Origin of the sequence: Megasphaera hexanoica, assembly GCF_043520715.1 — a bacterium.
In the GTDB taxonomy this organism is placed as follows: domain Bacteria; phylum Bacillota; class Negativicutes; order Veillonellales; family Megasphaeraceae; genus Megasphaera; species Megasphaera hexanoica.
The window spans coordinates 2,360,745-2,418,415 of the sequence record NZ_CP171361.1 but is presented as its reverse complement, the minus strand read 5'-3'; the positions used below and the strand labels follow the sequence as shown (position 1 = coordinate 2,418,415).

Here is a 57,671-nt window from a genome sequence, read left to right as displayed (position 1 = left end):
TCCCTGTCTCTGATGACGGCATTCCGAAAGCACTGGCTGACCTGATGGCAGCCAACAACGTCACGGCGCAGGATATCCAGCAGGCCGTTGCTCACAAAGGCTATTTCCCGGCCGATATGCCGCTCAAAGACTACCCGAATGATTTCGTCATGGGATGTCTGGTAGGGGCATTCCCGCAGATGCTGAAGGTTATCCAGGATTTGAAGAAAGTACCATTTTAGGAGGTAATGACAATGACAGAAGAAAAAGTATTTAGTTGGGATGATGAGTTTACCGAAGTAGAGGATTCCTATCAGGTCGTACCTGCAGGAGATTATGATTTTACCATCGTTGATTTTGAACGCGCCCGGTTCGAGGGAAGTGATAAGATGCCGGCCTGCCCGCAGGCCAAAATCACGTATGAAGTCACGGCTCCTGATGGGACAAAAGGACGTGTCCGGCAGAATCTGTTCCTGCACTCTAAATCACAGTGGCAGTTGACTAATTTTGCCTGCGCCATTGGCCAGATGAAACGGGGTGACGGCCATTTCCGGATTGCCTGGAATCAGCTCATCGGGGCCACCGGCCGTATGCAGGTCAGTGTGCGTGAATATAATGGCAAGAATTACAACGACGTAAAAAAATTCTACGATAAGGAACCGGCGCAGAAAGAAAAGACATGGTCTAAAGGAGCATTTTAAATGAGCAGCTCTATCACGCTGCGTCCCTATCAGCAGGCGGCCGAACAGGCCGTTCTGCATGAATGGGACAGCGGCCATACAAAAACACTTCTGGTCTTGCCGACGGGATGCCATGCCATCGGAGAAAAAGTATTGTTAGCAGATGGAAGCATTAAAAAGGTGGAAGATATCCAGCTAAAAGATTGCCTATTGGGGAGCGATGGTACTCCCCGGCATATCCTTCAAGTCATCCGTGGAGAAGGGTATTTGTATAAAATTTGCCCGGTAAAAGGTAAGCCTTTCGTCGTAGATGAAAATCATATGCTGACGTTAAAACGAACCAAAGAATCGAATCGTCCTGTATATCCAAGTGAAAAACATGGTGGTGAAATTATTGATGTTTCTGTAAAAGAATGGCTTACCTGGAGCAAGTGGAAGAAACATATCCACAAACTAATTCGAGCAGATGCCATTACTTTCTATCATTCTCATCAAGCCGATTATCCTATTGATCCTTATTTCCTGGGAATATTATTAGGAGATGGCAGTTTGAATGGATCCTCTGTCAGTATCACAACAATGGATGCTGAAGTGGTAAATGTCATTCACCAACAAGCAGAATTATTGGATTTACGTATTCGTACAGAACCTGCCGGGAAAGCGATAACCTATATTTTTTCCAGTAAAAAAGCATATACCCATTCTGCCTTTATCCGTTCTTTAAAAGATTTAGGCTTGAGAGGGAAAACTTCTGCTACAAAACAAGTACCTGATGCATATAAAACGGGCCCCATGGCTGTGCGCCTTAACGTCATTGCTGGATTGTTAGATAGCGATGGCCACCTTACATGTAACGGCTATGATTTTATTTCTAAATCCGAACGCCTTTCTAATGATTTAGCCTTTATGTGCAGATCGGTTGGGCTTGCGGCCTATGTTACACCCTGTAAAAAGGGATGCAATAATTTTGTAGGAACATACTACCGGGTCAGTATTAGTGGGAACTGCGATAAAATCCCTATGAAAGTTCAGCGAAAAATGGCTACTCCACGAAAACAAAAGAAAAATGTTCTTGTTACCGGGTTCACTGTGGAACCCATTGGGACAGGCGCATACATTGGTTTTACTGTTGATGGAGACAACCGTTATTTATTAGATGATTTTACAATCACCCATAATTGCGGCAAAACTATCGTGTTCTCTAAAATAGCGGAAGACCGGGTCCGCGTCGGGGAACGCGTCCTGATCATGGCACACCGCGGGGAACTCCTCAAACAGGCCAGTGATAAAATCTACAAATCAACGGGCCTGAAATGCGCCGTAGAAAAAGCTGAACAGTCCTGCGCCGTTTCCTGGCTGCGCATCGTCGTTGGCAGTGTCCAGACGCTGACCAGAGAGAAACGGCTGAACCAGTTCGATGCTGATTATTTCAATACCATCATCATCGACGAAGCTCATCACAGCATCTCAGACAGCTACCAGCGCGTTTTACAGCACTTCCCTGATGCCAAGGTATTAGGCGTCACGGCGACGCCTGACAGAGCTGATATGCGCAATCTGGGAAGCTATTACGACAGCCTGGCTTATGAATACAGTCTGGTGCAGGCCATCAAAGACGGCTACCTTTGCAAAATCAGGGCCCAGACCATCCCGCTGCAGATTGATATTTCAAGTGTCGGCGTTTCTGCCGGCGATTACAAAGCAGGTGAACTGGGAAGCGCTCTGAATCCGTATCTCGACCAGATAGCCAATGAAATGAAGAACTATTGCAAAGGACGCAAGACCGTCGTCTTCCTGCCACTCGTCAAGACGAGCCAGAAGTTCTGCGATATCCTCAATGCCGCAGGATTTAAGGCCGCTGAAGTGAATGGTAACAGCGACGACCGGGCGCAGGTCCTCAAAGACTTCGATACTGGTAAATACGACGTTCTCTGCAATTCCATGCTCCTGACGGAAGGCTGGGACTGCCCGAGTGTGGACTGCATCATCGTCCTGCGGGCCACCAAGAGTCGGAGCCTGTACTGCCAGATGGTCGGACGTGGGACCCGGCTCTATCCGGGGAAAGACAACGTCCTATTGCTCGACTTCCTATGGAATACCGAACAGCACGAGCTGTGCCGTCCGGCGTGCCTCATCGCTGAGACGGAAGACGTCGCGAAGAAGATGACCGAAAAGCTCAACGACTCCGGTGAACCAGAAGATCTGGAAGAGCTGGCCAAAGAAGCCGCTGATGATGTCGTCGCCGACCGGGAACGGGCACTGGCGGATAAACTGGCAGCCATGAAGAAACGCAAGCGCAAACTCGTCGACCCGTTACAATTCGAGATGTCCATCCAGGCCGAAGACCTGTCTGGCTATGTACCGTCTTTTGGATGGGAAATGATGCCGCCAACGGAAAAGCAGCTCCATGCTCTGGAGAAGTTCGGTATCTTCCCGGATGAAATCGAGAACGCCGGTAAAGCGAAACTGCTGCTGGATCGGCTCATTAAACGGAAAGAACTAGGCCTGGCGACAGCTCGGCAAATCAGACTACTCGAAGCCCGCGGCTTCCAGCACGTCGGGACCTGGACCTTTGAAGCGGCATCACGTCTCATCGGGCGCATCGCGGCAGCCGGCTGGCGGATGCCGAAGGGCATCATCCCGTCACAGTATCAGCCGGAATAAGGAGTGATGTTATATGGAAAACATAAACCTGATACCGCTCCTCGACTACATCGACCCGGCTTTCTGCCCCTATCAGGAATGGATCAACGTCGGTATGGCACTCAAGCTTGAAGGTTACAGTGTCAGCGACTGGGATGCCTGGAGCCTGCGGGATGCCGGACGCTATCATGCCGGTGAATGTGAAACGAAATGGAAGACCTTCGATGACTCCGGCAGCAACCTGGTAACAGGTGCCACCATCGTCGATATGGCAAAGCACAATGGCTGGACAGCGTCTACGGGGCCCGATATCGCGTTTGGCTGGGATGACGTCATCCAGGAAAAAGACGAACAGGTCATCATCGACCAGAACTGGATAGAAGGCAAGGAACTGGTATCACCGGGGGACAACTGGAAGCCGGAAAAAGACCTCATCAAATACCTGTCGACGCTCTTCGACAGCACGGACTACGTCGGCTATGTCACCTCGTCCTGGGAGAAAGATGGCAAGTTCCTGCCGAACAAGGGGAACTTTAAGCGGACGGCAGGCGAGCTCATCGAAGAGCTGACGGTCTGCGACGGTGACATCGGCGCGGTCCTCGGCGACTACAAACCGGAAGTCGGCGCGTGGATCCGATTCAATCCGCTCGACGGGAAAGGTGTCCGCAACGAGAATGTCACGGATTTCCGCTATGCTCTGGTAGAATCGGATTCTATGGAACTGGAAAAACAGAACGAAATTATCCGCAAACTGGAACTTCCTGTAGCCTGCCTGGTGTATAGCGGTGGTAAGAGTATCCACGCCATCGTACATATTGACGCCGGCAATTATGACGAGTACCGTAAGCGCGTCGATTACCTCTATGCCATCTGCAGGAAGAACGGCCTCGACATCGACCAGCAGAACCGCAACCCGTCGAGGCTGTCCCGGATGCCGGGCGTCCTGCGCAACGGCCGGAAGCAGTATCTCATCGATACGAATATCGGCAAGAGCAGTTTCAGCGAATGGCGTGAATGGATAGAAGCCGTGAACGACGACCTGCCGGACCAGGAAAACCTGAAAGACGTCTGGAACGACCTGCCGCCGCTGTCACCGTCCCTCATCGAAGGCGTACTACGTAAAGGCCATAAGATGATGCTGGCAGGACCCAGTAAAGCAGGAAAATCCTTTGCGCTCATCGAAATGGCGATTGCCATCGCAGAAGGGCGCAAATGGCTGAACTGGTACTGCTCCCAGGGGCGCGTCCTCTACGTCAACTTGGAACTGGACCGGCCGAGCTGTCTGCATCGTTTCAAGGATGTCTACACGGCTCTTGGCTGGCCGGCGAACAACATCGGCAATATCGATATCTGGGAACTGCGCGGCAAGTCCATTCCGATGGACAAACTGGCACCGAAGCTCATCCGCCGGGCCGCTAAGAAGAATTACACGGCTATCATCATCGACCCGATTTATAAGATTATCACGGGCGATGAAAACAGTGCCGACCAGATGGCTCATTTCTGCAACCAGTTCGACAAGGTCTGCACCGAGCTGAACTGTGCTGTCATCTACTGCCACCATCACAGCAAAGGCGCCCAGGGCGCCAAGCGGTCCATGGACCGGGCCAGCGGCTCCGGAGTCTTCGCCCGTGATGCGGACGCGCTCCTTGATATGATTCAGCTCGAGACAGACCAGGTCGGCCTTCCGGGCACGGCCTGGCGCATCGAAGGCACGCTCCGTGAGTTCAAGCCGTTCAAGCCGCTCAACGTCTGGTTCGAGTACCCGATACATAAACTCGACGAAACAGGGGAACTGGAAAAGCTTACACCTGACTGCGACAAAGTGCCCTGGCAGAAAGGTCAGGAAACACAGCGGAAACGAAAAGAAGCGAAAAAAGCACAGCTTGAAAGTGCCTATAATGCCTGCCTCATTAATGGAACGGTCACAGTAAGCGATATGGCTGAGTACATGGATACTTCAGAAAGAAGCGTTAGAAGATATTTAAAAGATGATGATACCTTTGAGTTTGCAAATGGAATTGTAACAAAAAAGCAAGGCGGCATCCGTACAGACGCCGAAATTGTCCGTAATGAATAAGAGTGCATAGGCATACGGACAACTGTACAAATGCCGTTATATTTATACGGACAAAATGGACGGCATCCGTTATATATATATAGATGCCGTGTCCGTATATTGTCCGTGGGGTCCCTGGACAACAAATAGGGGAACAAGGGGGCTGAAAGTGCCCCTTGTCCCTATTCCTATTTGTCGTCCTGAACCGGGACCATGCGGCGACGAAAGGAGTAGAGAAAATGATGAATCAAGAAATTGAATATTTAGATTCGGCTGGCTATCGTATTTTGCCGTATGGCTTCGATGTCAAAAAGGCCGAACGGATTATGGATAACTTTCTATGTTACCATCGTCGGCTTCATACGACCTTTGCAGAAGTTGCCTCGTTCCTGATTCTGCGTGGGACCGGTTATGATGGCGGAACGTCATCACACTATTTATGTTTCTTGTTGGGAGTCGATGGCACAGAAATGTGCACCTACAAAAACTGGCAGTCCAGAAAAAAGGAGTAGTGACTCATGCATTTCTTCATTCCCTTACAGAAAATCCCGTCAGCAACGCACCAGATGAAGCAGATTACCGTCCGCAGTGGTAAACCCTGTGTCTACGAACCGCCGGCAGTGAAAAACGTCCGGGCACTCTTCCTTTCGCAGTGTTCGCGATTCGTTCCGGAATCTCCGCTGACGGGGCCTGTTGCTCTAACGACTCAGTGGTTATATCCGGCGAATCCCAGGCATCCGGAATTTACCTGGAAGGACACGAAACCAGATACCGACAATCTGGTGAAGATGCTCAAAGATGTCCTGACGACATTGCACTTCTGGCACGATGACGCGCAGGTCGCCTCGGAATGTATCCAGAAGTTCTATTCCGGCATCTCCGGTATTTATGTGCAGATCGACCAGGCACCGAAGTTAGGAGGAAGTTATGGACCGAAAAGAAATGATTTCCCGGGCCCGTGACGCGTTCCGGGAAGTATTAGTGGCTATGGAAAAGTCGAATGCTCAGCTCCTGCAGCGGGACCCTGATATCAAAGGACTGGTCGTGACACTGGTCCGGCATGTGGAAGATGCCAGGAAGCCGGAAAACTGGCCGATTGAAGAGTATACGGATGATTTCGCTGTCTATCATCCATCAGATACGAAGCAATGGCAGGAGCTGTTCATGATAGCGGCCTTCTATTCGAAGGATATGGCAGATGTGCTCTGCTTCATGCGTAATTCCGGCTGTGAGCTCATCAGGGATGATACCTATGGATATGTCATCCGGCCTATCATTGGCGGCCATGGATTCCACAATGAGCAGGAATATGACGACGTGAAACGACCGCTGAACCAGTTCGCCGATGCGCTCCTGCCAATGCTGAAGCGCTTGCGGAAAAACTATCCGGACGAACTGGTCCAGTCTACATTATCTGAAAGTGAGGTTTGACAATGAAAAACATACAGTACGTGACGACGAACCGATGCCAGCAGGTCGAGGACCTGAAGCAGGAAGTACGGAAAGTAAAAACGATGTGCAATGACCATGACGATGATCTGATAGAAGCTGGCGAGATGATAGAGAAGATCCTGCTGAATCAGGAAGAAAATGCCCAGAAGTTCAAGACGCTGCCGCGGGATATCTGGGGATTACGGATTGCCTGCCTGGCTATCCTGCTGCTGACTATTTATTTGTATGTGTTCGTCCGTTAGGAGGTACGGATATGGGTTATGCTGCCAGAATGAAGAAAGCTAATAAATTCAAGGCTCAGAAGTTCCCGCATCTTAGTGGCGGGATGGAACCGCAAATCTATCAGGAACTGCATGGAAATGTATCGCCCCGCTATGAACTGGAACAGGCATTATTGAACAAATATCTGACGGAAATGAAGGACCAGATTACTACTCAGGCTCTCGACTATATGATTGTCATCGTCATGAATGCTCTGCACGATGAGTTCGGTTTCGGTGTCAAACGCTGCCAGGCGGCGTTCGAACGCATCGAACGGATTACGTCTTGTGTGAATGTCACCGTTTCCTGGGACGAATTGACACGGTTCATGGCCTGCGACTTCAATGAAAAGGAATATGCGAAACGATACGGACCGCGGTCTAAGTACGACGCAAAGGACATGGATAGAAAAATGAGCCGCATCATTCGTATCATGACAACGGATGACTTATATGAGAAGTTAGAGAAAATGGCCGAAAAACGTCATTTGAGCGTTAATCAGATGGCCATTAAGATTCTTGCTAAGGCAGTTGAATTGGAAGCGTCACAGGGCGAATCAGGAGGCAAAAATGAAAACATGCGTCATCTGCAAGAAGCCGGTCAATGAATATAGAGAAGGGGCTGTTGTTATCTGCCAGGACTGCATTGACCAGTTCAGGAAATATCTGCTCAGCGGTGAGCACGTCTGCTGTATCTGTGGCAAGAAATTACCGGATACAGGTCATTTCCGGCATACCTGCTGTAAGGAACATAGCCGGTTATATCATATCCTCTGGAATAGAGACCGCCACAAAACGCATCCGCGTGTATACCGACGGTTCAGCCTTACGAAATACCGTGAGCAGGTAAACGAACGACAGCGCAATCTAGACGATACAGCAGCCAGGGCACGGGCTAACGGTATCAGTTATGGAAAACAGAAAGCCATCGATATGGGTAGATATGGAGGGACTACTTAGAATGAAAACGATTGAAATGAAAACAGATGAAACTAGCAGTATGATACACCATCTAAGGCACTATAACTGGAAAGGTATCGAGTGCGACCAGATAATCAAATGGATGGCAGCCGGTCTCAAAGGTGAAAAAGCGTTCTATATGGGCAGTATCATGAAATATCTCTATCGCTATCCATACAAAGGAAACCCGAAGGAAGACCTGATGAAAGCCGAAGAATATATCCGGCTCCTGCGTGAATCGTATGAAAGCGATACCAAAGGAGACGACAAATGACAGCACGAGATTATCTGAACCGCATCCGCCGGCAGAACCAGATTGTCAAGCAGACGGAAAAGGAAATGACGGAGGTCCGCTCCGATATCCTGTCCCTGCGGGCGTCCAGTCTGTCGGAAAAAGTATCTGGTACCAAGGAATCGGACCTGGCTGATAAATACATCCGTCTGGAGCAATATTTCGATAAAGTCAATACGGAATGGGATAAGCTCATCGATATGCGGACGGAAGCCAAGGCGATGATCCGCGCGCTTCCCGATGAGAACCAACAGGCCGTCCTATATGCCCGGTATATCAACTGTGACAGGTGGGAAACGATTGCCTTCGATATGCATTATAGCTGGAAACATATTTTCCGGCTCCATGGCAGGGCCCTGCAGTCATTTGAATCGATTCATCATGGAAGCCTGTCCGAAATGAGGACATAGAATGACACTACCGAAGTGCGTATAATGGTAGTGTGAGATGTTGGGGGAAACGGAAACGTCTACACAATCAGGATGCATGAAAAACACCTCCTTAAAACCGCCGCGTGCCAGCAGTACACGCGGCATCATGTCGGCGGACCTGGGAGCCCCTCAGGCCGCTGGCACCAAACATCATAGGAGTGTAGCTCAACTGGTAGAGCGATGGTCTCCAAAACCATATGTTGAAGGTTCAAGTCCTTTCGCTCCTGCCATAAAACGAATATGCTTATAAAGGAACTTAGCCAATCTGTCTTACAGTTGCGTAGGACGGAGCGGCGGGTTCCTTTTTTCATGCAGAAATTCACTCTAAAGGCTGGTGGTGAACGTGTAAATGTTAACGGAAAAGCAAAAACGATTTGTTGATTATTTCGTTGAATTGGGTGATATGGTCAATGCAGCAAGAAAGGCCGGATATTCGAATGCTTCCGCGTTGGATGCGCCGAACTGGTTAAACCCCAATAAACCCCAATATAAGCCGTATTTAAAGGACGCCATAGGGAAACGCCTGCAAGAGCTGAAAAACGAGCGCACAGCGTCTCTCAGCGAAGTTTTGGAGTTTATGACGAGTACGATGCGCGGCGAAGTGAAGGAAGATGTCGTCGTGACAGAAGGAACAGGCGACGGCTGCAGTGAAGCGCGGGTCATCCAAAAGCAGGTCTCGGCACGGGACCGCCTGGAAGCGGCGAAGGCACTGGAGAAGCGACTCGGCCGGTTCGTCGACCTGGAAAAGGAAGAACAGCAGCTTAAGAACGAAAAGCTTCGGGCGGAAGTCGCAGATCTGAAAGCTGACAGCGATGAGGAGGGTATCGACTTTGAATTTTCAAGAGCCCCGAAAGAAACGGAAAGTTAATATAGCCGACCTCATTGCTCCGTCGTTCGATGATGTCTTTTTCGATGCCGAAGAGCACCGGCATACGTTCTATATGCTGGCAGGAGGCCGTGGCAGTACGAAGTCGTCGTTCATCGGCATCCGGGTACCGCTCTTGTTGATGGAGCATCCGCAATGCCATGCTGTTATCCTGCGGAAAGTTGGCAATACGATAAAAAACAGTGTCCTGTCCCAGATTGTCTGGGGCCTGGAACAGCTCGGTGTACTGGACCGGTTCCGCGTCAAGATGTCGCCGCCTGAAATCACATACAAGAAGACGGGCCAGAAAATCCTGTTCTTCGGTCTCGACGACCCGGCGAAGGTAAAATCTATCAAGTTGCCGTTCGGGTACATCGGTATGGTGTGGTTCGAAGAACTCGACCAATTTTCAGGCATGGAGGAAATCCGTAACGTCCTGCAGTCGCTCCTGCGTGGCGGCTCGACGTACTGGGTATTCGGTACGTATAATCCGCCGAAATCACGGAATAACTGGGTGAATGAAGAGATTCTCGTCGATGATCCAGACAGGCTGGTCCATCATTCGACATACCTGACAGTCCCGGAGAATTGGCTCGGACCTCAGTTTTTGGCAGAGGCTGAAAAACTAAAAGCACGCAATGAGATTGCGTACCGTCACGAGTATCTCGGCGAAGTAACCGGGACCGGAGGCGCGGTCTTTGAGAACGTGGAAGATTTGCAGATGAATGATGCTCTCGTCGGAAATTTCGACCGGCTATATTTTGGTCTGGACTTCGGCTTTGCTGTCGACCCGCTGGCATTTGTAGCCATGTATTACGACTCGAAGCGTGAAGATCTGTATATTTTCGACGAGCTGTATCAGCAGAAGATGACGAATAATCAGGCGGCTAAACGGATTGCATCCCGCATCAGGGGCGGGCGTATCCTGGCAGATTCTGCTGAGCCTAAGAGCATTGCTGAAATGGCAGAACTGGGAATCCGTATTTCAGGTGCACGAAAAGGGCCGGACAGCATCGATTTCGGTATGAAATGGCTGCAGAACCGGGCTCATATCTATATCGACAAGCGGAGATGTCCGAATACATACCGGGAATTCGTGACGTATGAATACGAACGGAACAAAGACGGGCAGTTCGTCAGTGCCTATCCGGATGCCAATAACCACAGTATCGATGCTGTGAGATACGGGCTGTCAGAAATTATGACGCGTGACAAGATAGTTACGAAACGAATCAACTTCTAGGAGGTACAACATGGCGAACTATCAATTACTTCGGGATGCCTATTATGGGACCGGCGGCTTTGCTTCCGGTGCGTATCTGAATAAACACAAACGGGAATCGACAGAAGATTATCAGTTCCGGCAGAAGAATGCCTATTACCTGAATTATTTTGCTCCTATCGTCAATGCGCTGGTCGACCCGATTTTCAAGCGGCAGCCACTGCGTGACTACTCGGGCCCCGCAGCGGGCGCTATCAAAAAATTCTCGGAAGATGTCGATACGGCTGGGACCGATATACACACGTTCATGAAGCGGGCGGCACTCATGGGTAAAGTCAATTCCGCGGCGTATATTGTGGTAGATAACGTCAGAGAAAATCCGACGCGCACCGTAGCTGAAATGCTCCAACAGCGAGCGCTTCCCTTCGCGTACGTTCTGGACCCGCAGACGCTGGAAGAGTATGGCATTGATAATACGGGCTCTCTTCTCTACGTCCGTTTTCGTGAAATAGCCAGCATCAAAGATGGGACGGTCCAGTATCGCTATACCTATTACGACCGTAACAGATGGGAAATCTGGGGCGATGATATGATGCGGGTATCTGGTGAGCATGGTCTGGGTAAAGTTCCTGTCGTGCCGCTGTTTCCTCGGATACTGGAACAGCGGACCATGAAACCGGCACCAGAACTGGAACCGATTGCTATGACAGCTAAAGCGCTGTACAACCATTGTTCATGGCTCGGCGAAATTTTGCGTAACCAAACGTTCCCGCTTTTGACGATACCGTCGCTCGATGTGAATGACATTGTAGTCGGGACGAACAATGCACTGGGATATAGTCCGGATAGCAGCCATTCGCCGGCATTCATCGCACCGCCGTCTGATCCGGCTAGTATCCTGCAGACGCAGATTGCTACGCTCATACAGGAAATGTATCGTATGGCTAATCTATCATTCGTTATCAATACGTCACGGGATACCAACAGCGGCATTGCAAGGCAGTGGGAATTCGAGCGGACCAATCAGCAGCTGGCAAATTATGCTATGCAGTGTGCCAAAGCGGAAGAAGCTGTCATGGACCTGGTTGCCCGGTGGCTGAATAGTGATATTACGTATACGGTATCGTATCCGGACGACTTCGGCGTCGTCGATGTTGCAGATCAGCTGGCTCAGGCGCAGGCGGTCTTAGATATGGACCTGGCACCAGGCATGAAAGAAGAAGTGCTCAAGAAAGTCTTGGCTGCGTACTGCCCGGACCTTCCGGATGAACGGTTCGACGAATTGGTCGTTGAACAGCAGCGCCAGCAGGCTGATGTATTGAATCGGGAACCTGCCCCTAATGGTGGTGATTAATCATGGCAAGCCCTATACAGGCTATCCTGACAGCATTTTCCATGGCATACCGGGAGAAGAGCCAGAAGGTCGTGGCGCTGGTCACATCGTATCTGGCAGACGGATATTCTGTATCGGATGCCGTTGATAAGGCCATGCAGGTGGCGGCCGTTTATTCGTTCCTGACCAATGCGGTCGAAGATGCCATTCGAAAGGCCGCAGCAGTTGGTGCTGATGTACAATCTATCCCGCTTCTTCCAGAATTAAAAGAAGCATGGGCCCCATCAGGCATGAAGCTTTCAGAGAAATTGCACGGGGCTGAAAAAGAAATGCGGCAGTCTATCGTATCGACCATTAAAGCACAGCAGAAACTGGGGACGCACGCTCTGCAGACTGCCAGGGCACTGTATGACGGATATCGTGCCGGTCACGTCGTCCGTCAGCAGCAGCTTCCTCAGTATCTCGACGTCATCGCAAGCTTTGCCAGAAAATCAGATCTGACGAAAGCGGACCAGCAGGCACTGCAGCGGCTCGTGCGGAAAGCAAAGCGACAAGTCGACAGGATAGGAGCGAATGGAGCCCCGGATAAATCGCTTCAAACGGCCTATAGACAGCTTCTAAACGCTGTAGACGAGAACAATGCCAAGGCCATAGAAAACGCCGTCAGAACGGCCGTAGAAGAGAAAAGCAGGTATGTGGCGGAACGTATCGCACGAACGGAAGCGGCCCGGGCATGGGCGGATGGTTTTCATAACAAATATGATGGCGATACAGAAGTCGCCGCATATCGCTGGCAGTTATCCAGCCGACATCCTCATTATGATATCTGCGATATGTATGCCCATGCGAATTTATGGGGACTGGGACCAGGAATCTTCCCAAAAGATAAAACACCGACATTGCCGGTCCATCCTCACTGCCTTTGCCATCTATCTCTTGTTTACGTAACAGAACTAGATGGAAAACAGGCAAAAGACAATATCAAGGCTGGCGGCGATAGGTATTTAAAGCAGCAATCACACCTGAAACGGTGTCAGCTGATGGGCATTGAAGGCGCGTATGCTTGGGAGAAGAAAAATGCTGATTGGCGTCAATATATGCGCAATTGGCTTGATGGTTTTGCATTAAGTAGAGATATCCCGTATAATAAAGCTACAGGGATTGGTGAATGGAAAAAAGATGACAAAGGAAAATTAATTCCAACTATTACTATTCCTTTGGAAAAGCGGTTTTCAGTCCCTAAAAATTCGACACCTAACGCCGTGATAGAATATGGGAGCCATAATAAAAGAAAAGAAAGACAACGAAATATGGCTTTATATGATAACCATGGTTTTTTAACTAAGCAGTTTCACGGCGGACCACACGGAAATTTAAAGAAACATCCTTATGGAAAATTTGGAGAACATGTTCACGATTTCCCTATTGACGAGAATGGGGAAATTAATTTTGAAAGAAAGACTACTCGAGAATTTACGAAAGAAGAAAGGAGGCTTTTTGATGACGATTAAGGAATTCCAATCATTACTGTGGGATGATTTCGTTTGTGATTTACCTAACATTAAATTTGCAGTGTATCCGGGCCTTGAAAAGGAGAACTGTATTTCTGCCACAACAGATATAAATGGTGATACAGATTTGCCATTACAAAATTTTAAGGATTTTAATGATCTTTTATCCAATTTCTTTGTTAATGGAAAGCCTCTTAGAGAAATTATCCCATTAATTGATATTTCAGCGCTTACTTGACGTAGGCGCTTTTTTGTTACACAAATTTATATCTTGTCTTTTCGCCGCATGACGCGGACCGCAGACGTAAAAGAACGGGTCTTTTTTTATACCCGGGAGGTACAAAAATGGCTTACACATTAGACCAGATTTATGAAGCATTGGGAAAAATCGAGAACGGCGGCACGATGGTAGCGGACCTGCAGGACGTAATCCGAGGCACTCGTGAAGAAGCGGCTAAGAACCGCATTGAAAAGAACAAGGTCCTTGACGCACTCAATCTTCGCAACGGAGGCGACCCAGACGCGAACCTCAATAACATCGTAGCAACTCTGACAGCCCTGCAGGCGGCAGGCGGCGACCCGTCGAAACTTGGCACGCAGGTCGATGCCCTGCAGAAGCAGGTCAAGGAACTGACAGACAAATATACGGCCAGCGAAAAATTAGCGGCTGAAGAAAAGGCTAAACGCATCCAGTCCGCTATGAAGTCGCAGATTACGGCAGCTCTTACGGATGGTAAAGCAGTCAAGCCGGATGTATTCGCACAGGTCCTTTTAGGCAATGTCAGCGCAAAAGATGATGGCAGTCTGGTCTATAAAGACGGTGACAAAGAACTTTCCGTTGCTGATGGTGTAAAGGGGTGGCTGGAAGCGAATCCCTGGGCTGTCAAGAACGATAGCCATCCTGGCAGCGGCATGAGTGGTGGTGGCTCTCATGAAGGCGCTTATTCCATGAATGAATTGAAAAACATGTCCCGTGATGAAATCAATACACACTGGGGCGAGATTAGTAAAGAAGGAGTGAAACAATAATGGCAATTACAACATTTATTCCTACCATTTGGGAAGCCAGATTACTGGCTCACCTCGATAAGAACTTAGTTTATGGTCATCTGTGCAATCGCGATTATGAAGGCGATATCAGCCAGGCCGGCGATACGGTAACCATCAACCAGATTGGTGATATCTCCATCCGTGATTATGTGAAATCTTCGGACATCACACTGGATGATGTAGATGGCACACCGACGCAGTTAAAGATTGACCAGCAGAAATACTTTGCATTCAAAGTAGATGACGTCGATGCCGCCCAGGCTAATGTCAATCTGGTGGATGGCGCCATGCAGCGCGCTTCGTACGCTGTCCGTGATACGGTAGACCAGTTCATCGCTGGCTTCTATTCTAAAGCCGGTGTTACGACAGGCCTTGGGAGTGACACGACTCCGCTGGCGCTGACGACAGCAACACAGGCGTATGAAGCACTGGTCGACCTGAAAGGCGCTCTCGATGATAACAACGTCCGTGCTGATGGTCGTTTCGTCGTCGTTCCGTCCTGGTTCTATGGCCTGATGCTGAAAGACCCGCGGTTCGTTTCCGCTGGCACTGCTAAAACGGATACTGTTCTGGCAAACGGGCTGATTGGTTCGGCTGCAGGCTTCCAGATCTATCAGTCCAACAACGTACCGAATACAAAAGGCGCGAAATATAAAATCATGGCAGGCACGACGGAAGCTATTTCCTTTGCGTCCCAGATTACCAAAACGGAAGCATTCCGCCCGGAAAAATCGTTCTGCGATGCTATCAAAGGCTTGTTCGTCTATGGTGCCCAGGTTGTTCAGCCGAAAGCACTGGCCTGCATGACAGCTAACCCGACGGCAGGAGCATAGGCTGATGGAAATCCGGATTGAAGTCAAGGGGCTTGATGAAGCAATAAGCCGGCTGGATAAAGTTTCAGCCGGTACACAGCTCCGCCTGAAGGATGCCATGCGTACGGCTGTCCGGGATATACAGGAACAGGCACGTAAGGAACACCAGTTCACGACCCGTACAGAGGAAGCGGAACGAAGTATCGAAGGCACGACGTCATTCCAGAAGGATTCATACAGCGGCACTGTTGGAACGACGCGGCTGATTACGATTTACCTGCACCAGGGCACGAAACGGCATCTGATCAGGCCGAAGCAGAAGCTGGCCTTGCGCTGGACTGCCGGCGGACAATTTGTATTTGCAAAGCGCGTGCGTCATCCTGGGACGAAGAAAGACCCGTTTATTTTCAAGGCCGCGGCTCATGAGAAACGGAAAGTATTATCCCGGTTCGAACGAGCTGTGCGTCAGGCAATAGGGGAGGCATACTGATGGAATTCATTGAACTGGCTGATATTGCAGATACCATCCTAAATTGTAGAGACTGCGATGTTTCCTATGCTAATGATTACCTCTACCGGCTTGCCACTTCGTTCGGGCTGACGGATGCAGAGATACAGACTCCGGTACGGACTGCGGTCAAACAGCTGGGCTGTGTCGTTGCCTGCCGGGAATGCGCAGCGGCCTGCGTCGGTACAGATCCGACAGTCATGGTAGATGGGAACCGGGCCGATGATGTGTATTACCAGAAATGGAAGATGTATGCACAGATGGCCAAAGACATCGAAAGCCGTCTCACGTACTCTGATTTTGCTGTATCCGGTACAGACAGCAGCGGGAAAGGGGGCGTCGGGGTAATCCGCTTATCCCGTGCATGATGAACCGATTCCGACAGATTGCAAATGAAATCACGGCCATTCTGGAAGACGAATTTCCAGATATGACATGGAAATCAGCTGTACTCGGTCCGGCGTATCCCAAGACACTGACCGGGTATGTCTGCTGTGATACGATTACCTTCGACCCATTTACCAAAAGCAAAAAACAGGCATCTGCTACCTTCACGATTGAAGTCATCTGCCCCAATCCGAAGGAAAAGGCAGACAATACGCAGTATATCGAAGACCTGGCTATGGAAATCAATGACGTTCTGACGGAAAACAAGACTATTGATGGTTGGGCCGATGACAGCCGTGTTGAAAAGATTGTATTCGCAACCCCGGCAGGGCGGCCTGAAATCGGGATTGCGATTTTTACATTTACCGTCGAATACGAAGAATAGGAGTGATACGATATGGCAACTACTCGTAAATATGCAACACCGACGTCTTCTACATCTGTAGCGACTGTCGGCAAAGATTATCTGATTTACCTGAATACCGGCGAAACGGAAGCAACTCCGACCTGGACGCTTCTGGGCGGTCAGAGAAGCGGCGACCTCAGCCGTAAAGCTGATTCTATCGATACCAGCAATAAAACGTCTGGTGGCTGGAAATCCACACTTGCCGGTCTGCGTGAATGGAGCATCGACCTTGAATCTGTGGTCATCCTCAATGATGCAGGCGCGCTCTTCCTCGAAGATGCATTCAACGATGGCCAGCTCGTCGAAGTCAAATTCGAATATCCTGATAAGAAATATCGTACTGGCTGGGCATCGATTACAGACCTCAGCCTGTCTACGAAATACGATGATGCCGCGACCATTAAAGGCACGTTGTCCGGTAACGGCCCGCTGTCTGCATTAACGTCTCCGACCACACCGTGATAGATAATAGAGGTGTTTGCGAATGAAAAAGGTCCCTTTTGAAATGTTTGGCGAAGGCCAGTATATGTATTTCAATATTGCCCGTCTGATGCAGCTCGAACAGGTCTGTGGCTGTGGTATCAGCAGCATTATCAGCAAACAGGAACTCAATCTGGGCGTATTGACGAAAATCTTCATGATTGGCCTTGCGCATCACAAAAAGCACAATGAGCTCTGGTATGCACAGCGGATGCAGGAAATGCTCGAAAAGGGCGCCAGCCTGGAAGATGATTTCTACGTACCTGCTGTAAAAGCATTGGCGGGCAGCGGAATCATGGGAAAGGCGGCGTATTATGCAGCATTCCCGGAAGAACTCACAGAAAAAGCAAAACAGGACGTAGCTGACGAAAAAAAAGACTAGAGACGGAGGGGGCAGACGAGAAGCCGCCCCCGTCTTTTTTTGAATGGCTGGAATGGGCCGAAGCACAGGCTTATGGACCGCTGGCATTAAAGCCCTGGGAATTCTACCGTCTGACGCCGATGGAGCTCAACAAGATGGTTGAGGGATATCAGGTCAGACGAGAGGACCGAGCATTTGCGGCGGCCTGGTTCGTCAGTAACATGATGAGTGTACATACGAAACATCCTGTGCAGGCGAAAGAGCTGGCTCGGCCGTTCCTGCATGAAAAGACGAGCGGTGAAATACGCCGCGATCGAGACGAATTTATGGAATCATTCATGAAACAGCGAGAGGAGGCGGGATTTGATGGCGACTGTGACGAGTATTTTGGTCAAGATTGGAGCGAATAGTTCTGAACTGCGGAAAGAGCTGACCGCCACCAAAAAAGAGCTGAATGAAACACTTGGCAGTGAAGTCATGGCGGCTTCTAAAAAGGCCGTGCTGGGCATTGCCGGAGTCGCTGCTTCTCTCGGGGCTCTGGGGGCTAAAGCAGTTCAGGCCGCCGGCAACTTCCAACAGGTCCAGGCGGCAATGACGAATATGCTGGGCAGTGCTGACCGGGCGAAGACTCTGTTAGGTCAGTTACAGGATTTTGCGGCCAAGACTCCGTTTGAATTTAATGACGTCGCTGCGGCTTCCCAGAAATTCCTTGCTTTTGGATTTACAGCAGAACAGATTATCCCGACGCTGAGAGCCGTCGGGGATGCCGCGGCTGGTGTCGGCATGGGTAAAGAAGGTATTGACCGCATCACACTGGCATTAGGTCAGATGGCAGCCAAATCGAAGGTACAGAGCGATGAAATGCTGCAGCTGACGGAAGCAGGTATTCCTGCCTGGCAGATGCTGGCGGATAAAATCGGCGTGTCTATCCCTCAGGCCATGGACATGGTCAGCAAGGGTGCTGTCGATGCACAAACCGGCCTGCAGGCCTTAGTTGGCGGAATGGAAGAACGGTTCGGCGGTATGATGGACCAGCAATCCCAGACTATCACTGGTACATGGTCCAATATGATGGACGGCCTTAGTCAGACGGCTATTGCTGTCGGGCAGAAGATTTCAGATGCGCTAAATTTGCCGGATCTCTTTTCTTCCCTCGGCGACAGCTTCCAGCAGTTTGCTGACCTGGTTAAAAATGAAGGCATCGGGACAGCATTATCTGAAATGATACCGCCAGAAGTGCAGATTGCGGCGGCCGGACTTGCGGCGACTCTTACAGCGGCGACTATCCCGGCATTGACTAACTTCGCACTATCTGCAAAGTTAGCAACCCTTCCATTGGCGTCGACACTGCTGACTGGCTTAAATAACTTAAAGACGGCGGCTTTGGCTGTCCCATCTGGCATGGCGGCGGCTACGACAAGTTTCACGCTTATAAAGAACGGGGCTGTAGCTGCAGGAGCTGGTCTCTCAGGATTTGCGCTTAATATTAAAGGCGCGATTACGTCCCTGCCGTCTTTGATTGCGACTATCGGACGTGTCGTCATTGCCTTCGGACCGCTGGCGCTGATCATTACCGCTGTCGGTATTGCTATTGCGGCGTTCATATCGTCTGGTCATAAATTGAGCGATTTACTCAATGTCATGCCTGGCACAATGGATGCCGTTAATATGGCTGGTGATGCTCTGAAACGTTTATGGGGTGAACTGGGTCAGGCCATCAGTAACCTTGTATCAGTTGCATCACCTTTGATTACTATCATGGCAACTGTCTTCACAGCGGCCATTTATGCGATTATTGCGGCAATTAATGTGGTCGTCGCTGTTCTATCTTTCCTGCTGGCTACGGTATCTAATATCATAACTGGCATCATTGCCATGTTTAACTGGGCATATGAAGGCATTTCTTCGGCGCTTAGTGATATCGGTAATGCACTGAGCGATATGGCAGACTCCATTCTGCCAGAATGGGCGAAGAGCGGTCTATCAACTATCCGGGGCTTCGTACAGACGGCTATCGGATGGCTGCAGAAATTAATCGATAAAATTTTCCATACCAATAATGCGCTGAGTAATGCAGGAAAGACGGCAACCGAAAACACAGGCGATGAAAATCAACCACCAGAAGACAATGGGCCTGAAGACCATAAGATGCCGACCTTTGACAATTTCAGCGGTGGCGGTGCTGATGCAGGCGTAGGCGGAGCCGCAGGCATGGGAGGCAGTTCTGGAAGCGGAGCAGCTGGAAGTCTGGGAGCCGGGTCCTACGATGAAAAGAAATTCCGGGAAACGATTTTAGGATACATGGATGAAAATCAGGGGCGTCCGTACGATGGCTTCGAATGTACTGTTTACGTCAAATCTGGTTTAGGCGGTGCAGGTGTCGATACGAGCGGCCTGGGTAATGAAGTCTATGAAGGAGCGGAAACAAACGACCGGGATGCTAATGCAGCCAACAGCAGCTGGATCCAGACCGCTATTGCTCACGGTGCATGGCATCCGACGGACCCGTACGGTAATGGTGGCGGAAATGCCAAACCGGGTGATGTATGGGTAACGAACAATGGCAACCATGTATTGGTACAGGATACGAACGGGTATTATTCGGCAGGCGGCTATAAAGGCGTATCGGCTCATTATGATCAGGACGTCCGTAGTGCATTTGCCGGTAATATTGTCGGCTATATCGACTCTGCGCAATTAGCGGGTGTCTCTGGCGGGTCTGGTGTGATGAACCGGCCTCAGTTTAACTGGGACCAGAGCATTTATACCCAGGCTACCAAAGCGGCAGCTAGTGCTTACAGCGAAGACCCTGCATTACTTTTGGCTGTCGCCATGAAAGAAAACGGCGGCAATACTGTCAGCGGCTTGACAATGGAAGGCGGCAACGGCGGTGGCATGATGCAGATTCTCAGTGGTGACCAGGATATTGCAGATGGTAACGGCGGCCGTGTAAAAATCAAAGACCTTTATCCTGATTATCAGACGAATGTCTATTCGAATGCATTGGCCGGGGCGGCCATGTTGCAGGATAAAATCAATGCCAATGGTGGGGATGTCTGGAAAGGGGTAGCTGATTATTACGGCGGCGAAGATAAAGAAGACTATGCCGCGCAGGTCCGTTCGAACTATGCACAGATACGGGCCCAGGGCGCTGGCGGTTCGGACTTCGTGCAGAACATGGCCAACTATCGCAAGAAGATGGCTGAACAGGCACTGCAGACACATCAGCAAATTGATGACAGTTATGCCCAGTCTACAGCGACGCAGGTCGAACTGACGGACCGGAAGTTCAAAAAGGAATATGAAAAGCTTAATGAATCCAAGGCATACAATGCTAACTATCAGAAAGATAAGGAAGCACTGGATATCATGTATGCTCAGGAACATCTGAAAGCAGTCGAAGCGGACGCAGAGAAAGAACAGCAGATTCGTAGCAAGGCGACGGAAATCGCGGCCAATGTCAAAACGAATGCGCCTGCGGTAACGGATACGGCGAGCGAAAAGGAACTATCTAAGATGGAAGCCGACTATGACAAGGCTATCGAGTCTATCAAGTCTAAATGGCAGCAGTATTCCTCGGATTATGCATCCATGACGAAGAGCCAGAAAGCCATGTTCCTGAAAGCGCTGGATGATGAAAACATTGCCTACGAGGTATCGGCAGACGGCAGACTTTCGTTTGCTAAAGAAATCTACGCTGAAGAGCTGGCGCAGTATAAATCGTTCATCGATGAAAAGACGGCTTATTATCAGCAGGCTAAGGACATCGAGGCCGATATAGACGAAGCGAAGAACCAGGTATCGCTTGAAAAACTGCAGGCCGTCCTCACGGATGCCAATGCAGTGCGGCTCAGTGACTATGAAGCGCAGAAAGCGATGCTCGATACCTACCAGGAAACGTATCTGGCGGCTCATGCATCCACAGCACAGATGGTATCCAGTTTGTACAGCACGGCTTTTGATGGCCTCAGTTCGGCGATTACCAACACTATCATGGGTACGAAAACACTGGGAGACGCTTTTGCAGCACTCGGCAAATCCCTGATTCAGGTCGTCGTTGAATTTTACGCGAAACAGTTGGCAGGGATGCTGGTCAATAGTGCTATGGCTAAATCACAGACATCTGCGGCAATCGCCCAGACAGCTGCAGAAGGCGCGGCCATGTCTGCGGCGCTAGGACCGGCGGCTTTCTTCAAACTGGTATTGGACCCGAGCTCGGCAGGTGTGGCTATGAGCCTTATGGCGGCCGGAACAGCAGCCTCTATGGCAACGTCCATGGCATCTACATTCACGGGTCTTGGCAGTCTGTCCAGCGGCAGTGCTACCTGGTCAGAAAAGCAGTCTGCACTGAACAATGCTCCATGGAATGGCCAGAAACTGGCGTCTGGCGGCATCACGAAAGGCGCCACGATTGCTATGATCGGTGAAGGCCATCATGACGAAGCGGTACTCCCGCTGTCCCGGGATAAATTCGAACAACTCGGCCTGATAGATAATAACAAGTCTGTCAATTCCGTGTCGATGAGTGTAAACGCACTGGATGCATCGAGCTTCACGGATTTTCTGCGGAATGGCGGGGCCGATGCCATTAAGCAGATGCTCTTTGACAGCGGTCGTGATTTTACGACAGAAGCGGGGGTGTGGTAAGTGGCTAGTTTGATTTTCCCTTTGGATGCACGCAGGGTGAAATGGTCCTCCAGCGTCGAACAGTCCTGGGAAGTCAATGAACAGGTTTCAGCAAGTGGCAAGCGGCGGGCGATTTCCTACCAGTCGCTTCCAGCCTGGACCTTCAATATTGATTTTCCGTATCTGACCGCAGCAGAAAAGGACCAGTTATTTGCTTTCTATACCCGCGTAAAAGGACAGCTCGTACCATTCTACTATAAGGATGCAGAAAATTATAAAGTCGAGAATCTGACGCTTATCAAGAATTCAGATGGAACGTATCAGCTTGTTGCCAATATGAACGGACAGCAGGAACCAGTAGAATATGCTGATAAACTGACGGTTTACGTCGATGGCACAGAGCAGTCGACCTCATCGTATACACTCGATAATGGAGCCATTAAATTCACGACGGCCCCGGCTGATACGGCAGTTGTAAAAGCGTCTTATGAATATTACTGGAAAGTTGTTTTTAGTAAAACGAAGATTACAGTAACACAGATATTCAAGAATGTATTCAAAGTGTCATTGGCAATGAAGGTGGTGCGGTAATGAAAGAAGTAACGACTACCTTAGCGGATTATCTCAATACGAAAAAAGAAATGCAGGCGTGTGATTTGTATGTGCTGTCGCTGTTTTCCGGCAGCACATATTATTATACCGATGCAGATCATGACGTCGTGTATGATAGCCATACGTATCTGCACAATGCTTTATTGCTCAAACGAGAACAGACGAAGATAAATAATACCATCTCTGTCGATTCAATGACTGTTAGCATTTACGCTACAAAAGATGACAAATTAGGTGATACCCCGATATTCCTGGCTGCTCATGATGGGTCACTGGACCGCGGAACATTGTCTTTATCGAGATGCTTTTTCGATGCAGATGGCAATATCATGGGCGTTGTAGGGCTTTTCAGTGGAACGACAGAGGTCAAAAGTTGTGGCGGCCTGCAGATGAAATTGACCGTCAAAAGTAAAGTCCAAGGGCTATCCCAGGAATTTCCCAGACGGCGCTTTTACCCGCAGGGTACATTTGCCTCAAGCGGCGGCACCGTAAGTGCCAGCTCGACGGAAGATTCTGGTACAGTTATTGCTCCGTTCGTGCCATTGAAGGAAGTGCTTTTATGATGAATCCAATTGCAAAAGAGGCTTACACCTGGCTGGGTACGCCTCACGTCAATCAGGCCAAGGTTAAAGGAAAAGGCGTAGACTGTGGGATGCTATTAATTGCCTGCCTGGAAGGGGCTGGATGCGTGAAACCGGGAGAAATTGTTGTAGAGCCATATTCTAATGAATGGCATCTGCATCACTCGGCAGAATGGTTCCTTCACATCGTAGAGCACTGGTGCGAACTGGTTCCTCTTGATGATCTGCAAGAAGGCGACTTCCTGCTATATAAATTCGGGCGCTGTGTATCGCATGGCGCTGTCTACGTTGGCAACAATCATGTTATTCATGCACTCGTCGACCAGGGCGTCATTATGTCGGATTTGAACGACGTCATGTTCCTCGATGCCAAGGGAAAGAGCAGGCTTCACGGTGTATACCGGTTCAGGCGAAAGGAGACGGCATAAATGGGCATATTTCGTGGTCATACGACGACTATTCGCTCGGATAAGATATCCAACTTTACCGTCACAACAGCTGAATATGGTGCATCTGTAGCCGAAATTTTGGGCACGACGCGGATATCGCCGAACGTCATCTATTATGATGACTTTACAGCTCACGAACATCGAAAAAGCCAGAAAAGCGGCAAAGGCGGACGTAGTAAAACGACTACTGTCACATACACGTATACCGTTGCTGTTATCCTGGCACTATGTGAGGGCCCCATCTCAGGCATCGGCAAAATCTGGAAAGATAAGAACGTCTTTACCTATCCGAACGACAGCATTGGGCTGACGCTTTTCAGCGGCACAGACGACCAACAGCCATGGGCATACGTCACAGGCAAGCATCCGAACAAGGCCTTATCATACTCCGGTCTGGCGTATATGGCAGGCGTCATCGACCTCGGCGACAGCGGCAGTATGGCCTCGTATAATTTCGAAGTCAAAGGGAAGTTATTGGATACGGGGGATGGGGTAGACGTCAATCCGGCTGATTATATCCTGTATATCCTAGATAAAATCGGTCTGAGCGGCGTAACGATTAAAGGCATCGACAACTATCGGACATATTGCAAAGAGGCTGATTTCCTTATTTCGACGCCATCTGATAGTACTGATGCTAAGAGCGCGCGGGAAATCATCAATGACATTGCCAATTTGACTAATGCATACGTTTTCTGGTCCAATGACAGCTTTAAAATCGTGCCCAGGGCGGACCGGGCCGTCGGTAACTGGCAGCCAGATAAGACTATCCGGTATAATCTGACGCCAGATGACTTTATACCTCAGTCTGGTGGCGCCTGTATCAGTTACAGCAGGAAAGACTCGTCGGAAATCTACAACCGCATCTCAGTAGAATTTCTTAACCGGTCGAACGGCTATGAAAAGGAAATCGTCAATTACCAGGATAACGACGATATCAAAGAATTCGGCGTACGCCAGGCATCGACTACCACAGCTCACTATATTTATACGAAGACACGAGCTGTTAAATTAGCCGAAGAGCTATGCCGCAAGAATAAGTATGAACGAGTCAAATATACGTTCAAACTGGACTGGGCTTTTTGTCGGCTTGAACCGGGTGACCTGGTCATGCTCAATGATCCATTGATGGGCATCTCGGACCAGCCGGCCATGATTGACAGTGTTACTGAGGGCGCAGATGGCGTGCTGACATTTACTGCCATCTCTCGGGCCAAGGGTGTATACAGTCAGGCAGAATATGACGTTCATGCTAATGAACGACCATTGATTGATTTTAACCCAGACCCAGGGACGTGTGAACCGCCGATGATTTTCCAGCCACCAGCGCTTATGACCAATGCTGACAATGAAGTCTGGATAGGGACCTGGGGCAAGAACGAGAACTGGGGCGGCTGTAATGTATGGGTATCAGATACCAATGAATACTACCAATTACTAGGAACTATCGACTACCGGGCCCGCTACGGGACACTGGTTTCCACACTATATGCCGATGGCACAGAACTGGAAATGACGGTCGGCTATGGTACGTTCACATCCGTTGACCTGCAGAGCGCCAAAAATGGCGATACAGCCCTGTATATCGATGGCGAAGTCATGTCGTATCAAACGGCCATGCTTCTTGATAATGGCAATTGGAAGCTGTCTGGGCTGATTCGGGGACAGTATGGCAGTGAGGCGGCATATCATACGGAAGGTACGCAGATTGCACGTTGTGATGAAGCCTTCCTTAAATCAGGTCTCAGTAACAGTTATGTTGGCCATACGATTTATTTCAAATTGACAGCATTCAACGTATTTGGTGGCCAGGAACAAAGCCTGGCTGATGTTCAGGCATATACATTCAAACCGCAATCGGTTCAGATTCTGCCTCCAGATGTCGAAATCCTGAACGTTGAGAAGATGAGCTCGTCTATCCGTCGTTACTGGTGGAAATATACATATCCAGAGCCAAACGACGTCGCTGGCTTTATCTTGAAATATACACAGGGGAAAGAATTGAACTGGGAAACGGGCATACCGGTACAGGAAGGCCTGATTACGACACAGCCGTATGAAACACAAACGGTCCGCCAGGGCACGCACGCTATCATGATTAAAGCTGTTGATGCGAACGGAAATGAGTCGAAAAACTTTGCGTACTGCCTCTTAGAAATGGGCGACCTGCTGCAAGAAAATGTTCTCTTCGACAAAGACTTCAGCACTGATAATTTTGCTGATCTAACGAATAATGGCGTCATATTGTCTGACGGATATGTACATGCAGTCAACTCTGAAAAGATGTGGCATGAAACAGGTCGTAAGTTCTGGAGCAAACCAACAGCTATGATGTGGGATAGCTCGTTCCAATCGTATATTGCAACAGGAGAATTTATTGCTCCGGCATCGGGGCAATTCTGGCTGGAAACAGATATCGAAGGACCGGCCATTGTCTACTATCGTATTGATATGGCTGATGCGGCCTGGGTTGAATCGCAGGAGAGCGCGGCTGCTTGGGACGCAGATGAAACAGTCGTCTGGGATGAATCCAATGACCTCTGGAAGCAATGGTCCGATAAAGTCCAGGTACGTGCCGGCGCGATTATACAAATCCGGATAGTAGCCAAAAACTCAAGCATGCAGGAGACCATCATCAAGGGCTTGCACGCTTATATCGACGTACCAGACAGGCAGGAACATTTCGAAGATCTGGAAGTACCGGCAACTGGACTTGAATTGCCAATAACGACGCCAAATTACTACACGACAGCCGTACATATTGATTCGGTACAGAGTGGCACGGCACAGCGGTATCCGAAAATCCTGTCACGGACGCCTTGTCGCATCGCTCTGCTCGATTCTTCCGGCAATCAGGTTGCTGGCACAGTAGACATCACATGGCAGGGATTTGTCAATGAAACAATGTAAAGGAGAGCTATCATGGCCGATGTTTTAAAATTGCAGACGCTGGACGGTATGCTGGACTATCCTTCAGCAGAGGATAGCAGTAAGGGCACGACCGAACAGCAATTTCAGGAATATTTGAAAAACCATCAAAGCGTAATGAGCGATATGGTGGCGGTTACGCTTTGGCAGCCGTCCACGGCCTACACCGTGGGTCAGGTCATCTACTCACCGAACATGCCAGCAAATACATGTGCCAGAGTCGCAACGGCCGGCACGACAGGGAGTGCAGAACCGGCATGGGGCGCGGTCGGAAGTACAACCTCAGATGGTACGGCGGCCTATACGATGATGTACCGTACTGTAGATTTTGCCACGACAGCTGTAGCGAAAGCGGGGACCGATGCCAAAACCATCGTCACGCCTGCCGCGCTGTCTTCGGTATTGGTTGATTTTAGAAAACAAATCATCAATGAGGCGCACCCGGTCGGGGAAATCTGGGAAACGACAACAGATGATGACCCGAACAAGCTCTGGACATGGCAGAAATGGGTCAAAATGGATGCCGGCCGCGTTCTCATCAGTGCGGGTACTTACACCGAAAACGGAACAACGTATACATATACTTTAGGGGCTACGGGCGGCGAAGCGACACACACAATCACTATCAGTGAAATGGCCAAGCATAATCATAATATTTCGATTTCGGCAGCAGGAAACCATACCCATACCGTATATGTGATTATGAGCGGGAGTGACCAAAACGCTGGCGATGGCGGTTCAAACTATTGGGGAAATAGAGAAACCAGCGCCGCGGGTGCTCACTCTCACGATGTTACTTGCGAGTCTGTTGGCGGTAATTCTGCCCACGAAAACAGGCCACCTTATCAGGTCATTAATCGCTGGAAACGCACTGTTTAGGCCGTACGCTTCCACCTGTTCACAACGGTGTAGGGCATCCGGTTTTCGTGAGCTTGATTGCTACCTGTGTCAGCGATTGTAATGGTATGAGTATGATTGCCGCTACTATTAGTGTATTTTGTCGCGTAACCATGAGTTTTATCAGTTATGTGCAACCCTTCGTCCTGATGGTTTTTATCTAAGGAGGCTATTGGGCTGTAAAATGCATGGCTGTGATTACCGTTGCTAGTACATCCAGCCTGATGCGAATGGCCGGCCATTTCACTGATAGTTCGAAAGGAGAGAAGCAAATGAAAGTTTTTCAAATTTTAAAAGGACAGGTCCTCATTATTGATGGGGATAAGCAGTACTCGGATTCCGTCGATAATTTCAAGACTGACGCTGGCCTTGCTGGCGTGCCTGACCTGATTATCTACGATGATAATCAGGAGTGCTGTGTCGTCGATGGCAATTTCCTCGCCTATCCGAACGCACTCTATCAGTCGTATATCGACCGAATCGCCGAGCTCATCGCGGCCAAAGCTAAGCGCGAGTATGTCGCACCAGCCGAGCCAACCGCCGAAGAAAAGCTGGCCGCCGCAAAAGCACAGCTCAAAGCCGATTATGATGAGGCTGTCGAGTCACTGACTGCTGACATGGCCACGGCACTGCTCAGAGGTGATACGGACGCTCAGAAGTCTATCCAGCATGATTTTGCTGATTTGCAGGACGCGTACAAAGAAGAAAGCGAGGCACTCTAAGATGAAATTTAAATTACCGAAACGTTGCGAATACTGCGCTCATAAATTGGTTGATGGCAAATGCGTCAACCCAGACTGCATCGCCTACACGAAACCGGAAACGACGACCACGGAAACGGCAGGTGATAGCAAATGAGTATCCCTAAATTGCTCAACCATAAAAACTACATGAACAAGTCAACGAGCTCGACGCCGACGACAAAAGGCGATATGTACCAGCTCTTTGACAACTACGGCACCATCACCGAGAACATGGTCGCCGTTACGCTCTGGCAGCCAGCAACGGCGTATACTGCTGGCGCTGTCGTTACGTCGCCGTCTCTCCCTGTCGGCTACGTCGCAAGATGCAAGACGGCAGGCACGTCAAGCGAAGAAGAGCCGAGCTGGAAAGCGGGCGACATCACCGACAACGGCGTCACATGGACGGTCACAAAAGCCGTCTTAGTCGCTGACCTTGCCACGAGCGACGAGGCGAAGGCAGGCACGGCCACGGATAAGATTATCACGGCATCGGCGCTCAAAGCCGCCATTGACGCCGCCATTGCACAGGCAAAAACAGACATCGAAAAGCAGGCAAAGCTTGACGCGCATCCTGTCGGCTCGTACTATTTTTCCGATGACAGCACGAGCCCTGCCGACCTTTTCGGAGGCACGTGGGAAGCACTGCCAGCAGGTTACACGCTCATCGCGCAGGGCTCTGGCACCGATGATTTCGGCTCGTTTAGCTACACGGCTGGACAGAAATACGGGGAACGACTCCACAAACTCACCGTCGATGAGATGCCATCGCATACGCATCAGCTGAACCGGAATTCAGCCGAATCAACAACCGGCAATTGGCCTTGTGTTGACCATCAAGGCCCGGATAACTGGCAAGGCGGTAATATCGAAGCTACTGGCGGTGACAAAGCCCATAACATCCTTCAACCATCGATTGCCGTTTATGGATGGAAACGCACTGCTTAAGCCGTTCTTTTCCAACCGTATGCCGCCACGCTGGGCGGAAGGTTTTGATGCGGTTGATCGCCACCAGTATAGTTAGTTTCGTATGTGTTGTGATTAGCCTGCTCCGGGCTAGGAACCCAGGTTACTGTTCCGCCCTGGCCGCCTGCTTCGTACCCGTGATTATGTGAAGGCATTTCCTCGACGGTCATGCAGTTCTATACCAAGCGTATATGGCTTTAGCAGGGGACAGATTCTGATGAGCATTGTTATTGCCGACGCTGATTTTAATGCGGCCATACTGGTCACTGCCGGATGAGCCTCCACATGACGTCCATCTCGAATATGATTGAATTATGTTCCCTGACGGAGCATATTGGGATTCGATTACAGCAAATGTGGCGTTCAGGTTTGGCAACTCATCGACGGTGACCAATCTCCGTCCCTTTACCCTGTTTTCGGCCCATTTCCGGGGCCCGAACTCACACCGTTAAGCACACATCAAGCGCCTCGTAACGGGCTCTGTGCCTACCTCTGCACGGACTTTGTCAATCCCGCAAATCCCACGTTACTCACACTCTGTCGATGGCTTTTCTGAGCTCACGCAAGGTTTTATGCGTGTAGACGGCCTGCGTGACGCCTCTCCGGGCGTGACCCAGTATCATCTTGATGCACACGTCATTAACCCCGGCAGAGTCGAGCATGCTGGCCAGCGTGTGGCGGCACTCGTGGGGCGTGTGGTGCATGCTGACGGCCTTCATGGTGCGATTCCAGAGCCGCCGGAACGAATCATACGTTCGACATGGGCATATCTGCCCGGTTGCCTTCCTTTCTTCCAGCAGGCCGATTATCCGCTTGCTGATGGGGATTTTCCGCACCCCGGCGGCCGTCTTTGACCTTTTGATGTTGATCTACCTTTGCCGGACGTTGACGTCACCGGGGTTCAGGGCAAGGTACTCTCCGATTCTCATGCCTGTGTATATCAGTATGAGCACGTCGGCAACGCCGGGGACGTCCAGTGACCGCCACAGTCGGCCAATCTGGCGAGCCGTGAAGGGCTTTTTCTTAAACACTGGCACATGCTTAGGCAACTCGACAAATGGGCTTAGGTCATGGTCGACGATGCCATTTTTAATGGCGTATTTGTAGAGCTGACTTAATAGTACCCTACACTTTTTCCGGGTGCAATACCCAGCTTCGACTTTATCGACAGCAGCCTGTAAATCCGGGTACGTGATGGCCGTAAAGGGCATAGCGTGGAGCGGTGCTAGATGCCGATAGCTGATTGCATAAGCCGTCTGGCTTGACTTGCCTATCCGCTCAAAATGACGAGCTTTCCAACCATAATAGACCGCTGAAAACGTGACATCTCGGGAGGGCGTGCAGTGATTCAACTCAACCAAAAACTCGAACGCTTCTTGGTAGCTCTGGAAATATCCCAGGGCTTTTTGTTTGCCATCGATTGTCTTTTTAACGACAAACGGGCGCCGCCGATTGCCTTGTAGTCGGTACACGGTACCATATCCATTTGGTAATTTCATGTCAATCAAATCCTTTCCGTTTGGAGGTGTAAGATGATTGAGCACATTATATCAACAATAATCATTTCGCTCCTGTCAGCTGCAGGGGCCTATTTTTTTGGAGTCTACAAAGCCACGGCGACTGTACAACGGGGAGTTCAGGCTGTACTAAGATACGATATGCTGACTGCTTATAGCAAATTCCAGGTGTCTGGCGTCACAATCGAAGAGAAACAAAGCTTTGAAAACATGTATGCCTGTTACCATAAATTGGGAAAAAATGGCGTTATGGACAGCATCTATCAAAAAGTCATGGCCATGCAGGAGGTAGAAGATGAAAAATAAAATCATTCGGCTCGGCGAGTGGGGGAAGCGTCACTGGCTCCAGCTCATCGTCATCATGGGTGTCATCATGATGACGTTTCTGGTCCTCGTTCTCATCAGCTGGCTCATCGGATACTGGGCAAATGCTCTCCTGGGTACTCGTTTCGAGCTCATGAGCTGTTGGAGCGGAGTCGCTGCTGTAGCTAGTGGCATCGCCACCATTGTCGGGCTCGGAAAAGCCTGTTGGACGAAATACGGCTACGACAGCCGGTACAACTCCGCTGTAGGTACTATGCCTAAGGTAGCAGAAACGACCGTCAAAGCGGCGGATATCGTCGAAAAAGCGGCTACTAAAATAGAGCAGAAAGGGTGATGTAAATGCTAGGAGATTTAAGTGCAAGATACGAGAGCAATGGCGACCCGGGGTGCATCAGCGACGGGTACGGCGACCCGGGCGGAAAATCATACGGGACATATCAATTTAGCTCAAACGCCGGTAGTCTGGACGCATTTTGCAATTGGTTACAGTACCATTATCCGCAGTATGCAGAGCAGCTCAATACCTACCCGCTCTGCAGCACGAGCTTTGATGAGGCATGGCGTAATATTGCGGCATCTGACAGCGACGGTTTCGCGCAGGCCCAGCATGAGTACGTCAAAGCGACCTACTACGACCCCGCAGTACAGATATTGGCGGAAAACTACTGGCACATCGAAAACCACAATGCTATCATGCAGGACGTCGTCTGGAGCAGGGCCGTACAGTATGGAGTCGGCAACATCCTCGACATGTGGACTGAGGCCGTGCACACCATGTTCAATGCTCAGAGTGGTGAGCATGACGGCTATCCAAACCTCAGCTACATCGACTCGCCGGAATACGACTACGATTTTATCGTCGCCATTTACTCCGTCTGCAAAAGTGAGGAGTGGAACAGCTCGGCGCTCCGTGACAGTTTGAACAATCGTTTTGACAGTGAGATGCATGATGCGCTTGCTCGTCTCTAGGAGGTGGTCCTTTTGTCCTATCTGCCGCAAATCAAAGAGGAGGTCGATGCTTTTGTTAAAAAGAATAAAACAGTTATCATTGCTATTGTGTTGTGCGGTATTCTTGCTTGTTTCGGCGCCTGGTTATTGTGCAGATACTACGACCGCTCAGCCGCCTCAGACTATCGAAATGTCACTGACACAGTACAACAGATTGAAAGAGATAATCAGTCAGCAAGAAGTGACATTGGACACGCTGCAGGCTCGATTGAACGTGCTGAAAAGCAACTCAACAGAGCAACAACAGCTCTTGATCAAGCTGCAGGAACAGCTACAAAACTGCAGAAATCAGCTGCAGGAAACGAAACTAAGCTTGACGAGTGCCAAAGACTCGTTGACGAAGGCAGACGAAACATTGAAGAAGCAAAGTCAATCTTTGCAGACGTTGACCAGGCAAATAAAAGCCATGGAACACAAACAGGCAGTCATTAAAAGGCAACGGGATACCTGGGCAGTTATTACCGGTGCATTACTAGTTGGATATATTGTGAAATAAGAAAATCCCGTCGGGCATTTGCTCGACGGGACTATTTCTTTGTCCCTATTTATTCCCTATATATAATAGAGTTATATAGAAACTATTGATATTATCATGTTTTTCAGCTATCTACCTTCTCTCTCCGCCAAAGTAATGAAACGGCTCTGTACGATATGTAGCGATACATATCGTACAGAGCCGTTTTTGTGTTTATAAAAATATTTTCGTATCGCATATTATCGCGAAATAAATATAGGTATTCTCTATTTGGGATTTTGTGATATTTTATGATGGATTTGAGAGATGCCGGCTTCGGCAAGTATACTGAATGAGTATGTCACTGGTGTGTTTCGTGTTCCTGTTGTCATCAGGGCACATTTTTTATATGTGTCTCAAACGGATGTAGGACACAGACGTAAAAGAACAGTTTTCCATATCCAGACGGAAAAGATAGTGAATATGGTACAGCGAATAAACATAATGTATTTATATTAGAACGATTGAGTTGTGTTTAAAACATTATGTTTTTTATAATTGCGCTTTATTTTATCGTTTTATAAAATAAATTTAACATTACGAATAATCATGGAATTCTAATAAATATTGTTATATAATATGAAAGCAGAATAAGAAAAATAGATTACAAATTGATAATTTATATTTATTGATTGCTATATACATGATGTTTTGACAACGTATAGGGGGATTTTTTTGTGAGAAGGAGTCACAACAGAAAAATTAGAATCATCATAGCAGCTGCTGTTTTGGGAGCTGCTCAAGCTGTCTGTATACAAGCGGCCATCCCGGCTGGTCTGCCGGAAGGACTGCGGGATACGCCACGCAAAGCTGATGCAGGTATGCTGCAGAATGAATGGCGGGACCGGCAGCGCGCACTGACCATTCCTGAAGCATCGAAAAATATCAAGGTACAGACGCCTGAACAGGGAACATCATCGGCTATTGAGGGAAAAGAGGTCACCCTTCCCGTCCGGGAATTCAAGATTACCGGGCAGGATATCTATCCCGAACAGACGCTGCAGGCACTGCTGGCGGACAATAAGGGAAAAGACCTCACTTTTGCCCAGCTGCAGGGCGGGGCTGATGTACTCACGAAATATTTTCGTGACCATGGCTATCTTGTCGCACGGGCTTATCTGCCGCAACAGCAGATAGACCAGGGGACTGTGACCTATGTCGTGCAAGTGGGACGGCTTGACGGGGTAACTGTTGAAAATCATACGAAAATCAACGACGCAGCCATACAGCGGCAGATTGGGTTCCTGAAAAAGGGTGATTACGTTACCCGGGCCGGACTGGAACGGGCCGTCTGGCTCCTGTCGGATCTGGCTGATGCAGACGCCAAGGTAACGCTCAGCCAGGGCAGTGAACCAGGAACGGTTCATGTCCTGCTCGATGTCGATCCATACAAGACAAAACACGGTCTGGCAACGGCTGATAACTATGGCAGCCGCTCCATGGGGTATAACCAGTATGGTGTCAATTATGATTTTACCAATCTGGCCCACGAAGGGGATCATCTGAACACGGGCATCGCTACTTCCGGCCGCAAGATGTTCGACTGGGGTGCCAATTATACGATTCCTGTCCTGACAGATGGCCTGCGCATGACCGTCGGTTACAACGTCATGAGCTATGATCTGGGCGATGAATTTTCCTATCTGGACGGAGTAGGCCAGTCCCGCGTGGCTTCTATCGGATTTGATTATGCTATCCAGCGCAGCCGGCTGCACAATTTTTATGCCGGCATCGGATACGAACACAGCCGCATGAAAGATGAATACCGCCTGTGGGATGCAACCTATGGAGATAAGACGGGTAACGCAGCCGTGTTCTCCTTGTACGGGGACAGTCAGGATAATGAAGGGTTCACGAACTGGCGTGTCGATTATAAATGGGGACACATCACCAACGATGCATTGTATAATTCATCCAATCCCTTTGTTCCGCTTCTGGCCAATAGTCCCCGGACGACCGGTACATATGAAAAAATGCGGGGCTATATCGAACGACATCAGAATATCAACAGCCGCCTGTATCTGCTCCTGACAGCACGGGGCCAATACGCTTTTTCCAACCTGGATTCGTCAGAGCATTTCTATCTCGGCGGGCCGTACGGCGTACGAGCTTATCCGACCAGTGAAGCCTCCGGCGATACGGGATATCTGACACGGGCTGAACTGCGTTGGCAGCTGCCTATCAAGAAGAATGACCAGCAGCTGCAGCTGGCCGCTTATCTGGAACACGGCGGCATCTGGATCAATAAGGACAGCAGTCTGAATCCCGGTGCCAAAAACCACCGCAATCTGCAGGGCATCGGTCTGGGGCTTATCTGGTCCCGTCATGAAGACTGGTTCGTTCGGGCTGATTATGCCTGGAAACTGGGTTCCGAAGAACCGGTCAGCGATACGCGCCATAGCAATGGACAATTCTGGCTCCGCACGGGCGTATATTTCTAAGAATTATGTATATATAAGAAAGGAATGAAGCGGATATATATGAGATATAGAAATAGAAACCAATGGAAACATCGGCTGACTGGTATGGTCCTCCTGGCCATGGCGCTGGGCGGCTCTGTACAGGCTATGCCTTCGGGCGGAACCATCCGGTCCGGCAATGGGTCCATCGTAGAACAAGGACAAACGATGACGGTTCAACAGAATAGCAACCGCATGGCTATTGACTGGACGCAGTTTGATATAGCTAAAAATGAAACAGTTCGTTATGCACAGCCTGATAAGAATGCCGTATCACTGAACCGGGTTACCGGTGGCCAGCAGTCCCTGATCGAAGGGAACCTGAATGCCAATGGACATGTTTTTTTGGTCAACCCAAATGGTGTCGTATTTGGTAAAAATGCCAGTGTTGATGTAGGAGGACTCGTCGCTTCGACAGCCCGTCTCGCTGATGACACGATGAATCGCTTCGGCAGCAGCCAGGATTCCCTGAATCTCGCTGTCGATAATGAAAACAATGCGGCTGTTATCAATGAAGGAATCATCAAGGCCCAGGGCGGTCTGGTCGCTCTTCATGCGTCAAACGTAGAAAACAGTGGTACCATTGTCAGTGACGGCGGTATGGTAGCTCTTACGGCAGCAAAGAATCTGAATCTGTCCAGTGATGCTGATGGCAAACTGAATTTCACTGTCGATGGTACGCTGGCACGGGCACAGTCTCTCAACAGCGGTACGCTCAAAGCAGATGGCGGATACGTCGTCATGACGGCTAAAAGTGCCGGCGATGTCCTGAGCACGGTCGTCAACAACAGCGGCACCATTGAAGCTAAGACGCTGCGTAAAAATGAAAAAGGCCAGATCATTCTCGACGGTGGAGACCATGGACAGGTCGATGTTAGTGGAACCTTGGACGCTTCCGGTACGGAAAAAGGCCAGGACGCAGGAAATATCAAAGTCATCGGTGAAAAGACCATCGTCCATGACGGGACAAACCTCCTCGCCCGCGGTGATGTGGACGGCGGCAAAATCGAAACCTCCGGCGACGTGCTGAACCTGGGGGATAATCTCACAATCGATGCAAAAGGCGTCAGCGGCAAGGCAGGGGAATGGCTGCTGGATCCGCTGGACGTAATCATCGCCGACAGTGATCCCACAACGACAAGTAATTATGACAATGCGGAAAAGAAAACCGCCGCGGATTCTGATTTCACCAAGGGCAGTGCTTCCATCGGCTACAACGACCCCGATGCCACCACCGCCAATGCTTCTTCCGTAAACAGTGCTGTAACCTGGATTTCCACTGATATGGTGGAAAAAATGCTGAATGCGGGTACGAATGTGACCATCCAGGCAGCGGCCACTAACGGATCGGCCAATATCATCGTAAAAAACGATATCGATAAGACGGCAGGAGACGATGCCACCTTTACTCTGGATGCAATGCGGAACATCACCGTCAATGGCAATATCACTTCTACGGCGGGTAAGCTGAATGTAGTCCTGAATGCCGATAGTGACGGGGATCAGATTGGGGCCGTAATCATCAATGCCAATATCAATACCAATGGGGGAAATTTCACCTCCGCTTCCGGCGGTACGGTGACATATACCAGTGATAAGGCCAATACCAAAGGGTATGGCAAAGGGACCCTTAGCGGCAAGGCAGATCCTGCGGGCCATACGGTCGGTACCTATTTTGGCCATGTGGACAGCAGCGGTACAGCGGATGGGGCAAAGGATGACCGGATGATCAAGACCAGCGGCGGGAAGATCACCCTTAACGGGGAAATCGCCATCGGCCTCAACGGGGGAACTCTGACCCTGGATTCCGGGGGCGGAGATGTGACGGCCACCGGGATCATCAACTCCGGGAACAGTTATGGGGCCTATGTATACGGGACGGACACTTGGAATATCTTGGTGGAACAGACGGTGGAAAAATACCTGGAAAAAGGTACGGTCCCGGCCTATCATTACCAGGGTGTTAACTATGTGAAAGACACCAGCGGCAACTATGTGAAGAATGCAGACGGGACTTATCAATACACCACAGACGCCCAGAGCTTTAGCAATGGACAGCCCCATTACACCTTCTCTGAAGCCAATACCCAGAATGTCCGCTGGCTGGGAGACGGGAGCTCCACCAGCGTCAGCACAAGTGCGGGGACGGGATATGCTTCCGTCGTCATCACCAAAGGCGAAATGACCTTGGAACAATGGCTGAATTACCAGCTCACCTATAACGCAGCTAACTTTGCCAATCGATATATCAGCCAGAGCAGTGGGGTTAAGGTGGTAACTGCTACAAGTGGCGGTAAGACTACTACTTCTGTACAAAATTCGGCCGGAAAAACCATGACCACAGCCGATTTAAAAACCTATCTGACCGCGGCTGTTGAAAGCTTCACGAATGGTACGGCCAGCACCGATACCACGTTGAACGGACAGACTCTTTACGCCAATATCAAGGACGACATCAGCCATCTCCTGGCTACCAACTGGTTTGCATCCAAGGAACTGGCCCAGGGAAATACCAAAGGCGGTTCGGCTGCAGGGGATTCCTACCTGGCCACCATTACCACCATCCTGGAAAACTCCCTGACCACGCCTAACGGCCAGCAGATCCTCTGGGCCGGTGGCCGGGGTTCCGGCGTACTGAACAAAAAAGGTTCCAACAGCAGCACCAACGACAAGCTCTATCCTTATTCCTTTTACGGTATGCCCGACGATCCTACCTATCAGGACGGCATGTACTGGGTCACCGGCCCGGAAGGGGAAGCCAATAATGGCAAGGGGACCCAATTCTACAGCAATGCTGGTTCTAACTGGCAGAGCGGGAATTATGGGAAAGCCGTTTATGGGTATGTGAACTGGGATACCTATAAAGACGGGAACAAGATCCGTTCCCAGCCGGATAACAGTGCACCGTTCTTGACCGTAGGCTATGGCACTACCGGCAAATGGGACGATGCGGCCATGGGCGGGGACACCACCGTGGGCTTCATCAAGGAAACCAACCTGGCCAATTCCAGCCTGAACATCAAGGCCGGCAGCGGCGCTGTCAGCCTGGAAGGGGATATCGGGAAAGGCAAGGCCCTGGACACGGTGAACATTGAAAGCACCGGGGCCGTGACCATCTGGAATGAAAACAATAAAGCCACAAACTATAAATACGGCACTGTTTATGCGGACCATGGGGTCTACATTTCCGGGGGTACCGTATCGGTAGGCGGGGAAATCCATTCCGGCACCACGGATACCACCGCTTCTGCCAGTGACATCACCACCCGCAGCGATGGATACCAGAACACTGCCTTCCAGCTGGACAGTGTAACCATCAAATCAGCCGGTGACCTTACCGTCCACGGCGTGGAATCCGACGGCTATACGGGCAGTGACAGCACCCTGAACGGCGGCAAGATCAGTCTGACTTCCACCGGGAAGACCGGTAAGATCACCCTGGGCGCCGGCGTGGATTACAATGGCAATGCCACAGAGGGCACCTTGGCCGCGGCCAGCACGGCAAAAGGCGCTGTGGTGGTCGATTCCCAGGGCAGCCAGGGCTCTCTGGTGAACAGCACCACCGGTACTTCTGCCATCACCACCGGCACCGGAGGCACCTGGCAGGTCTATGTGAATTCTCCCAGCGACTATGGCACCAGCCTGGGCAGCAATCTAAACAGCAGCACCAATGCCCAGTGGACGGCGAAATCCGGCTCCGACACTACGGTGAATACAAACAGCTCTGGCAACAAACTGACGGACTATACCGATACCAGCAGCAACAAGTTCATCTTCCAGGTGACTCCGGTGATCACCATTTCCGGCGGCTATGCTTCCAAGACCTATGGAGATACCCTGTCTGAAGAAATGATGACGGACACACTGACTTCCAAAGCGACTTATAAGGATTCCAGCGGGAATGACATTGATGTCACCAGCTTCAAAAACTTCGATGAATCCAGTTATCTGACTTATGTGACCAGTTCGGACGGAACAAAGACGGGCCTGGCTACGGTCAGCGCATCCAGTGACGGCGCTGTGCAAACAGCCACCCGGACCAGCGGGAATGAAATGGTGACAGATGCAGATGGCAATAAAACGTATAAGACGGCCAGCGATGGGAACAAAGCCTTCTACGTGATGGATGTGGCCTATCAGGATGGGGTCAAGACCCTGAACGGGTATGACAAGGCGGCCAATGATGGGGAAGTGGAAATCACTCGGAAGACACTGACCATCAACACCGATGGTACCCAGACTTATGGCAACTCCACGGTGAAGAGCGGGACGCCTTCTTACGACAAAACCCAGCTGGTGAACGGAGATACTCTGACTGATAGCGATATCAAGTATACCATTTCTACTGATGGTACTTATGCTGACAGCAAGGGTGGCAATACCACGGCCCATGCGGGTACCTATGAAAACCAGTATTTGACGTCCGATGCAGCGGTGAAAGCCAGCGACGGCAGCGACGCTTCCGCCAACTATGCGGTCACCGGCAGCGGCACCATCACGGTTAATCCGGCGGATCTCTACCTGACGGTGGGGGATGTGTCTACCACCTATGGGACAGCCTTTGACATGGACAAGTATACCTACACCATTGATACGGCAAAAGGCGGACTGGTGAACGGAGATACCCAGGCTTCCGTCCTGGGGGACAGCTTCCTCAACTACACCAATACCGGGGCGAAAACGGATGCCAGCAACGACAAGGTGAAGACTCAGAATGCCGGGACTTATGAACTCCAGGGGGCTGCCAGCAAGGAACTCTCTGACTATACCGTCCATATCACCAACGGGAAATCTACGGTGGAAAAGGCCAAACTGACCTTGACGGTGGGGAATACGGAAACCACCTACGGAACTGCTTTTGATTCCAATACGTACAGCTATACCCTGTTTGGAAACACCAATGGGGATACGGCAGAGGATGTAGAACACAACAAGATCTCCGTTACCTACACCAATGGCGGGGAGAAATCCGATGCGGCCAATGACAAGGTAAAGACCCAGAATGTAGGCAGCTACGATCTGACGGGAACCTTCACGCTCAGCGGGGATACGGCGCAGAACTACGAAATCGGGACCGTGAATGCCGGCAAGGCTGAAGTCACTCAGGCAGAAATCCATCTGAAGCTCAACGACGTATCCACCACCTATGGTACAGCTTTCGATACCAGCAAGTACGGCTATGATGCCAGCGAGCTGGCGATGGCCAACGGGGACAGCACGGATGTAGTGACGAAAGCCATTGGCAACGGGGATATTACCTACACCAACACCGGAGACGCTACGGATCCGGACAATGAGAATGTAAAGACCCAAAACGCAGGCACAGGATACAAACTGACCGGGACCACGGAGAAGACACTGCAGAATTATAAGGTGGTCATCGACGGAGCCAGCTCTACCGTGGATAAAGCGGATCTGACACTGACACTGAAAGATGTCTCCACTACGTACGGTACACCTTTTGAAAGCAGCATCTATGGGTACAAAAAGGATGCGGCGGATCTGCAGGGGCTGACCAACGGGGATGCCGCAACGGTCATCACCGATGTCCTCCAGGACAGCGATTTTACGTATGTGAATGGCGGGGTGAAATCCGATCCCAATAACGAAAATGTCAAGACCCAGAACGCAGGCAGTTACCAGATTACCGGCAGTACCTCCAAACCCCTGGACAACTACAACATCAAAGTGGTGAACCCGGGCACTTCTAAGGTAGAAAAGGCCAAACTGACCTTGAAAGTGGGGGATACGAGCACTACCTATGGGTCAAGTGATTGGACCCCTTATGCCTATACCCTGTCTGGAAATGCCAATGGAGATTCAGAGGAAGACGTAAGGAACAATCAGATTGAAGTTTCCTATTCTAATGGCGGAGAAAAGTCTGATCCCAACAATTCCGCTGTCAAGACCCAGAATGTAGGAGACTATGGTCTGACAGGAACGTTTACCCTGAAGGGTGATACGGCCAAGAATTACGAAATTGATGAAGTGAACTCTGACTTGACCGGCAAGGCCACGGTGAAGAAAGCTACTGTGAAGGTGAAGCTCAACGATGTTTCCACTACCTATGGTACAGCTTTTGATACCAGCAAGTATGGTTATGATACCAGCAGTATCGAAGGCCTGACCAACGGGGACGGCTCAGGCGTGGTGACGAGTGCCCTCGATGGGACGTACGGCACGGGCAATATCACCTATACCAATACGGGCGATGCTTCCGCAGAGGAAAAACAGGCCGGCAAGGTGACCAAGACGGTGAACGGCGGGCCATACTACCTGGAAGGGTCTACCAACCAGACACTGGACAACTACAACATCGAGATCGAAAACGGCAATGCCACCATCAACAAAGCCACACTGCATCTGTTCACTGGCGACTATACGGAAGCCTATGGGGATGCCGGGGCAGTTCAGAAGGATCTGGATAGTGCTACTACGGTCAAGGGTGAAAAAAACGGGGACAGCCTGGTTGAATTGACGTCTAAAATCGGTATCACCAACACATCTGGTGCTCTCGTAAGTAAGGACCGGACCAACGATGTAAAGTACAAGACGGATGGCAGCCTGGACAGCTATGGCATTGCGACGGACTTCAATAAGTCCCTGGACAACTACGAAGTGGTACTGGATAAGGCCGGTACGGTTACTCTGACACCGGTAGCCATCAAAGTTACCAACAACATGATTCAGACTTATGGCTCGGATAAGACAACCTTTACGGAATCGTCCAATCCCAATCTGGTGAACGGGGATACTATTTCTACGGTTGGCCTGACTATGACGCCGAAGGCTGGCGGAGCGTATGAAACCAACCGGGCCGGCCGGACTACGGCCGATGCCGGGACGTATTACAATGACATGGAATCGGATGGTGGCGGTATCGTCCATGAAAATGGCAGTGATGCCCGGAAAAACTACATCGTCACCATCGAAGGGGACATCATCGTAAATAAAGCCCCCCTCCGTATTGATACGGATGACGTATTCACCCAGTACGGTGTAGTACGGACGACCCGGTCCCGCGTTACGGGCCTGACCAACGGGGATCAGCCGGGAGGTCTGAGCTATGATTATGGTGACTATGGTCATGGCTATCTCAATGGCAATACACGGACAAACTGGCCAGGTACATATTCCTTTGGAACATTCCTCAGCGGTCCTGATTTTCTGAAGAACTATCTCGTTTCCGGTGGAGATGCGACATTGCAGATTGTTCAGACCAAACCGGATATTACGAATCAGGATGTTTGGAACCGTGAGGGTGGCCGGCCACAGCACAAAATAGAAATTTCTATGCCGATTTTCCGTGTTCAGGACAATACAGTCAAACAGTATGGCACCTATGGTGTTTCCCAGGCGGGAGAAACAACGAAGCTTTCGCCGACGGGCATGCGCCTGACGGAACCGGTACAGCCTCAGCTGCACAGCCGTTCCATCAAAACGAACATACAGACAGAAGATGGCAGTGGCATGTTCCGTCTCGATTATGATGGAGTAACCCTGCGGATTTATCCACTTGATGACGGGGCACAATACGTCGTTAAAGCCGGTGATGCAAAGAAAAACGTATCACTTTCTGAAAAGGCAATCCACGCAGCTTTTACAGAAATGGGTCTCGACCTCGTACGGCTCAAAGGTGTATATGTATATTTTGCGGATCCTGTCGTATAGTAGTAATACGAAAACTGCCGCACGAAGCAAATTTGCTTCGTGCGGCAGTTTTTTTATCATAACAGTTATCCTTCGTAAATGAGGTCAATGAGTTTCATCGTGACTTCATAGGATTTTTCCAGACTGGGAAGGGGCAGGAATTCATAACGGGAATGGAAATTCAGGCCGCCTGTAAAGTAGTTTGGCGTGAGGATGCCTTTTGTGGAGATAAAGGAACCATCCGTACCACCGCGCATGGCAATGGGTTTGGGCTGAATCTGCAATTCCTTGAATGCATCGAAAATGTAGTCGATGGCCTTGTGATTGTCATCGGTAATCGCATCGGCAATATTGCCATAGGTATCTTCCATTTCGCAGGTGATGGCAGCCCGCGGTTCCATCTGTTTCAGCTTTTCCACGTTGGCAGCAATACGCCGTTTCTTTTCTTCGTATTTTTCTTTGCTGTGGTCGCGGATATTGAGGCTGACAACGGCTTTGGACTGGTTGGATTCTACGGCCTGGCACCAGATGTACCCTTCTTTTCCTTCTGTGCATTCCGGCGTTTCGCTGCGGTCGAACATATTGATGAAATCGCAGGCCAGGAGCGTCGGGTTGACCAGATTGCCCTTGGCGCTCATGGGATGGGCGCTGACACCGTGAATGGTAACTGTGGCCGAACCGGCGTTGAATGTTTCGTAGACGATTTCCCCGAGGGCACAGCTGTCTATGGTGTAGGCAAAATCGACAGGGAATTTGGAAAAGTCCATATTCTTCGAGCCGAAGAGACCACATTCTTCGTCGGGGACAAAGGCGACGTAGATATCGCCGTGATACAGGCCCGGATGGGTGGTCAGGGTGTGCAGTGCCGTCATGACGTTGGTGATGGCGGCTTTGTTATCTGCCCCGAGGACGCTGGTGCCATCTGTCGTGATCAGGTCCTGGCCGACGTAGTCGCGTAGTTCCGGATGATCACTGACGGTCATGACGATGTTTTTATCTGCGTTGAGGACAATGTCACTGCCGTCGTAATGTTCGACGAGCTGGGGATGTACGACAGGAGACAGGTCTACATCGACTGTATCCAGATGGGCGCAGAAGCCGACGGCAGGAATCTTGCGGTCGCAGCCCGGTTCAGTGTGGGCAGGGAGACGACCTGTAAGGACGCATTTATCTGACAGAGACAGATCGATGAGCCCCATGTCTTCACATTCTTTCATGAGCGTACGGGCCATATCCCACTGCGATTCCGTGCTGGGAACCTGCGTGCCGCCATTGGGCTTGCTTTGGGACGGAATGCGGACATAGCGGCAAAAACGATGCATCATTTCTTCTTGTAATGGATTCATAGGATAGTTCCTCCTTTACTATATCCCGTTAGAACATCTGGCGGGGATATACATAATCTGCCTGGAAGCCGAGAGGAATATTGAACCACCAGAAGAGGTACAACATGATGGTCAGGGCTACGAGCAGGGCACCGGTATAAGGAAGCATCATACTGCTCAGGGTACCGACGCCGGTTTTTTTGTAATATTTCTGGCAATAAATGATAATCAGGGGATAGAAAGCAAACATCGGTGTGCAGACGTTGACGGCGGAGTCACTGACGCGGAATGCGGCCTGGGTCAGTTCCGGGGCAATGCCGACAGACATGAGCATCGGTACGAAAATCGGCGCCAGAATGGACCATTTTGCCGATGCCGATGTGATGAGCAGATTGAGAAGGGCGACGAAGACGATGACCCCGAAAATCGTAATCTGCGGCGGCAGAGCCAGGGACTTCAGGAATTCCGCACCGGATACGGCGATGAGAGCACCCAGATTGGAAGCACCGAAGGCATACATGAACTGGGCAGCGAAGAAATAGAATACGATAAGCTGTACCAGCGTCTTGGTGATTTCTTCCATGGAATGGGTGAAATCTTTGGAACTTCTGAATTTACCGCTGATGATACCGTATACGATACCCGTGACGGCACAGAGCATAAAGATGATAGCGACGATAGACTGCATGACCGGCGCTTTGAAGCTGGCCAGATTCCCCTGAGGATCCCGCCAGATCGAGTCGGCCGGCATGAGACTCAGGAAGAGGCCGGCGAGCATGGCGATGAGGACAAAGGAAGCGATATAGAAAGCGCGGTTTTCTTTGGGGGTAATAGCTGTCATGGCACTTTCCGATACGTCGATGTCGGTGTCGAGAGGACAGGCTTTCCAGCACCATGGTTCTGTGATTTTTTCCGTAATCCACCAGCAGGAGCCGATGACGGCAAAGGTAGAGCCGACGGCATAGAAATAATTGCAGAGAACATTGACTTCATAGGTCGGATCGATAATCTGGGCGGCCATCTGGGTAAAGCCCTGGATGACCGGGTCGATGGCCGACGGCGTGTAGTTGGCCGCAAAGGCACCGGCGATACCGGCAAAAGATGCGGCGACGCCGGAAAGCGGGTGTTTGCCCGATGCATAGAAGAGATAGGCCGCAATAGGGATGATAATCATGTAGCCGCTATCCGGTGCCAGATGGCTGAGCATACCGACGACGATGACAATCGGCGTGAGCAGGAATTTCGGCGTTACCGTCAGGATTTTTTTGAGGCCCGTGTTGATATAGCCGGATCCGTCAGCGATGCCGATACCCAGAGTGGCTACGATAACCATGCCGAGGGGCGGGAAACCAGAGTAATTAGTGACCATCTTGGTCATGAGAGTGACCAGTGACGCCGGGCTGAGCATATTAGTGATGGCAATCTGCTTGCCTGTCGCCGGGTTGACATAATCGAACGTAAAGTACGAAAAAATCATGGAAACGATACAAGTGATGAAGAACGCGGCGATAAATAACATGGTGATATCAGGGATTTTATTACCGACTCGTTCAATCCAGCCGAGGAATCCTCCGACTTTCTGGGGCTGTACGGTTTCAGGGGTTGTGTTAGGCATAGGAATAAGCACTCCTTCTTGTATGTTGGATATCCATAGATGGGGTGCAGCTGCAGTGCTATATATACGATCGTATTCAGCTTATTCAGTATACCATGTCCTATATAATAAGACAAATGCATGAAGTATAATTATGACAAGTATTATTTTTTAGAATATACTTTTTTATAAATAAATTTAAACGTATAACCTATAGCGTATTTGTTTTAGAAAGAAAATTTTACATGAAATTTACAAAATTTAAAACGTAAAAATGCGATAAAAATTATTTAACAATCGTAAGACTTTATGATCTATTTTTTATAAATAATAACTATAGAATAGCATAGAAAATAAAAATAAAAATCGAAAAATGGGGATGGAAATGAAAAAATGGCGGTTGCCCAACGTTCCCTTTCTTTGGTAGAATAATACAGTTAAGGTGAATGTATTATGCGGACCTGTGAGACGGGAGGAAACAATAGGAAATGAAAAAAGAATTGATTCATTTGCAGGGCGTATCAAAGTCCTTTGATGGTCATCTCGTACTGGACGGACTTGATCTGACGATTTATGAAAATGAATTCGTGACGCTGCTGGGTCCCAGTGGCTGCGGCAAAACGACGACATTGCGGCTTATTGCCGGGTTTGAAGAACCCGACACAGGTGTTGTCCTGTTTGATGGTCAGGATATTACCCACGTACCGCCCAATCGCCGCCAGGTGAATACAGTTTTTCAGAATTACGCACTTTTTTCGCATATGGACGTTTCCGGAAATATCGCGTTTGGCCCTAAAATTCATGGGAAATCCCGCGATTATATCAAGGACAAAATCCGGTATGCCCTGAAACTAGTCAATCTCGATGGTTATGAACATGCCAATATTGTCGATCTATCCGGTGGCCAGCAGCAGCGGGTTGCTATCGCCCGGGCCATCGTCAACGAACCGCGGGTACTTCTCTTGGACGAACCGCTCAGTGCGCTGGACCGCAAATTGCGGCGCAGTATGCAGCTGGAGCTCATGAAAATAAAAAAGGAACTGGGCATTACCTTCGTCTTCGTTACCCACGACCAGGAAGAAGCCCTGAGTATGTCCGATACAGTCGTCGTCATGAATCAGGGCTATGTCCAGCAGATCGGTACGCCGGAAAGCGTCTACAATGAACCGGAAAATGCGTTCGTAGCCGATTTTATCGGAGACAGCAATATCGTCGATGGACTCATGGTCCACGATAAACTCGTGCGTATCCAGGGACTGGATTTTGATTGCGTCGATGTGGGATTTGGCAACAACCGCCCCGTCGATGTACAGATACGGCCGGAAGACATCGAACTTCATAAAGTCCGCGAAGGGGCACTCAACGGCACGGTGACCAAGGTCATCTTTGAAGGGATGAATTACAATATCACCGTCCGGGCCGGGGAAATCGAATGGCTGGTCAAATCGACGCGTGTCTATCACACAGGGGATGCGGTCAGTCTGTGGGTGGATCCCTTCAATATCCAGATTATGAATAAACCGGAATCGGAAGATGAAAGGGCGATGGAAAATGATTAAATCTGCGGCCATGCGCCATCTCTTTGCCCTGCCCTTTCTGCTTTGGGCAGCGCTGTTTATTTTCGTTCCCCTCGTATTTGTCGGCTGGTATGGCCTGACGGGCGGTGACGGGCAGTGGAGTCTTGCTAATGTGGGCGTCCTGCTGCAGTGGGAATATGCCAGGGCACTGGAATTATCTATTCTTCTGGCACTAGTGAGTACCTTGGTCTGTCTCCTCGTGTCGTACCCGCTATGTCTGATTCTGACGGAACGCCAACGCAGTCACGGTGCCCTGATTTTCCTCCTGTTTATCCTGCCCATGTGGATGAATTCTCTCCTGTCTACCATGGCCTGGCAGACGATCCTTGAGAAAAATGGCATTCTCAACCAGTTTCTGCGCTTGTTGTCCCTGCCGGATGTGACGCTCATTAATACGCCGGCAGCTATCGTCATCGGCATGATATACAATTTTCTGCCATATATGGTGCTGCCTTTGTATGTATCTCTCTCGAAAATCAATAAAAACGTCATCTTTGCAGCCCGGGATCTGGGGGCCAGCTCGTGGCAGACGTTTACGCGGGTTATCCTGCCGTTGTCTCTGCCGGGCGCTATCAGCGGGATTACCATGGTTTTTATTCCGTCTCTGACGACATTCTTTATCAGTGGCCTCCTCGGTGGCAATAAGGTTCTTTTAATCGGCAATATTGTCGAACAGGAATTCACCATGGCCTATGACTGGCATCTGGGGAGTGGATTATCACTGGTCCTCATGATTTTCATTATTATCAATATGGTGCTGACGGCCTATTTTGACCGCAGCGAAGGGCAGGTGAAGAAATGATGCGTCTCTGGAAAAAAGCCTATGTAGCCTTGATTTTTCTGTTTCTTTACGCCCCTATCGGTGTACTCATCGCCCAATCGTTCAATGCCAGCCGCTACCGTGGGCACTGGACGGGATTTACTCTCCAGTGGTACGGCGAACTTTTTCAGAATGAAGGCATCCTGGAAGCTCTGCAGAATACCATTACCATTGGCTTGTCATCCGCGGCCGTGGCGACGCTTCTCGGACTGGTGACCTGTCTGGCTCTGCGCGGTATGGGGCGGCGCCGCCGGTCGGTTCTCATGGGCGTTGCCAATATTCCCCTCCTCAACGCCGATATCGTGACGGGGATTTCCCTCATGCTGCTGTTCCTGGGCCTGGGACTGCGCCTCGGCTACGGTACCATCCTCATGGCTCACATCGTATTCAATCTGCCCTACGTCATCCTCTGTCTCATGCCGCAGATGCTGTCTCTGGACCGCAACTGCTATGATGCGGCACGCGATCTGGGGGCAACACCGCTGATGGCATTCCGCCGCGTAGTCCTGCCGGAACTGCGGCCCAGCCTGTTGGCCGGGTTTATGCTGGCCTTCACCATGTCGGCCGACGATTTCATCATTACTCACTTTACCAAAGGCGCCGGCATCGACACGCTGCCTACAGAAATCTATGCCGAACTGAAACTGGGGATCCATCCGGAAATGTATGCCCTGTCCACACTGGTATTTGTCTTTGTCCTGGTCTTTGCGTTTCTCCTGTTCTGGAACCGGAAACGCATGCAGATAGGCCAGTCAGCACGATAAGGGGGCGGTTACATGAAAAAAATATATATCGTCTCTATTTGTCTGGCTCTCTTGATGAGTATCCTGGCGTTTTCGGGTTGCGGATTTCAGGACGAAGAAGCCGAAGGCGATAGTGTAGTTTATGTGTATAACTGGGGTGACTATATCGACCCCGATACACTGGAACAGTTTGAAGAAGAAACGGGGATACACGTCGTCATGGATGAATTCGATACCAATGAAAGTATGTATCCCCTGGTAGCAGCCGGTGCGGTACGGTACGATGTCATCTGTCCGTCGGACTACATGATCCAGAAGATGATCAAACACGATCTCCTGCAGCCTCTCGATTTCTCCCGTCTTCCCAATGCCCGCCAGTACGTGGGACAGGTGTTTTATAAGCAGTCGGAGACGTTCGATCCGGGAAACATCTATTCCGTGCCGTACTGCTGGGGAACGGTTGGAATCCTGTACAACCGCACCATGGTCGATGATCCTGTAGACAGCTGGGATATTCTCTGGAATGAAAAGTATAAGAATGAAATCCTCATGCAGGATTCGCCCCGCGATGCTTATATGGTAGCCCTGAAGCGGCTGGGGTATTCTCTGAATACGACAAACCCGGATGAAATGCGTCAGGCCCGGGATATGCTCATTGCTCAGAAGCCGCTCGTCCAGGCGTATGGCATCGATGATGTCAAAGATAAACTCGTCTCCGGGGAAGCCGCCATGGGTGTCATCTTTTCCGGAGAAGCCCTGCGTATGATGCTGGAAAATGAAGACCTGGCCTACGTCGTGCCCAAAGAAGGGACCAATCTCTGGATTGATTCGTGGGTAATCCCTAAAAATGCGGCCCATGTAGAAAATGCCCATGCCTTCATCGACTTCATGAGCCGGCCCGATATTGCCCTTAAAAATTTTGAATACCTGACATATTCGACACCGAATACAGCCGTTCCGGAAATGGAAGAGGATGAAGACTATAAGGATAATCCCGTCGTATTCCCGCCGCCGGAAGTTTACGAAGGACAGGAAACGTATCAGGATCTCGGTGAAGATGGCGACAAGATGTACAATGAAGGATGGATACAGGTAAAAGTGTATTAAACCTGTAACATAAAGGATGGTATAATAAGGTCATAGTAAAGGAGGGTGATGATGATGAAACAACACTTGAAAGTTATGGCTGCCCTGGCCTGTCTTATGGGGCTGGGGAGTACAGCTGTCATGGCGGCCAGCTGGACGGATACGCTGCAGCAGCTGGCAAAGAGCGTGCCGGCAGTCAGTCAGGTTTTAAAGGAAACAGGAATTTCGTCTACTGTACCGGTACCGGGCACTGCTGCGACGACAGGAACGACGACAACTCAGAGCGGGACAGAACCGGCTGGAACGGAAAAACCGGCTGTACAGGCATCTCATCTGGAAGTCGTGCTGCTCATCGATAAGAGCGGATCCATGAAAGGCCTGGAAGAAGATATGGTAAAAGGCTACAATTCCATGCTGGCTAAGGAACGAAAGTTATCTGTTCCGACAAATGTAACGACTATTTTGTTCAGTAGTGATCACGAAATCCTGGCAGATCGCAAGCCTATTTCTGAAGTGCCCGATATGACTCTTGATGCGTATAAAGTCCGTGGTGCGACGGCACTGTACGATACGATTGGCAATGCCATTGCAAAGACAGAAGCGGTCAAAGGCATTGATGACACAGGCAGTAAAGTCCTGTTTGTCATCATCACAGACGGACTGGAAAATTACAGTCAGACCTATGACCAGGAAAAAATCAAGAAGATGATTGATGTCCAGGAAGAAAAAGGCTGGGAATTCGTCTTCATCGGTTCCAATATGGATGCTGAAAAAGAAGCCGATACGATTGGTATCAAGAAAGAAAATGCTGCGACCTATGAAAATAGTAAACAAGGTGTACAGGCCAATTATCAGGCTGTATCACAGATGGTACATAGTCTGGCTACGACGTCCAGTCTGGTAGGTTCTCCATGGAAAAATTCTATCGTGCCCGGAAAATAGACAGAACGACGATACCGTACGAGGTAATTGCTGCTTCGTATGGCATCGTCGTTTTTGCGTCAGAAATCAAGGGAGTTCTTCATGTCTTTTATAGTCTTGTTGATGGATTTCATGCTCTGGCCCAGGCTTTTTATATTACGGCCGATGGCGGCCTGTGTTTCTTTACCTTCCTTGTAGTTATCCAGACCATGTAATTCTGTCGTTTCTCCGCTTTCGGCATCGCGGATCCGGACGGGGCTGAACTGGACATCACCATTTACAATATGCAGGGCATCGGTTGCTATATCGCCCATAGCAGTGCTGATGACGACATCATAAAAATCAAGCTCGTGATAGCGGTTATTGAAGCGCCCGGAAATGGAATTGAAATGGAGAGGGAAATAGTAGCCGCTGCCAGACTGGAATGATCCATAAGCCCTGAGGTGACGGGGATTGCCGTCGCAGCGCATAGTGATATCCATGGCGACGAGGGTCCGGAATTTCATGTCGTGCAGAGCCGTACTGCTGTTAAGGTCTTCCCCGTGCCCATATATGTTGTAGGCCCGGGTTTCCAGATTATAATCGCCATAGGCATCGAGTGTGCCGCCGTATACCTTTGCTTTAACCTGAGTGAACTGGAGCAGGGAATCACGGTAATAGACATCGCCTGATACATCGGTAAAACGCAAAGCCGGCAGATTCAGCCGTTCCATATGGAGGCGGCCCCGCGCTTCCGGCTGGTCCAGCGGTCCTGTAGCGTGAAATGTCAGCGTCATCTGGTCGTGGATATTGTCGCCAAAACCAAGAGAGGACGGGTCTACGTTGACGATATCCGTGTGCAGATCTATCGTAGGGATTTTAGTAGTCAGGTCGATTTTTCCCTTGATGGCGATGCCGTCACCTACGGCCGTACCGGCAAACCGTCCGGTAGAGACCTGGATATCCGCCCGTTTTCCCGTATATACGCCGATATGGGCATTGACGCTTTCCATGATGTAATGGCGGCTCATGTGATACGATTCCAGCTGGCAGTTGTGTAGATCCAGAGAGGCATGGAGCTTCTGGCCATTCCAATTAATATTGCGGATACGGTCCTGAAAGGAACGGGGCTGTTTTTTTTCTGTGCCGTCCTTCTTTTCTTCATCCTGGGTCAGGATATCCAGGTGATTCTTTTCATCGAAGTATGCGACGATTGTCGCATCATTGAGGGTGATGTTGGTCAGTGTCGTCGATTTGATGGAACGGGCAATGATGTCCCAGGGACGTACGCTGAGACTGCCGTCGGGAACGTAGAGAATGAGATGTCCGTCCGGGTCTTTCCAGACCAGATTGGTAAACTGGACATACCCTGTAATGTGCGGTGCCAGTGTTTCTACGGTAACGGTACCGCGGAGCATAGTCTGGCGGGCCATGGTGTGATTGAACAGGCGGGCTGCGCCGTGAATGGCTGCAAATACCAGAGCACAGAAGAGGACAGAACAGAAAATGAGGACAATCAGCGTCCGCTTCAGTGCCTTTTTATGCTGGCAGCACCCTTTCTTCACTGCATTGAATCCGTTCAATCTGGCTGCCTTCTCCGGACAGATGCCGGAGGTAATTGTATGATGGAATTCATGGTCCTCACCTCGTTGTAAGCATAGCATGGGACGCCCTTTTTTGCAATGCGGAAAGGAGTACACAATCCGGCCCCTTTATGGTATAGTAAATACGATATACTATAATAGAAAATGACGGGAGTGATATGAGATGATTCAGACGATTTATCTGGCAGGTGGCTGTTTCTGGGGCCTGCAGAAATTTTTAGATCAATTTGACGGTGTACAAGAAACGGAAACGGGGTATGCTAATGGCCGGACAGTAATGCCGACTTATGAAGACGTAAAATCCCAGCGGACCGGTCATACAGAAACGGTCAGGGTAACCTATGATGATGAAATATTGCCGACGGGACAATTGCTGGATTATTATTTTATGGTCATCGATCCGCTGTCGGTGAATAAGCAGGGGGAAGATGAAGGTATCAATTACCGGACGGGGATTTATTATGAAAACCCTGCCTTATTGACCGATATCCGCAAAGTCGTCAATCACGTAGCGGAAAAAGTGGGCCGTTCCCTGGCCGTCGAAGTGCTGCCGCTGCAGAATTTCTTCAAAGCAGAAGAATATCATCAGAAATATCTGGATAAAAATCCCGGCGGATACTGTCACATCAACCCGGCTATGATGCATATCCACGACCGGATTAAAAAAGGATAATTCCTGCCTGTACGTGAACACCCCGGTGTCCGTGCACGACACCGGGGCGTTCGGGGATTATGTTGGATGTTCTATCCTAAAACCGGACAAATGTCTGGCAGGGACAGGCTGATTCCGGCAGGATGGCCTTTATGCGGGCGGCGTGGCTGATCATCTTTTTTCTGCCGTTCTTTGCGCTTGTATGCGGCCATATTCATTTCAAGGATTTTTTCCATATGCATGACATACATGGTATTCGCCCCCCCTCTTGCGAAATACGGTAATAAAAAAACATAAAGACACGATGTGGGATAGACATCGTCGTCTTTATGTTTGAACATATTATAAATTAAACGATTAACTTTGTCAATGATAAAATATTAAAATATCAAAGGAAATGTGGAATAATGATGAAAAAAGCAATGGCAAGCGACTTTGACAACACATTGTATTTTATGTTTCTCGATGAACCGTACCGCAAGGGAGACCGGGAATCCATCCGGGATTTCCAGCAGGCAGGCGGCTTGTTTGGCGTCAGTACAGGCCGGTCTCTCCGGGGCGTGCGTCAGGCGGCCGGGGACGATGTGCATTTTGATTTCTATATCCTGGCAACGGGGGCGTTGGTTCTCGATGGCAATTTGCAGGTACTTATGAAGAAAACCGTATCCCGGGACTGCGTCGAAGAAATATATGACCGCTACGGACGACGGGCGGATACGGTCATTCAGGCCAATGATACGGTTTATACGCTGACGCCGCCTAAATTCCCGGGGCAGACACGGATCATGTCCTTTGCCGATCTGGCAGGCAGTGACATCTACGGCATCTCTTTTTATGCTGGCAGTGATGAGGCAGCCCAGTCGATTGCCAGAGATATCCAGCATGAGTATGGAAATATACTGACTGCCTATGCCAATACGAGTGTTGTCGATGTCGTAGGGGCTGACTGCTCTAAGGGAACGGGACTTATGGCAGTCAGAGAGAAGCTGGCCATCTGTACGATGGGGGCCATCGGGGACTCGTATAATGATACGCCTATGCTCAAGGCAGCCGATGTTTCTTTTACTTTCTCTTATGCGCCAGAACCGGTACAGCAGGCGGCTACCCATATTGTCTCATCGGTCCGGGAAGCGCTGGCATATTTGTAAGAGAGGCGGATTGTTTTTTTCTGGACCATTTCGTATAATAGAAACGAATAATCTGTTTTAATATTTTGGGAAAAGAGGGAACGGATATGATATTTTTAAAAAATGACTATAGCCTGGGTGCGCATCCACAGGTCTTTCAGGCACTGGCTGATCAGAATCTGACGCCCAGCGACAGTTATAGCAATGATACATTCTGTACAGAAACGACACAGCTCGTGCGCCAGATTACAGGGCAGCCTGATGCTGACGTGCATTTCATTGCCGGTGGTACGCTGACCAATCTGGTTTGCCTGGCTGCCTTTATGCGTCCCTATGAAGCGGTCATCGCTGCCGAATCATCTCATATCTATACCCATGAAACCGGTGCCATCGAAGCGACAGGCCACAAAGTGCTGCCCGTTCCGACGACGGACGGCAAAGTGTCTCCGGAAGACGTGGACAAAGTCGTTGCCTTCCACGATATGGAACAGATGGTACTGCCCCGGGTGGTCTACATTTCCGATACGACGGAAATGGGCGCCGTCTATACGCTGGATGAATTGAAGGCCTTGCGTGCATGCTGCGACCGCCATGGACTGTATCTGTATATTGACGGGGCACGCCTGGCTATGGCACTGGGCTCTTCCTATAATGATGTCACTCTTAAGGATATGGCGGCTCTGGCAGATGCCTTTTATTTTGGCGGTACGAAATGCGGTGCCCTTTTCGGCGAAATGGTGGTCATCGTCAACGATACGCTGAAACCGCATTTCCGTGCCATTATGCGGCAGAACGGAGCTCTTTTTGCCAAAGGGATGCTCCTGGGAATCCAGTTCCAGGCACTGTTAAAAGACGACCTGTATACGAAACTGGGGCGTCAGGCAGATGCGATGGGACAGAAGCTGGCTCATGGCATTGGAGCGAAAGGATATGAATTTGCTTATACGCCGGTTTCCAATATGATATTCCCTGTCATGACACGCGAAAAGGCAGCGGAACTAGCTCAGAACGTCATGTTTGAAAAATGGCTGGATAATGCCGATGGGACACAGACTATACGGTTCGTTACCAGCTGGGCTACGACGGAAGACGATATTGATGGCCTGCTGGCCTTATTGTAATTGCCGATGAAGACATTCAGATGTACGGGAGGATGGCATGATTTCTAAGGAAACTTTATTGAAATTACAGAACGGCAGTGATGTCCGTGGTATCGCTGTCGAAGGTGTGGCAGGAGAAGATGTCAATCTTCTGCCGGAAGCAGTGAACCGCATTGCCGCCGGATTTATTACCTTTCTGGAAGACCGGCTGGGGAAAAAGGCAGATCAGCTGCAGATTGCTGTTGGTCATGATTCGCGCATATCGGCAGACAAGCTGAAGGACGCTCTGTTCCAGACACTGACGGCCATGGGCGTGACGGTATATGACTGTGGTCTGGCTTCGACGCCGGCCATGTTCATGTCCATCGTCTTCCCGCAGACGAATATGGACGGATCTATCATGATTACCGCAAGTCATCTGCCATATAATCGTAACGGCCTGAAATTTTTTACGGAAAAAGGCGGGTTGGAAAAAGCGGAAATTACCGATGTCCTGACACGGGCCGGTTCTGAACCGGTACGCAGCGGTGACCTTGCAAAGGTACAGCCACTGGATATTATTTCCCTGTATACGGCTCATCTGCGCGGACTCATCTGTAAAGCGCTGGATACGGCTGGAAGTCAGCCTCTTTCGGGGATGCATATCATCGTCGATGCCGGCAATGGCAGTGGCGGATTCTTTGCCAGCCAGGTTCTGGCGCCGCTCGGGGCCGATACGACAGGGAGCCAGTTCCTCGAACCGGACGGCCATTTCCCGAACCATATTCCCAATCCGGAAAATGCCGAAGCTATGGCCAGCATCCGCCAGGCTGTCCTGGACAATAAGGCAGATCTGGGACTCATTTTCGATACGGACGTAGATCGCATGAGTGCCGTCCTTTCCGATGGAGAGACTGTGAGCCGCAATGCTTTGATTGCCATGATGGCGGCTATTCTGGCACCGGATTATCCGGGCAGTACCATTGTGACTGATTCCGTGACCAGTGATGAATTGACAACATTCTTGCAGGATCATCTGCACCTCGTCCATCACCGGTACATGAGAGGTTATAAAAATGTCATCGATGAATGCATTCGTCTCAATCAAAAGGGCATCGTATCTCCTCTGGCTATTGAAACATCCGGTCATGGCGCTCTCAGTGAAAACTATTACCTCGATGACGGAGCCTATCTGGCTGTCAAACTGATCATTGCCGCTGCCCGTGCCCGGGCACAGGGAAGCAGTCTGGGCAGTCTTATCAAAGAGTTGGGAGAACCGGCAGAAAGCAAGGAATACCGCCTTAAAATTTCTGGCGAAAAGGCAGGAGACTATGGAAAACAAGTTCTGGAAACCGTTGAAAAGCGGGCGGCTGCAGCCGGGATTGGCATTGCCAGCCCGTCTTATGAAGGCGTACGACTCCTGTTTCCCAATGGCTGGGCCCTGCTGCGCATGTCTCTCCATGATCCCAATATGCCTCTCAACGTAGAAAGCAGGGATGTGGGTGGCTGTCGCATGATTGCCAATCAGATACGTCCCTTGCTGGCAGGCTTTGACCGGCTGGACCTCCGCGTCCTTGACGATTGATGCCATGAAACTGGAACTCTTCTTTGCTATTCTCTTTGCCCTCATGGTGCTTCAGATTCTGGGTGCCAGGCTGCAGGTACGCCAATATCAGGCGGCAGTCCGGCGTCTGCGCCAGCGGGGGAATGTAGGGATAGGCGGCAGAAAAGGCCGTTTCGGTCCGGGATGCATCGTTCTCCTTGCCTGCAGTGGCGATGGAACTATCGTAGGTGCTGAAGTCATGCAGGGCATGACCATTTTCAGCCGCTTTCGTCCTGTACCGGACCTGTATGGCCAATCCGTATATAATCTGAAGGAGGAATACGAATCCCTGCCTGATAAGCGGCGTCGTCACTATAAAGGCTATGAACAGGCTGTGGATGCGCTGATCCGCCACTTGTCTGATTCAGAAAAATGTTCCGATAAATCTGTTCCTATACAAAATAGTAATTAATAAAAGTTTTCCATTGATAGATATTTTCTAAATTTTAATTTTATGCTATACTAAGGGTGTATTAAAAATTCATTCCCTAATTATATATCGTGCAGAAGGAGGCGCCCTTATGGTAGTAGAATCGGTAAAGAAAATCAGACATATAGCATCGGAAGTATTCAAAGGTTATGCCAATAACACGACAGGC

General features: G+C 50.0%; 58 protein-coding genes and 1 tRNA gene (2 of these 59 cut by a window edge). 53 read left to right on the top strand and 6 right to left on the bottom strand.

The window, feature by feature from the left end; translation table 11 throughout:
• The 35 genes from ACGTIC_RS11825 to ACGTIC_RS11655 form a co-directional block, all read left to right on the top strand.
• On the top strand, positions 1-221 hold the end of the coding sequence (locus tag ACGTIC_RS11825) for an ATP-binding protein (protein ID WP_113855533.1). The gene continues 796 nt to the left of window position 1, outside the view; only the last 221 of its 1,017 coding nucleotides appear in the window; its start codon lies beyond the left edge, outside the window; its stop codon occupies positions 219-221.
• A 12-nt stretch (positions 222-233) separates the two neighbouring features.
• Positions 234-680, top strand: coding sequence for a DUF669 domain-containing protein (locus ACGTIC_RS11820; protein WP_162816221.1), 447 nt, complete (start codon positions 234-236; stop codon positions 678-680).
• Positions 681-3,323 carry a DEAD/DEAH box helicase family protein gene (locus ACGTIC_RS11815; protein ID WP_257536646.1) on the top strand — a complete coding sequence of 881 codons (2,643 nt, stop codon included), beginning with the start codon at positions 681-683 and terminating at the stop codon, positions 3,321-3,323.
• A gap of 13 nt (positions 3,324-3,336) precedes the next feature.
• Complete coding sequence (locus tag ACGTIC_RS11810; protein WP_113855535.1) at positions 3,337-5,382, top strand: AAA family ATPase; 2,046 nt, start codon at positions 3,337-3,339, stop codon at positions 5,380-5,382.
• Positions 5,383-5,600: 218 nt separating this feature from the next.
• A complete protein-coding gene (locus ACGTIC_RS11805) occupies positions 5,601-5,873 on the top strand; it encodes a hypothetical protein (RefSeq protein WP_113855536.1) in 273 nt (90 codons plus the stop codon).
• Between the two features lie 6 nt (positions 5,874-5,879).
• The gene (locus ACGTIC_RS11800) at positions 5,880-6,323 is read left to right on the top strand and encodes a RusA family crossover junction endodeoxyribonuclease (protein WP_113855537.1); all 444 of its coding nucleotides are present in this window, start codon (positions 5,880-5,882) and stop codon (positions 6,321-6,323) included.
• On the top strand, positions 6,289-6,792 hold the full coding sequence (locus ACGTIC_RS11795; RefSeq protein ID WP_162816222.1) for a hypothetical protein: 504 nt from the start codon (positions 6,289-6,291) through the stop codon (positions 6,790-6,792). The genes ACGTIC_RS11800 and ACGTIC_RS11795 overlap by 35 nt, the downstream gene beginning before the upstream one ends.
• Positions 6,793-6,794: 2 nt before the next feature.
• Entirely contained in the window at positions 6,795-7,055 is a 261-nt protein-coding gene (locus ACGTIC_RS11790) for a hypothetical protein (protein ID WP_113855539.1), read from the top strand.
• Positions 7,056-7,066: 11 nt separating this feature from the next.
• Positions 7,067-7,681 carry a hypothetical protein gene (locus tag ACGTIC_RS11785; protein WP_113855540.1) on the top strand — a complete coding sequence of 205 codons (615 nt, stop codon included), beginning with the start codon at positions 7,067-7,069 and terminating at the stop codon, positions 7,679-7,681.
• Positions 7,644-8,033, top strand: a complete 390-nt coding sequence (locus ACGTIC_RS11780) for a hypothetical protein (protein WP_113855541.1) — start codon at positions 7,644-7,646, stop codon at positions 8,031-8,033. Before ACGTIC_RS11785 ends, ACGTIC_RS11780 begins: the two co-directional genes overlap by 38 nt.
• A 1-nt stretch (position 8,034) precedes the next feature.
• Entirely contained in the window at positions 8,035-8,307 is a 273-nt protein-coding gene (locus ACGTIC_RS11775) for a DUF3310 domain-containing protein (protein ID WP_162816223.1), read from the top strand.
• A complete protein-coding gene (locus ACGTIC_RS11770) occupies positions 8,304-8,735 on the top strand; it encodes a DUF1492 domain-containing protein (protein WP_113855543.1) in 432 nt (143 codons plus the stop codon). Before ACGTIC_RS11775 ends, ACGTIC_RS11770 begins: the two co-directional genes overlap by 4 nt.
• A gap of 175 nt (positions 8,736-8,910) precedes the next feature.
• Positions 8,911-8,986 (top strand) — tRNA-Trp (locus ACGTIC_RS11765).
• 119 nt (positions 8,987-9,105) lie between these two features.
• Positions 9,106-9,624, top strand: a complete 519-nt coding sequence (locus tag ACGTIC_RS11760) for a terminase small subunit (RefSeq protein WP_113855544.1) — start codon at positions 9,106-9,108, stop codon at positions 9,622-9,624.
• Positions 9,587-10,864 carry a PBSX family phage terminase large subunit gene (locus tag ACGTIC_RS11755; RefSeq protein WP_257536647.1) on the top strand — a complete coding sequence of 426 codons (1,278 nt, stop codon included), beginning with the start codon at positions 9,587-9,589 and terminating at the stop codon, positions 10,862-10,864. The genes ACGTIC_RS11760 and ACGTIC_RS11755 overlap by 38 nt, the downstream gene beginning before the upstream one ends.
• A 10-nt stretch (positions 10,865-10,874) precedes the next feature.
• A complete protein-coding gene (locus tag ACGTIC_RS11750) occupies positions 10,875-12,197 on the top strand; it encodes a hypothetical protein (RefSeq protein ID WP_113855546.1) in 1,323 nt (440 codons plus the stop codon).
• A gap of 2 nt (positions 12,198-12,199) precedes the next feature.
• Complete coding sequence (locus tag ACGTIC_RS11745) at positions 12,200-13,687, top strand: hypothetical protein (protein ID WP_257536648.1); 1,488 nt, start codon at positions 12,200-12,202, stop codon at positions 13,685-13,687.
• A complete protein-coding gene (locus ACGTIC_RS11740) occupies positions 13,677-13,925 on the top strand; it encodes a hypothetical protein (protein ID WP_113855547.1) in 249 nt (82 codons plus the stop codon). The genes ACGTIC_RS11745 and ACGTIC_RS11740 overlap by 11 nt, the downstream gene beginning before the upstream one ends.
• A 107-nt stretch (positions 13,926-14,032) precedes the next feature.
• On the top strand, positions 14,033-14,716 hold the full coding sequence (locus tag ACGTIC_RS11735; RefSeq protein ID WP_113855548.1) for a hypothetical protein: 684 nt from the start codon (positions 14,033-14,035) through the stop codon (positions 14,714-14,716).
• Complete coding sequence (locus tag ACGTIC_RS11730; protein ID WP_113855549.1) at positions 14,716-15,570, top strand: phage capsid protein; 855 nt, start codon at positions 14,716-14,718, stop codon at positions 15,568-15,570. Before ACGTIC_RS11735 ends, ACGTIC_RS11730 begins: the two co-directional genes overlap by 1 nt.
• 4 nt (positions 15,571-15,574) lie before the next feature.
• Complete coding sequence (locus ACGTIC_RS11725) at positions 15,575-16,039, top strand: HK97-gp10 family putative phage morphogenesis protein (RefSeq protein WP_113855550.1); 465 nt, start codon at positions 15,575-15,577, stop codon at positions 16,037-16,039.
• Entirely contained in the window at positions 16,039-16,425 is a 387-nt protein-coding gene (locus ACGTIC_RS11720; protein ID WP_113855551.1) for a hypothetical protein, read from the top strand. The genes ACGTIC_RS11725 and ACGTIC_RS11720 overlap by 1 nt, the downstream gene beginning before the upstream one ends.
• A complete protein-coding gene (locus ACGTIC_RS11715; protein ID WP_113855552.1) occupies positions 16,422-16,829 on the top strand; it encodes a hypothetical protein in 408 nt (135 codons plus the stop codon). The genes ACGTIC_RS11720 and ACGTIC_RS11715 overlap by 4 nt, the downstream gene beginning before the upstream one ends.
• 12 nt (positions 16,830-16,841) lie before the next feature.
• A complete protein-coding gene (locus ACGTIC_RS11710) occupies positions 16,842-17,312 on the top strand; it encodes a phage tail tube protein (protein WP_113855553.1) in 471 nt (156 codons plus the stop codon).
• Positions 17,313-17,334: 22 nt separating this feature from the next.
• Positions 17,335-17,712, top strand: coding sequence for a hypothetical protein (locus ACGTIC_RS11705; RefSeq protein WP_113855554.1), 378 nt, complete (start codon positions 17,335-17,337; stop codon positions 17,710-17,712).
• A gap of 134 nt (positions 17,713-17,846) precedes the next feature.
• Positions 17,847-18,101 carry a hypothetical protein gene (locus ACGTIC_RS11700; protein ID WP_113855555.1) on the top strand — a complete coding sequence of 85 codons (255 nt, stop codon included), beginning with the start codon at positions 17,847-17,849 and terminating at the stop codon, positions 18,099-18,101.
• A complete protein-coding gene (locus tag ACGTIC_RS11695; RefSeq protein ID WP_113855556.1) occupies positions 18,058-22,338 on the top strand; it encodes a tape measure protein in 4,281 nt (1,426 codons plus the stop codon). The genes ACGTIC_RS11700 and ACGTIC_RS11695 overlap by 44 nt, the downstream gene beginning before the upstream one ends.
• Positions 22,339-22,908 carry a DUF2460 domain-containing protein gene (locus ACGTIC_RS11690; protein WP_113855557.1) on the top strand — a complete coding sequence of 190 codons (570 nt, stop codon included), beginning with the start codon at positions 22,339-22,341 and terminating at the stop codon, positions 22,906-22,908.
• Positions 22,908-23,492, top strand: a complete 585-nt coding sequence (locus ACGTIC_RS11685) for a DUF2163 domain-containing protein (RefSeq protein WP_113855558.1) — start codon at positions 22,908-22,910, stop codon at positions 23,490-23,492. The genes ACGTIC_RS11690 and ACGTIC_RS11685 overlap by 1 nt, the downstream gene beginning before the upstream one ends.
• A complete protein-coding gene (locus ACGTIC_RS11680) occupies positions 23,489-23,938 on the top strand; it encodes an NlpC/P60 family protein (protein ID WP_113855559.1) in 450 nt (149 codons plus the stop codon). The genes ACGTIC_RS11685 and ACGTIC_RS11680 overlap by 4 nt, the downstream gene beginning before the upstream one ends.
• Complete coding sequence (locus tag ACGTIC_RS11675) at positions 23,939-26,869, top strand: phage tail protein (RefSeq protein WP_113855560.1); 2,931 nt, start codon at positions 23,939-23,941, stop codon at positions 26,867-26,869.
• 12 nt (positions 26,870-26,881) lie between these two features.
• Positions 26,882-27,766, top strand: a complete 885-nt coding sequence (locus ACGTIC_RS11670; protein WP_113855561.1) for a phage baseplate protein — start codon at positions 26,882-26,884, stop codon at positions 27,764-27,766.
• Positions 27,767-28,056: 290 nt separating this feature from the next.
• Positions 28,057-28,506 carry a hypothetical protein gene (locus ACGTIC_RS11665; protein WP_162816224.1) on the top strand — a complete coding sequence of 150 codons (450 nt, stop codon included), beginning with the start codon at positions 28,057-28,059 and terminating at the stop codon, positions 28,504-28,506.
• 1 nt (position 28,507) lies between these two features.
• On the top strand, positions 28,508-28,642 hold the full coding sequence (locus ACGTIC_RS11660; RefSeq protein WP_257536649.1) for a hypothetical protein: 135 nt from the start codon (positions 28,508-28,510) through the stop codon (positions 28,640-28,642).
• Positions 28,639-29,472, top strand: coding sequence for a phage baseplate protein (locus tag ACGTIC_RS11655; protein WP_113855563.1), 834 nt, complete (start codon positions 28,639-28,641; stop codon positions 29,470-29,472). Before ACGTIC_RS11660 ends, ACGTIC_RS11655 begins: the two co-directional genes overlap by 4 nt.
• A gap of 548 nt (positions 29,473-30,020) precedes the next feature.
• Here ACGTIC_RS11655 and ACGTIC_RS11650 read toward each other — a convergent pair.
• Positions 30,021-30,194: a tyrosine-type recombinase/integrase gene (locus ACGTIC_RS11650; RefSeq protein ID WP_394542150.1), complete on the bottom strand. Its 174-nt coding sequence runs from the start codon at positions 30,192-30,194 to the stop codon at positions 30,021-30,023.
• Between ACGTIC_RS11650 and ACGTIC_RS11645 the strand changes: the two genes are divergently transcribed.
• Positions 30,177-30,344, top strand: coding sequence for a hypothetical protein (locus ACGTIC_RS11645; protein WP_162816177.1), 168 nt, complete (start codon positions 30,177-30,179; stop codon positions 30,342-30,344). The genes ACGTIC_RS11650 and ACGTIC_RS11645 overlap by 18 nt on opposite strands.
• A gap of 15 nt (positions 30,345-30,359) precedes the next feature.
• On the opposite strand, the gene ACGTIC_RS11640 is transcribed toward ACGTIC_RS11645, so the two are convergent.
• Positions 30,360-30,989, bottom strand: coding sequence for a hypothetical protein (locus tag ACGTIC_RS11640; protein ID WP_113855565.1), 630 nt, complete (start codon positions 30,987-30,989; stop codon positions 30,360-30,362).
• 33 nt (positions 30,990-31,022) lie between these two features.
• Here ACGTIC_RS11640 and ACGTIC_RS11635 point away from each other — a divergent pair, with 33 nt between their 5' ends.
• The 6 genes from ACGTIC_RS11635 to ACGTIC_RS11610 all read left to right on the top strand — a co-directional run bounded on the left by ACGTIC_RS11635 (position 31,023) and on the right by ACGTIC_RS11610 (position 42,983).
• Positions 31,023-31,313: a hypothetical protein gene (locus ACGTIC_RS11635; protein WP_113855566.1), complete on the top strand. Its 291-nt coding sequence runs from the start codon at positions 31,023-31,025 to the stop codon at positions 31,311-31,313.
• Positions 31,303-31,665, top strand: coding sequence for a hypothetical protein (locus ACGTIC_RS11630; protein ID WP_257536650.1), 363 nt, complete (start codon positions 31,303-31,305; stop codon positions 31,663-31,665). The genes ACGTIC_RS11635 and ACGTIC_RS11630 overlap by 11 nt, the downstream gene beginning before the upstream one ends.
• Positions 31,666-31,670: 5 nt before the next feature.
• A complete protein-coding gene (locus ACGTIC_RS11625; RefSeq protein WP_113855567.1) occupies positions 31,671-32,300 on the top strand; it encodes a hypothetical protein in 630 nt (209 codons plus the stop codon).
• Between the two features lie 12 nt (positions 32,301-32,312).
• Positions 32,313-32,771 carry a hypothetical protein gene (locus ACGTIC_RS11620; RefSeq protein ID WP_162816225.1) on the top strand — a complete coding sequence of 153 codons (459 nt, stop codon included), beginning with the start codon at positions 32,313-32,315 and terminating at the stop codon, positions 32,769-32,771.
• Between the two features lie 759 nt (positions 32,772-33,530).
• Positions 33,531-35,294 (top strand): ShlB/FhaC/HecB family hemolysin secretion/activation protein, encoded by a 1,764-nt coding sequence (locus tag ACGTIC_RS11615; protein WP_201784349.1) that lies wholly within the window; start codon positions 33,531-33,533, stop codon positions 35,292-35,294.
• Between the two features lie 39 nt (positions 35,295-35,333).
• Positions 35,334-42,983: a filamentous hemagglutinin N-terminal domain-containing protein gene (locus tag ACGTIC_RS11610; RefSeq protein WP_162816226.1), complete on the top strand. Its 7,650-nt coding sequence runs from the start codon at positions 35,334-35,336 to the stop codon at positions 42,981-42,983.
• Positions 42,984-43,048: 65 nt separating this feature from the next.
• Here ACGTIC_RS11610 and pepT read toward each other — a convergent pair whose 3' ends face one another.
• Both pepT and ACGTIC_RS11600 read right to left on the bottom strand, forming a co-directional pair.
• Positions 43,049-44,308, bottom strand: coding sequence for a peptidase T (pepT, locus tag ACGTIC_RS11605; protein WP_113855570.1), 1,260 nt, complete (start codon positions 44,306-44,308; stop codon positions 43,049-43,051).
• A 28-nt stretch (positions 44,309-44,336) separates the two neighbouring features.
• Positions 44,337-45,902 carry an AbgT family transporter gene (locus ACGTIC_RS11600; protein WP_113855571.1) on the bottom strand — a complete coding sequence of 522 codons (1,566 nt, stop codon included), beginning with the start codon at positions 45,900-45,902 and terminating at the stop codon, positions 44,337-44,339.
• Between the two features lie 467 nt (positions 45,903-46,369).
• Between ACGTIC_RS11600 and ACGTIC_RS11595 the strand changes: the two genes are divergently transcribed.
• Genes ACGTIC_RS11595 through ACGTIC_RS11575 form a run of 5 tightly spaced genes read left to right on the top strand, consistent with a single transcriptional unit; the run spans position 46,370 to position 51,049 of the window.
• Positions 46,370-47,440 (top strand): ABC transporter ATP-binding protein, encoded by a 1,071-nt coding sequence (locus ACGTIC_RS11595; RefSeq protein ID WP_113855572.1) that lies wholly within the window; start codon positions 46,370-46,372, stop codon positions 47,438-47,440.
• Positions 47,433-48,260 (top strand): ABC transporter permease, encoded by an 828-nt coding sequence (locus ACGTIC_RS11590; RefSeq protein WP_113855573.1) that lies wholly within the window; start codon positions 47,433-47,435, stop codon positions 48,258-48,260. The genes ACGTIC_RS11595 and ACGTIC_RS11590 overlap by 8 nt, the downstream gene beginning before the upstream one ends.
• Positions 48,257-49,042, top strand: coding sequence for an ABC transporter permease (locus ACGTIC_RS11585; protein ID WP_236699613.1), 786 nt, complete (start codon positions 48,257-48,259; stop codon positions 49,040-49,042). The genes ACGTIC_RS11590 and ACGTIC_RS11585 overlap by 4 nt, the downstream gene beginning before the upstream one ends.
• Before the next feature lie 12 nt (positions 49,043-49,054).
• Positions 49,055-50,128 (top strand): ABC transporter substrate-binding protein, encoded by a 1,074-nt coding sequence (locus ACGTIC_RS11580; RefSeq protein ID WP_083237048.1) that lies wholly within the window; start codon positions 49,055-49,057, stop codon positions 50,126-50,128.
• Positions 50,129-50,176: 48 nt separating this feature from the next.
• Positions 50,177-51,049 (top strand): VWA domain-containing protein, encoded by an 873-nt coding sequence (locus ACGTIC_RS11575; protein WP_394542134.1) that lies wholly within the window; start codon positions 50,177-50,179, stop codon positions 51,047-51,049.
• A 59-nt stretch (positions 51,050-51,108) separates the two neighbouring features.
• On the opposite strand, the gene ACGTIC_RS11570 is transcribed toward ACGTIC_RS11575, so the two are convergent.
• Positions 51,109-52,590, bottom strand: a complete 1,482-nt coding sequence (locus tag ACGTIC_RS11570; protein ID WP_113855575.1) for a hypothetical protein — start codon at positions 52,588-52,590, stop codon at positions 51,109-51,111.
• A gap of 184 nt (positions 52,591-52,774) precedes the next feature.
• Here ACGTIC_RS11570 and msrA point away from each other — a divergent pair, with 184 nt between their 5' ends.
• Positions 52,775-53,284, top strand: coding sequence for a peptide-methionine (S)-S-oxide reductase MsrA (msrA, locus tag ACGTIC_RS11565; RefSeq protein ID WP_059075484.1), 510 nt, complete (start codon positions 52,775-52,777; stop codon positions 53,282-53,284).
• Positions 53,285-53,355: 71 nt separating this feature from the next.
• Here msrA and ACGTIC_RS11560 read toward each other — a convergent pair whose 3' ends face one another.
• Positions 53,356-53,514, bottom strand: coding sequence for a hypothetical protein (locus ACGTIC_RS11560; RefSeq protein WP_154662684.1), 159 nt, complete (start codon positions 53,512-53,514; stop codon positions 53,356-53,358).
• Between the two features lie 156 nt (positions 53,515-53,670).
• Here ACGTIC_RS11560 and ACGTIC_RS11555 point away from each other — a divergent pair, with 156 nt between their 5' ends.
• The 5 genes from ACGTIC_RS11555 to ACGTIC_RS11535 form a co-directional block, all read left to right on the top strand.
• Positions 53,671-54,411, top strand: coding sequence for an HAD hydrolase family protein (locus ACGTIC_RS11555; protein ID WP_059075483.1), 741 nt, complete (start codon positions 53,671-53,673; stop codon positions 54,409-54,411).
• Positions 54,412-54,497: 86 nt separating this feature from the next.
• A complete protein-coding gene (locus ACGTIC_RS11550) occupies positions 54,498-55,511 on the top strand; it encodes a low specificity L-threonine aldolase (protein WP_113855576.1) in 1,014 nt (337 codons plus the stop codon).
• A gap of 37 nt (positions 55,512-55,548) precedes the next feature.
• Complete coding sequence (locus ACGTIC_RS11545) at positions 55,549-57,054, top strand: phosphomannomutase/phosphoglucomutase (RefSeq protein ID WP_113855577.1); 1,506 nt, start codon at positions 55,549-55,551, stop codon at positions 57,052-57,054.
• The gene (locus ACGTIC_RS11540) at positions 57,044-57,484 is read left to right on the top strand and encodes a transcriptional regulator GutM (protein ID WP_257536651.1); all 441 of its coding nucleotides are present in this window, start codon (positions 57,044-57,046) and stop codon (positions 57,482-57,484) included. The genes ACGTIC_RS11545 and ACGTIC_RS11540 overlap by 11 nt, the downstream gene beginning before the upstream one ends.
• A 109-nt stretch (positions 57,485-57,593) precedes the next feature.
• Positions 57,594-57,671: the 5' portion of a hypothetical protein gene (locus ACGTIC_RS11535; RefSeq protein WP_257536652.1), read on the top strand. The gene runs 90 nt beyond the window's last position; 78 of the gene's 168 nt are visible here — the first part of the coding sequence; its start codon is at positions 57,594-57,596; its stop codon lies beyond the right edge, outside the window.

Bases quoted from the DNA above. Each gene is read 5' to 3' on its own strand.
- ACGTIC_RS11820 (WP_162816221.1), top strand. From the start codon at position 234: ATGACAGAAGAAAAAGTATTTAGTTGGGATGATGAGTTTACCGAAGTA.
- ACGTIC_RS11815 (WP_257536646.1), top strand. From the start codon at position 681: ATGAGCAGCTCTATCACGCTGCGTCCCTATCAGCAGGCGGCCGAACAG.
- ACGTIC_RS11810 (WP_113855535.1), top strand. From the start codon at position 3,337: ATGGAAAACATAAACCTGATACCGCTCCTCGACTACATCGACCCGGCT.
- ACGTIC_RS11805 (WP_113855536.1), top strand. From the start codon at position 5,601: ATGATGAATCAAGAAATTGAATATTTAGATTCGGCTGGCTATCGTATT.
- ACGTIC_RS11800 (WP_113855537.1), top strand. From the start codon at position 5,880: ATGCATTTCTTCATTCCCTTACAGAAAATCCCGTCAGCAACGCACCAG.
- ACGTIC_RS11795 (WP_162816222.1), top strand. From the start codon at position 6,289: ATGGACCGAAAAGAAATGATTTCCCGGGCCCGTGACGCGTTCCGGGAA.
- ACGTIC_RS11790 (WP_113855539.1), top strand. From the start codon at position 6,795: ATGAAAAACATACAGTACGTGACGACGAACCGATGCCAGCAGGTCGAG.
- ACGTIC_RS11785 (WP_113855540.1), top strand. From the start codon at position 7,067: ATGGGTTATGCTGCCAGAATGAAGAAAGCTAATAAATTCAAGGCTCAG.
- ACGTIC_RS11780 (WP_113855541.1), top strand. From the start codon at position 7,644: ATGAAAACATGCGTCATCTGCAAGAAGCCGGTCAATGAATATAGAGAA.
- ACGTIC_RS11775 (WP_162816223.1), top strand. From the start codon at position 8,035: ATGAAAACGATTGAAATGAAAACAGATGAAACTAGCAGTATGATACAC.
- ACGTIC_RS11770 (WP_113855543.1), top strand. From the start codon at position 8,304: ATGACAGCACGAGATTATCTGAACCGCATCCGCCGGCAGAACCAGATT.
- ACGTIC_RS11760 (WP_113855544.1), top strand. From the start codon at position 9,106: ATGTTAACGGAAAAGCAAAAACGATTTGTTGATTATTTCGTTGAATTG.
- ACGTIC_RS11750 (WP_113855546.1), top strand. From the start codon at position 10,875: ATGGCGAACTATCAATTACTTCGGGATGCCTATTATGGGACCGGCGGC.
- ACGTIC_RS11745 (WP_257536648.1), top strand. From the start codon at position 12,200: ATGGCAAGCCCTATACAGGCTATCCTGACAGCATTTTCCATGGCATAC.
- ACGTIC_RS11740 (WP_113855547.1), top strand. From the start codon at position 13,677: ATGACGATTAAGGAATTCCAATCATTACTGTGGGATGATTTCGTTTGT.
- ACGTIC_RS11735 (WP_113855548.1), top strand. From the start codon at position 14,033: ATGGCTTACACATTAGACCAGATTTATGAAGCATTGGGAAAAATCGAG.
- ACGTIC_RS11730 (WP_113855549.1), top strand. From the start codon at position 14,716: ATGGCAATTACAACATTTATTCCTACCATTTGGGAAGCCAGATTACTG.
- ACGTIC_RS11725 (WP_113855550.1), top strand. From the start codon at position 15,575: ATGGAAATCCGGATTGAAGTCAAGGGGCTTGATGAAGCAATAAGCCGG.
- ACGTIC_RS11720 (WP_113855551.1), top strand. From the start codon at position 16,039: ATGGAATTCATTGAACTGGCTGATATTGCAGATACCATCCTAAATTGT.
- ACGTIC_RS11715 (WP_113855552.1), top strand. From the start codon at position 16,422: ATGATGAACCGATTCCGACAGATTGCAAATGAAATCACGGCCATTCTG.
- ACGTIC_RS11710 (WP_113855553.1), top strand. From the start codon at position 16,842: ATGGCAACTACTCGTAAATATGCAACACCGACGTCTTCTACATCTGTA.
- ACGTIC_RS11705 (WP_113855554.1), top strand. From the start codon at position 17,335: ATGAAAAAGGTCCCTTTTGAAATGTTTGGCGAAGGCCAGTATATGTAT.
- ACGTIC_RS11700 (WP_113855555.1), top strand. From the start codon at position 17,847: ATGGTTGAGGGATATCAGGTCAGACGAGAGGACCGAGCATTTGCGGCG.
- ACGTIC_RS11695 (WP_113855556.1), top strand. From the start codon at position 18,058: ATGGCGACTGTGACGAGTATTTTGGTCAAGATTGGAGCGAATAGTTCT.
- ACGTIC_RS11685 (WP_113855558.1), top strand. From the start codon at position 22,908: ATGAAAGAAGTAACGACTACCTTAGCGGATTATCTCAATACGAAAAAA.
- ACGTIC_RS11680 (WP_113855559.1), top strand. From the start codon at position 23,489: ATGATGAATCCAATTGCAAAAGAGGCTTACACCTGGCTGGGTACGCCT.
- ACGTIC_RS11675 (WP_113855560.1), top strand. From the start codon at position 23,939: ATGGGCATATTTCGTGGTCATACGACGACTATTCGCTCGGATAAGATA.
- ACGTIC_RS11670 (WP_113855561.1), top strand. From the start codon at position 26,882: ATGGCCGATGTTTTAAAATTGCAGACGCTGGACGGTATGCTGGACTAT.
- ACGTIC_RS11665 (WP_162816224.1), top strand. From the start codon at position 28,057: ATGAAAGTTTTTCAAATTTTAAAAGGACAGGTCCTCATTATTGATGGG.
- ACGTIC_RS11660 (WP_257536649.1), top strand. From the start codon at position 28,508: ATGAAATTTAAATTACCGAAACGTTGCGAATACTGCGCTCATAAATTG.
- ACGTIC_RS11655 (WP_113855563.1), top strand. From the start codon at position 28,639: ATGAGTATCCCTAAATTGCTCAACCATAAAAACTACATGAACAAGTCA.
- ACGTIC_RS11650 (WP_394542150.1), bottom strand. From the start codon at position 30,194: ATGCACCACACGCCCCACGAGTGCCGCCACACGCTGGCCAGCATGCTC.
- ACGTIC_RS11640 (WP_113855565.1), bottom strand. From the start codon at position 30,989: ATGAAATTACCAAATGGATATGGTACCGTGTACCGACTACAAGGCAAT.
- ACGTIC_RS11635 (WP_113855566.1), top strand. From the start codon at position 31,023: ATGATTGAGCACATTATATCAACAATAATCATTTCGCTCCTGTCAGCT.
- ACGTIC_RS11630 (WP_257536650.1), top strand. From the start codon at position 31,303: ATGAAAAATAAAATCATTCGGCTCGGCGAGTGGGGGAAGCGTCACTGG.
- ACGTIC_RS11625 (WP_113855567.1), top strand. From the start codon at position 31,671: ATGCTAGGAGATTTAAGTGCAAGATACGAGAGCAATGGCGACCCGGGG.
- ACGTIC_RS11610 (WP_162816226.1), top strand. From the start codon at position 35,334: ATGAGATATAGAAATAGAAACCAATGGAAACATCGGCTGACTGGTATG.
- pepT (WP_113855570.1), bottom strand. From the start codon at position 44,308: ATGAATCCATTACAAGAAGAAATGATGCATCGTTTTTGCCGCTATGTC.
- ACGTIC_RS11600 (WP_113855571.1), bottom strand. From the start codon at position 45,902: ATGCCTAACACAACCCCTGAAACCGTACAGCCCCAGAAAGTCGGAGGA.
- ACGTIC_RS11595 (WP_113855572.1), top strand. From the start codon at position 46,370: ATGAAAAAAGAATTGATTCATTTGCAGGGCGTATCAAAGTCCTTTGAT.
- ACGTIC_RS11590 (WP_113855573.1), top strand. From the start codon at position 47,433: ATGATTAAATCTGCGGCCATGCGCCATCTCTTTGCCCTGCCCTTTCTG.
- ACGTIC_RS11585 (WP_236699613.1), top strand. From the start codon at position 48,257: ATGATGCGTCTCTGGAAAAAAGCCTATGTAGCCTTGATTTTTCTGTTT.
- ACGTIC_RS11580 (WP_083237048.1), top strand. From the start codon at position 49,055: ATGAAAAAAATATATATCGTCTCTATTTGTCTGGCTCTCTTGATGAGT.
- ACGTIC_RS11575 (WP_394542134.1), top strand. From the start codon at position 50,177: ATGATGATGAAACAACACTTGAAAGTTATGGCTGCCCTGGCCTGTCTT.
- msrA (WP_059075484.1), top strand. From the start codon at position 52,775: ATGATTCAGACGATTTATCTGGCAGGTGGCTGTTTCTGGGGCCTGCAG.
- ACGTIC_RS11560 (WP_154662684.1), bottom strand. From the start codon at position 53,514: ATGTATGTCATGCATATGGAAAAAATCCTTGAAATGAATATGGCCGCA.
- ACGTIC_RS11555 (WP_059075483.1), top strand. From the start codon at position 53,671: ATGATGAAAAAAGCAATGGCAAGCGACTTTGACAACACATTGTATTTT.
- ACGTIC_RS11550 (WP_113855576.1), top strand. From the start codon at position 54,498: ATGATATTTTTAAAAAATGACTATAGCCTGGGTGCGCATCCACAGGTC.
- ACGTIC_RS11545 (WP_113855577.1), top strand. From the start codon at position 55,549: ATGATTTCTAAGGAAACTTTATTGAAATTACAGAACGGCAGTGATGTC.